The organism is Jannaschia donghaensis (genome assembly GCF_001403795.1).
In the GTDB taxonomy this organism is placed as follows: domain Bacteria; phylum Pseudomonadota; class Alphaproteobacteria; order Rhodobacterales; family Rhodobacteraceae; genus Jannaschia; species Jannaschia donghaensis.
Genome location: NZ_CXSU01000005.1, coordinates 403,526 through 459,903 on the forward strand (window position 1 = coordinate 403,526; position 56,378 = coordinate 459,903).

Sequence of the window (56,378 nt, forward strand, 5' to 3'; positions counted from 1 at the left end):
TGCCCGAAACGCACCGGCAATGGACCGACCGGACGGGTCACCGCATTCTGGAACGCTATGGCATGACGGAAACGAACATGAACACCTCCAACCCCTACGACGGGGATCGGCGGCCCGGCACCGTCGGCCTGCCGCTGCCGGGGGTGGAACTGCGGATCTGCGCGGTCGGCACGACGAACCCGCTGCCCCGAGGCGAGACCGGGATGATCGAAGTGCGCGGCGACAACGTGTTCCAGGGGTATTGGCAGATGCCCGAAAAAACCGCCGCCGAATTGCGGCCCGACGGCTGGTTCGTCACCGGCGATCTGGGTCGCAGGGACGCCGACGGCTATGTCTCCATCGTTGGGCGCGACAAGGATCTGGTGATCTCGGGCGGGTTCAACATCTATCCGCGCGAGGTGGAGGAAGTGCTGGACGGTCTGCCGGGTGTGCTTGAGTCCGCCGTGGTCGGCGTGCCGCACGGCGACATGGGCGAAGGTCTGGTCGCCGTCATCGTTCCCGACGGCGATGGCCCGCCCAAAGAGGCGGCGCTTCGCGATGCGGTCGCGGGCCGGCTTGCCCGGTTCAAGCAACCCCGTGTCTATGTCTTCGCGGAGGAATTGCCGCGCAACACGATGGGCAAAGTGCAGAAAGCCGCCCTGCGAAAAAGCCACGCCGACGCCTTCGGCTGACGCTCAAGGCGGCGCGCAGGCCGGCGCGCATCCGGTCGCCGCACCGCGTCAACGCGGCGTCAGCATCGCATCCCCGATCATTCGCAACAGGACATCTTCGGCAGGATGGGCACCGTCGGGCGGCATCTTCGCGTCGAGGACGAGGAAGCTGTGCCCGTGGACAAAGCACCACAGGGCATAGGCCCGTGCCTTGGCGTCGGCGTCGTCCACGCTGCGGTTCAGGCGATCCGCGACGACTTCGACGACGATGCCGAAGGTCGCGTCGCCGCACGCCGTCATTTCCGCGTCATCGCCGCCATGTGTTTCGGCAAGGCCGAACATCGCGCCGAACATGCCCGGCTCGGCACGGGCGAAATCGACATAGGCCTGACCGATCGCCGCGACCCTGGCGGGCGCGTCCGGCGCATGGGCGTCGGCGGCGGCGCGCATCGCAAGCCGCAACCGCTCCATCGCCAGCAGGACGACACCGCGAATGATGTCGTGGCGATCGGTGAAATGCTTGTAGGGCGCGGCGGTGCTGACGCCCGCCCTTCGGCAAGCCTCCGCAATGGAAAATCCGTCGAGGCCGCTCTCCTCGATCAATGCGCGCACGGCTTCGAGCAGCTGCCCGCGCAGGTCGCCGTGATGATAGTTTTTCTTCTTGAATGTCATACCGTTGTCCAAAACCTCCGGCCTCGCATCAAGATTTTCGTTGCCGAAGTTAGTGTTAGTAACATATGTAAGCAACACTAACTTCACCGCGTCGAGGTGCATCATGGCCAGATCCAACTCTCCCATCGTGGATGCCCCGCGTCCATCCGCCTTGCGCCGGGCGGCACGTCGGGCCGGGCGTATTATAGTCACCCTTCTAGTGATCGCGGCCGCGGCCGGCGCGGTGGTCGCCGGTCGCGACATCCTTGCGGACCGGGCGAAGGCCGCCCCGACACCGCAGGCGGCCCCGGTGATCCCCGTCGCGGTGGAGACCATCGTGCTGGTCGATCACCACGACATCTCGCGCCGTTTTTCGGGGCAGTTCGAGGCGGCCCAGGAAACCGCGCTGGCCTTTGAGCGCGCGGGTACCGTCGTGACGATCCTGATACGGGAAGGCGACCGGGTCGCGGCGGGGGCGACGATCGCCACGCTCGACACCCGCAAATTGAACGCGGAGCGCGACCGTCTGATCGCATCGCGCACCGGCATGGTCGCCCAAGCCGAACTGGCGCGGCGCACCAACGCGCGCCAGGACGAATTGCGCGACCGGGGCTTTGCCACCGACCAGACGCTGGACGACACGTCACTGACTCTGGCCCGGCTGGAAGCCTCCATCGCGGAGATCGACGCCGCCATTGCGGGTGTCGACGTGGACCTGTCGAATTCGGTGATCGTCGCGCCGTTTGCGGGGGTCGTATCGACCCGCGCGCTGGATATCGGGGCCATCGTGGCCCCCGGCACGCCCATTGCCACGTTGCAGCAAGACGTGCCGCCCCGGTTCCGGGTCGGTCTTGACCCCGCGCTTGCCGACGCATTGGAACAGGGTCGCGATGCGGTGGTCACGACCGGTGGCCTGCCGCTGCCCGCCCGCCTGTCCCGTCTGTCGCCGTCGCTGGACCCGGCGACGCGCAGCCGGACGGCGTTCTTCGATCTGATCGTCGGGCCCAGCCCGCCGGATCGTGCGACGGGCAGTGTCGAGCTGCGTCAAAGGATCGACGGCGTGGGGGCCTGGGTGCCGCTGTCCGCGTTGCGCCAGGGGCCGCGCGGAACCTGGACACTGCTGACGGTGTCGGGGGGTCGGGTCGGTGTCGAAGCGGCCGAAGTGCTGCATATCGAAGCGGCGCGCGCGTTCGTGCGCGGCACCTTCGCGGACGGCGCGACCTTCATTTCCGCCGGGGCGCATCGGGTCGTGCCGGGGCAGATGGTGGTACCGGATCCGGGCCCGACCGCACGCGCAGGGGAGGATTTGGCATGGGCACGCTGACCTTTCGACAGCCACGGATCGTCGCGCTGATCCTTCTGGTGATCGTGGCGGCAGGGGCGTCGGCCTTGCTTGCGATCGGGCGCCAGGAAGACCCCACGATCACCAACATCTTCGCCACGGTCACCACCGCCTATCCCGGCGCGGACCCCGCACGGGTCGAGGCGCTGGTGACGGCGGAGGTCGAGACGGCGCTGAGGGAAGTCGCGGAGGTCGATGTGCTGCAATCGGTGTCGGCGACCGGCGTCTCCATCGTGCAGATCGACCTGCTGGAAACCCTGCCTGTCGAGCGGATCGAGCAGGTCTGGTCGGAACTGCGCGATAAGCTGTCCGATGCGGCGGCGACGTTTCCAGCCGGTGTCGGACCGCCGGACCTCGATACGGATGGGGCAGGGGCTTACGGCGCGATCGTGGCCATCTCACAGGGCCGCGACGGTGCGCCGATGACGCTGGCCGCACGCTACGGAGAGGCGTTGGCCGATCGGATGCGCAATGTGCCCGGCACGAAACTGGTCGAGGTCTTTGGTGCCCCCGAGGAAGAGATCACGGTCACGTTGAACACGTCGCGGGCCGCCGGGCTGGGTCTAACCGCCGACGCCGTATCGAAGGCCATCGCGCAGGCCGATGCGAAGGTGCGCGCCGGGCGGGTGACCGGCACGGGCGACGATCTGGTGCTGGAAGTGTCGGGCGAGATCGAGGCACTGGACCGTTTGCGCGAAATCGTTCTGCGCGACGGCGCGGGCGGCGATACCCTGCGGTTGGGCGACGTGGCCGACGTCACGCGCGGCCCGCGCCTGCCCGCCGCCGATCTGGCGATTCACGATGGTCGGCCTGCGATCCTTGTGGCCGCAAAGCTTGACGACGGGTTGCAGGTCGATGTCTGGGCCGGGCAAATCCGGGGCGAGATCGACGCCTTCGCCCCCATCGTTCCCGGCGGCCTTTCGATGGCGCTGATCTTCGATCAATCCACCTATACCGCCGACCGTCTGACGGAGGTCGGGGCGAACATGGCGCTGGGCGTGGGGCTGGTGCTGGCGGTGCTGCTGCTGACGCTGGGCCTGCGCGCCGCGATGATCGTGGCGATCATCCTGCCACTCGTCTCGCTTGCCACGCTGTTCACCATGAACCTTATCGGGCTGCCGATCCACCAGATGTCGGTGACGGGCCTGATCGTCGCGCTGGGCCTGCTGGTCGATGCCGGGATCGTCATGACCGACGAGGTCGGACGCCGTCTGCGCGAAGGGGCCAGCCGGGTCGATGCCGTCGCCGCGTCGGTCCACCGTCTGACGATGCCGCTGTTCGCGTCCACGGTGACGACGGCGCTTGGGTTCACGCCGATGATCCTGTTGCCCGGCCCCGCGGGTGATTTCGTCGGGGCCATCGCCCTGGCGGTCGTCATCATGCTGCTGTGGTCCTTTGCAGTCGCCGTCACGATCACCCCCGCGCTGGCCGGTTGGGCGATGCCGCGAACCGTCGGTCGCGGGCGCGGCGCGTGGCTGCGGAGCGGCATCCCGGCGGGGCCGGTGGGGCGCGTCTTCGCGGCCAGCCTGCGCTGGTCGGGCCGCAATCCGATCCGGTCGATCGTGCTGGCGATGGTCCTTCCGGTGTTGGGCTTCGCCTGCCTGCCGTTGCTGACGGCGCAGTTCTTTCCCGGCGTCGACCGCGATCAATTCCATATCGAGATCGACCTTGCACCGGGGACCGGCATCGACCGAACCCGCGCGACGGTCGCCACCCTGGACACCGCGCTGCGCGCCACCGACGGGATCGAGACGGTCAGCTGGACGATCGGCAGGTCTGCCCCGGCCTTCTACTACAACATCACCGGCGGGCGCGATGCGGCGGCCCGCCATGCGCAGGCCCTGGTCCGCACGTCGGGCAAGGCCGCGACCGAAACCGTCCTGCCCGATCTTCAGCGCCGTCTGCCCGCACTGGCACCGGAGGCGCAGGTCCTGGTGCGCGGTCTGGTGCAGGGACCGCCCGTCGCCGCGCCGGTCGAGTTGCGACTGGTGGGCGACGATCTGGACGCGCTGCGCGATCGTGGCGCGGCGTTGCGTCGGATCGTGGCGGCGGCCCCGTCCGTCACATTGGCGCGATCGTCGATCACCGATGGTGCCCCAAAGGTCGGCATACGTGTCGACGAAGCGCGCGCCCGTCTGGTGGGTCTGACGCCGGGCGATGTCGCCGGGCAGCTGGAAGGCGCGTTGGTTGGCACGACAGGCGGATCTATGATCGAAGGGACAGATATGCTTGCGGTTCGCGTGCGGCTGGACGATGCGGTGCGCGGCGATGTTTCGGCGATCCGCGACATGCCGCTGATCTTGCCCGGTGGCGATACTTTCGCCGCGACGCCGCTGTCGGCGATCGCCGATGTGGTGCTGGAGCCGGGCGCGGGCCAGATCACCCGCCGCGACGGGGAACGCGCGAACACCGTGCAGGCGTTCCTGCTGCGCGGCATCCTGCCCGAGGAGGCGCTGGTCGATATTAAGGCCCGCGTCGCGGCATCGGGTTTTGCCCTTCCCCCCGGCCTCCGGTTGGAGATCGGGGGCGACGCCGATGCGCGCGCGTCCACCCTGAATAACCTCGTCGCGTCGCTGGGCCTGATCGTGACGATGACCATTGCGGTTGTGGTCATGACGTTTCGCAGTTTCCGCCTGGGGACTGTCGCCCTGCTGGGGGCGGGGGTGACGCCCGGGCTGTCGATGCTGGCGTTGGCGATTTTCGGCTACCCCTTCGGGATCAACGCGATCATCGGCCTGATCGGTGCGATCGGCGTGGCGATCAACGCGGCGCTGATTATCCTGACGGCCCTGCAGGAGGATGAGGCCGCCTTGACCGGCGACCCGAACGCGATGGCACGGGTGGTCATGGGGTCGTCCCGCCACATCGTGTCCACGACGATCACCACGGTCGGGGGGTTCCTGCCGTTGATCCTTGCGGGTGGCGGCTTCTGGCCTCCGTTCGCGATGTCCGTCGCGGGGGGCGTGGCCCTGTCGACGGTCCTGAGTTTCTATCTCGTGCCGCCCGCCTTTCGTCTTGTGTATGCCCGCGCAACAACGGGTCGGACCCCGCGGATGCCGCAAATCGGCACGCCGCAGTCGCCCCTGCGATTGAAGCCTGCCGAATGATGTATCGGGGCGGGGACGCTTCTATTCCGCCGGAACCGGTGTCGATTGCCGCCGCCGATCGCGCTTTTCGCCCAGCATCAGCATCGCCGGGGTCACGACCAGCGTCAGGACCGTCGCGATGACGAGCCCCCCCGCGATGGCCGAGGACAGTTCGGTCCACCACTGCGTCGACGGCGCCCCGAAGACGATCGACCGCTCGAAGAAATCGAGGTTTACGCCGATCACCATCGGCATGAGGCCGAGCGCGGTCGTCACGGACGTCAGGACCACCGGGCGCAGGCGTTGCGCCCCGGTCCGCAGCGCCGCTTCCAGCGGGGACAGGCCGCTGCGCTTGAGATCGTTGTAGGTGTCGATCAGCACGATGTTGTTGTTCACCACGATCCCGGCCAACGCGATTACCCCGATGCCGCCCATCACCACGCCGAAGGGGCGGCCCGTCACGATCAGGCCCAGCAAGACGCCCGCGATCGAGAAGATGATGGCGCTCATCACGATGCCGGCCTGAAAGAAGCTGTTGAACTGGATCACTAGGACGATCAGCATCAGGAAAATCGCGGCCACGAACGCCCCCACGAGGAAGATCATCGATTCCGCCTGATCCTCGGCCTCGCCCGCGAAGGAATAGGCGACGCCGTCGGGCAGATCGGCGTCGTCCAGCGCGGCCTGCAGGGCCGTCACCTGATCGTTTACCAGAATGCCCGGTGCGACGTTGGCCTGGATCGTGACAACCCGACGCTCGTCCTCCCGGCGGATGGTGCCGACCCGTTCGGACGGTGCGAAGGTCACGAAGTTGGAAATCGGGACCAGACCGGCGGTCGTCGGGACGCGCAGCCCCCCAAGCTCGGCCAGGGACCGTTCCTCGCGCGGGAAGCGCACCCGAATGTCGAGCGCGCCGTCCACGTCCGACGGGCGGTAGTCGGCGACGGTGATGCCCTGGGTCAGCAGCTGAACGGCCTGACCCAGCAGGCTGACGTCTGCCCCATAGCGCGCGGCTTCCTCCCGGTCGACCAGGATGGACACCTCCACCCCCGGCAGGGGCCGCGTGTCGGTCACGTCGGTGAAGCCGCCGATCCGTTCCATGATCGCCAGCGCAGTTTCCACCGCCTCGGCCTGTTTCGATGGATCGCGGGCCCGGATCTGAAGGTTCACCGGCTTGCCGGAGGTCGGGCCGCCGCTTTCGGTCTGCACCTGCACGTCGATGCCCGCAATGTCGGAGACCAGGGCGCGGATTTCCGTGCCGATCTCGGCCGCCGTGCGCCGTTCGTCCCAGTCGATCAGATCCAGCTGGATCGTGCCGATGGTTTCCTCGTCGCCGCCCGACGCACTCATGGTGGACCGGGCATAGACACTTTCGATCTCATTGAGATTCAGCAGGCGGTCCTCGACCACGCGGACCAAGGCATCGCGTTCCCAGATCGAGAAATTGTCGCGGGCGCGGACCTGCACCTGCATGAACTCCGGCTCCACCGACGGAAAGAAGGTCACGCCGTTGCCGAACTGGCCGTAGGCCCCGAAAGACCCCAGCAGCATCGCGATCGCCAGCAAAAGCGTCGCGCCGGGGCGCAGGATTGCCCATTCCAGAACGCGGACATAGGCGCCCGTCGCCCCGCCCATGCGCCGGGGGTCGCCCGATTCAGCGGCGTGCATCGCGCGTTTGGCCGCCGCCGTCTGCGGCTGACGCCGGCCGATCAGACCGCCCAGCACGGGGATGAAGATCAGCGCCATGAACAGCGACGCCGACAGCGTCAGAATGACGGTGATGGGCAGGAATTTCATGAATTCACCGACCAACCCGGTCCAGAACAGCAACGGAAAGAACACGCACAGCGTCGTTGCCGTCGACGCGATGATGGGCCACGCCATGCGCTTGGCCGCATCGCTGTAGGCATCGCGCGGCGCGGCCCCGTCCTGCAAGCGCCGGTCGGCCAGTTCGGTCGTCACGATGGCCCCGTCGACCAGCATCCCGACGACCAGGATCAGGGAAAAGAGGACCACGATGTTCATCGTCGCCCCGATGGCCAGCAGGGCGATTACACCGGCCAGGAACGCGCCGGGAATGGCCAGCCCCACCAGGATCGCGGACCGGGTGCCGAGCGCGAAAAGGATCACAATCATCACCAGCATGACGGCGGCGATGACGTTGGCCTCCAGATCCGACAGAAGGGTTTCGACCTGCTCGGACTGGTCCTGCAGATAGGTGACCTCGATGCTTTCGGGCCAGTCAACGCGCAATTCGTCGACGGCCTGCTTCACCGCCGCCACGGTGTCGATGATATTGGCGCCCGAGCGTTTCTTGACCTCCAGCGCCAGGGCGGGCTGTCCGTCGATGCGGGCGAAGCCGGTCGGGTCCTCGAAGGTGCGGCGGATGACGGCGACATCGCCGAAGGTCACGACCGCATCGTCGCGCACCTTGATCGGCATGGCCATCACATCCTCGATGTTCTCGATCAGGCCAGGCACCTTCAAGACGATGCGCCCGCCGCCCGTTTCGATGGCTCCGGCGGCGATCAGGCGGTTGTTGCGCTGGATCTGGCCGATAACCTCGTCGAAAGACAGGTTGTAGGTCTGGAACACCGTCGGGTCGATCAGCACCTCCATGAATTCCGACCGTTCCCCTCCGATATCGACCTCCAGAACGCCGGGGATCGCCTCGATCCGTTCCTGCGCGGCGTCGGCCAACTCGTTCAGGGTGCGTTCGGGGATCGGCCCTGACAGGACGGTCGTGATGATCGGGAAAAGCGCGGTGTTCACTTCCGTGATGGTCAGGTCGTAGGCATCGTCCGGCAACTCCCCTTCGACGCGGTCGGCGGCTTCACGGACCTTGTCGAGCGCTTCGTCGATGTCGCCGCCGGCGGTGAATTCCAGCTGGACCGATGCGAAGCCTTCGGCCGCCTCGCTCGACATCTTGTCGAGATCCGCGATGGCCCCGAACTCCGCCTCCATCGGCTCCAGCAGCAGACGCTCGGCATCCGACGGGCTGATCCCTTCGAGGCCGGTCGACACATAGACCAGCGGCAGCGGCACCTCGGGGTTCGCCTCCTTCGGGATGGCGACATAGGCATAGGCCCCGACGGACAGCAGGACGACCAGGGCCATCACCACCACACGCGCGCGGGAAAAAGCGGCGTCGATGATCGCGTTCATTCCAGCGACTCCTGGGGCAGGCCAGTGGCGTTGCCGGTCGCCGCCGGGCGAACCGCCACCGTCTCCCCGTCGCGCACGAAACCCTGCCCGATCGTGATCAGATCGGCCTGTTCGGGCAGGCCCGATACCCAGACGCCGTCGATTTCGGCGCGCACGACCTCCACGGGGAGAAAGGACACGCGGTCGTCCACGACGGTCTTCACGCCGATCTGGCCGGAGGGCGCAAGCGAGATGATCGAGGGCGAGATGAAATGTGCCGTCGTCTCGCCGGTCGGGATCCTGATCTCGGCCGAGATGCCGGCCGGGATCGCGCCGTCGGAATTCGGCACCTCGATCTCGACCAGGAACGTCCGCGTCTCGGACGCGGCGGCGGTGCCCACGAAGCTGACTTCGCCGGTCTCTTCCTCTCCGGTGATGAACGACACCTCGGCCGTCTGCCCGCCGCGAATGCGGTTCAAGGCCTGCTGCGGCACCTGGATCGCAACGGTCAGCGGCCTGTTATCGACGATGCGCCCGACCTCCGTCCCGGCCTGCACGAACTCGCCTTCGTCCAGCGACAGCGTTTCGATCCGACCGTCGAACGGCGCGACGATTACCGATGCGTCCAGCGCGTCTTCGGCGGACGTCACCTGCGCCTGCGCGGTGGTGAGGGCGGCGCGGGCCTGCGCGACGCGGTCCGCAGTCGCCACGCCACGCTCCAGAAGTTGCGTCGCGTTGTCGAATTCGCGCTGCGCCTGGTCGAGGTCGGCCTGCGCACGCCGAAGGTCCGCATCGACGCGCGTGGTCGACAGGCGGGCGATGATGCTGCCCGCCGCGACGTCGTCGCCCTTGGAAACCAGAACTTCGGCCACATCCCCCGATGTTTCGGCCCGGATCGCAGTGTCGCGATCGGGCTGCGCCTGTCCCTCGGCCTGAAACGTCAGCGTCACGGTCCGGGCCTGCGACGACTGGATGGCGACGGACACGGGGGCGATCTCTGCGTCTTGCGGCGCGGCGTCTTCGGTGTCGGACGGCAGGATGAACCCGCTGGCCATCCATGCCACGATGACCAGGGTCACGCCCCCGGCGATCCACGTCGCGCGGGACGCCCCGCGATCTTCGGGGAACTGAAGGGATTCGCGGGGGGTATCGGGGGCTGCGGAGGTCGTGTCGGGCATCGTAGTTTCTCCGGTGCTTCGGGGCGCGGATGGGATCGTATCCGGTTCGGTCACCTTCGCCGGTCTGTGAGGGCTGCGCGAAGCGCCGACACGAACCCCAAGGATCGGGGTGCAACGAGCGCGAGGGCCAGGGGTTTCGCAGTGAGGCGATATTTCAGAAGCGGGGCGCAGGCTCCGGTGACGACCGACGTCTGCGATCCCTTGTTGCGGTGCCTTGTGGATTAAAGAGCGGCTGCGGCCAAGTCCATTCCGCCCGAGGGCCAGGGTCCAGCGGTCCCGCACGGATGTTCGCACCGACAGGCGATGCTACCTGTCGGTTCTGCTGCGGGGTCGTTGAAGTATCCGGACGAATTTGCTAGGGGCTCACCCAGCCAAGACTGCCGTTCGGCATCCTGTCGGCGTTTGCCGCGGACCCTGACGGCAGACTTCTCTCAGAAAAGATCAGATGTCGCGCCCTTCGTCGGGGCGGTCGGTGTCTGTGACGTGTTCGTCGCGCGCGATCTGGTCGGATGCGACCCGAACGGTCGTGCGCCGTGTCGTCGACGGCGACCGCGCAGAGTGCCGAATTTCTGCAAGCTCAACGTGATCGGCCGGACAGATGTCCAGTCGTCGATAGGAGGACCCATGAATATCCGATCCAAGACAGGCCATGTCGATCTGCAACATGTCCCGGCCCAGCAGGCCTGCGCGCCCCGTCCTTCGGCGGTTGGCCAAGCAGCCGAGGGGTCGACGACCGACGTCCCCGAGACAGCCATCGTCTTCTGCGAAGGCAACTTTGGCAGGATCGACGGCAAGACGGCGAACGGCCTGATCCGGCATTCCAGCGCGTATCGAATCCTGGGCGTCGTCGACAGCACCCGGGCCGGACTGGACAGCGGGCAGGTCCTGGATGGTCGCGACAACGGCGTTCCGATCTATCGTGATCTCGATGCGGCATTGGACGACCTGCCAAGCGTGCCGGATACCCTGATCTACGGCATGGCCCCGGCGAGCGGACGGTTGTCGCCGCATGATCGCGAGGTCGTGCTGCGCGCGATCGAGGGGGGGATGAACGTTGTCGCTGGACTGCACGAGTATCTGGGCGACGACGCGGAGATCGCGGCCCTCGCCGCCGCCCGTGGCACGACGATCCGCGATGTCCGCAAGCCGAAGCCCACCGGGGAGCTGCGGCTGTTCGATGGCAGCGTCGCGCAGGTGGATGCCCTGCGGATTGCGGTCATGGGCACCGATTGCGCCATCGGCAAGCGGACGACCGCCACGATCCTGGTCCGGGCGCTGAATTCCAAGGGGATCAAGGCCGTGCTGATCGGGACGGGCCAGACGGGTCTGATGCAGGGTGCGAAATACGGGGTCGCCATGGATGCCGTCCCGCCCCAGTTCTGCTGTGGCGAGTTGGAAGGCGAGATCGTCGCCGCCGCGCGGGCGGAACGCCCCGATGTCATCGTCATCGAAGGACAGGGCGCGCTGAGCCATCCGGCATTCTGCACGTCGGCCTTCATCTTGCGCGGCAGCCAGCCCGATGCCGTCATCCTGCAACATGCGCCCAAGCGGGCGCACCGGTGCGACTTCCCCGGGATGCCGATGCCCGCACCGGCGGAGGAGATCGCCCTGATCGAAGCTTTCTCGGACACGCGGGTCCTTGGCATCACGATCAACCACGAAGGCATGTCGGAGGCGGAGATTGACGAGACCATCGCGGCGCAATCGGAAAAGCTGGACCTTCCGGTCACCGACGCGCTGAGCCGGCCGGCGTCGCGACTGCTCGAAATGGTGCTTTCGGCCTATCCGATGTTGCGGCACGGGGCGGGCACGGCCGCGTCGTGACAACGCCGCGGATCGAAATCGACCTGACGACGATCCGCCGCAACACCCGGTTCGTGGTCGACCGTTTGCGCCCGCGCGGCATCGGCGTGACGGCGGTGACCAAAGCGGTCTGCGGCCATCCGGCAATCGCCCGTGCGATGCTGGCCGGGGGCGCGGCCGGTTTGTGCGACTCCAGGGTCGGCAACATCAGGCGACTGCGCGCGGCGGGTCTGACCGGCCCGATTTCACTGATCCGGTCCCCGTCGCCCAGCCAGGTCGATCTGGTCGTCCGATACTGCGATGTCAGCTACAACACCGACGCGGACGTCATCGCGGCGCTGGCGCGGGCCGCGCAGCGGGCGGGCAGGATCCACCGCGTCGTATTGATGGTCGAGATGGGGGACATGCGCGACGGTATCCTTCCCGCCGATCTGGAACGGATTGCGTCACGGGTCGTGGCGATGCCCGGCGTGGCCCTGGTGGGTGTGGCGGCGAATTTCGCCTGCCTGCGTGGGATCGCCCCGACGGCGAACGACATGGCGACTCTGTCGGTCCTTGCGGCGGACATCGCGGCGCGCTGCGGCGTCGTCCTTGGCGTCGTCTCTGGTGGCAATTCCGCCAATCTTGGCTGGGCTTTGGGGTCCGGGCCTGTGGGACGGATCAACGACCTGCGCATCGGCGAAGCCATTCTGCTGGGGGTCGATCCGATCACGGGCGCAAAGATCGCGGGCCTGTCGACCGATGCCTTCACCTTGGTCGCGGAAGTGATCGAGGCGGGCACCAAGCCGCAGCCCGCGCCGGCACGACCCGGCTCTTCGATGCAAATACCTTGGCAAATCGTCCCGATGGCCTCCCCGCCGGTCCGGTTCATCGTCGCACTTGGGCGGCAGGATACGGACATTTCGGGGTTGACGCCGCAGGACGACCAGATCTGCCTGGGGGCCACCAGCGATCACCTCGTGATGCTGACGACGGCAGGTCGGCCGCCCGTGGGAAGCGAGGTTCGGCTGCGTATGAATTACAACGCCTTGGTGCGCGCAATGGGCGCGGCGGACGTCGCCAAGACCATCGTGGACCCGTCGATGGCCAGCGGCACAAGCCCTCACCGTGGTCCGCATCTGGATCTGGTACCCTCGTGAACCCTTGCGCGCACGGCACAAACGGCATTCGATGATTCCCGCGGGCGTGGTACCGTTACGCCTGAAATGCGACAGGAGCATAGATCATCACAGCCCTCATCCAACTTGCCTATGTGTCCCAGCCATTCGGATACGATGTCCCGACGCTCGACGGCATTCTGCGCGATGCCAGGCGGTTCAATGAACGCGACGGGATCACCGGCGCGCTTGTCTGTCGGCACGACGTCTATCTTCAGATGCTGGAAGGCCCGGCCGACAAGGTGGACGAAACCTATATGCGGATCGAACAGGACGACCGGCATGCGAACATGACGCGCATCCTGCGCCGCGACGCATCCGAGCGCCTGTTCGGAGATTGGGCGATGCTGCATGATCCTGCCCGGTCCTGGATCTGGTCGCAGGCGGATCTGGAGGCAGGCGTCCTGGACCGGGCGACCCCGGCGGAGATCGTCGATGTGTTCGAAACGCTTGCCCGGCGGGTCAGCGACGGCGGCACAGTCTAGTCCCACCCCGGCCGAGATCGGCGCTTTTCATCCGATCCGGGGACAGCCGATAATCATCGCGACGGAAATCCGATCGACCCACGTGGTATCTCCGATACGTCAGAAACACGGGGACGACGGATGGAACGGGTCGGAACGTCACCACATCGTCGGGCTGCGATCCCGACCTTTCTTTTCGCGGTGGCCTTGGGGTTCTTTCCCGTGACGGGTCAGGCGCACCAGGACGAAGCTCATTGCACCGCCGTGGCAGCCTCCGTTGCGGAGGCGGGGTTCGACGATGATGTCAGCGTCACATGCGAAGACGGGCAGGCGCTGATCGCGTCCGACACCTATCCCGACCATCCGATGATGACCGGCATCCTGGGCACCAACGAACAGGTCCCTGTCCCGGCCGAAGACTACGTCTCGCCCATCCCCCTGCAGCCTGTCCTTGGGTCCGAACCGCACACGCGCGATGCAGCGCTTGGCGTGGCCGTGAACGGTGTGCCGATCTACGACTATACCGCGGGGGGCGAGATGACCCTGGCCGACCTGGCCGAACATCAGACCGCACAGGACACCGTGCTGACCCGGCAACTGGACATTTGCGGCGGTCACGCGGGGCGCGGCGACGATTATCATTACCACGCCACACCGACTTGCATGATCGAACAGATGCCCAATGCCGGACCGGGCGCGATCCTTGGCTGGGCCTTCGACGGCTATCCCATCTACGGCGATGCGAACCCCGATGGCACGTCCATCGCCGCGGGCGATCTGGACGTTTGCAACGGGCAGCCCGACGCCGTCTTCGGCTATCGCTATCACACGTCCGAAGACGCCCCCTATATCGTTCAGTGCCTGATGGGCGAAGTTACCGCGATGGGTGACCTGCCCCGTGTCCCGCCATTGGCACCCTCGGGATCGGCGGGGTTGGAGGCAGGCGTGCCGCCGCGCGGCGGTGTCGAGGATCTTGAATTCACCCAGGACGCATCGGGCCTGCGCAGCATGACATACACTTATGGGGACGCGGGCTATTACATCCGCTACATCCCCGCCGACACCGCCGGGTGCTATGATTTCGAGACCCGCCGGATCACCGACGGTGGCGAAACCTTCGCTGGCGAGTTGTGCCGGTGATCCCGGCCTCGGCACTGCGGGTGACAAGCCTGCTGTCGTTGACTGTCGTTTTGACGGTCACGGCCACCGCGCAGGAAGAGTTCACATTGACGAGTCCGGTCGTGACCGACGGGGGTGCCTTGCCCGCCGATCTTGGATGCGCGCGCGAGGGGGGTGACGGGCTGTCGCCGCCGCTGGATTGGACCAACGCACCCGAAGACACCCGGAGCTTTGCCGTCGTGATGCATCATTACCCGCGCGGCCGCATCGAAGGGAACGATACGCCCAGCCACTACTGGCTGCTGTGGAACATTCCGGCGACAATCACGGGGCTGGACCGCGGCAACCCCGCATCGATCGGTGACGAAGGCGCGGACAAGGATATGCGGCGCACTGGCTATACGCCGCCATGCGCGCCGCGCGGGCCGCTCCACGAATACACGATCACCATCTACGCGCTGAGCGCGCCGCCCGCGACCTTGCCGGCGCAGGATGACGGCAGCGTCGACTGGGACCGGATTATCGCGGCGATGGACGATCTTGTGCTGGCATCGTCCACGCTCACCTTCGAAAACTGAACCAAAGGCCCGCAGGGCAGGAAGATTTCATCATGCGCACAACCATCCTCACCGCAGCCCTGGCCCTGACCACCGGCCTTGCGGCAGCCGATCCGCAGACGCTGACGGTCGATGTCTGGGCGGACAATTGGTTCGCGATGCACGTCAACGGCACCCTGGTGGTCGAGGATTCGGTCCCCATCACGACCGAACGGTCCTTCAATGCAGAAACGGTGACCTTCACCGCCGATCTGCCGATGACCGTCGCCTTCGAGGTCAAAGACTTCAAGGAGAACGACACCGGCCTGGAATACATTGGCACCGACCGTCAGCAGATGGGCGACGGCGGCATGATCGCACAGTTCCTGGATGCCGCGACGGGCGAAACCGTCGCCGTAACGGATGCCGCCATGCGGTGTCTGGTGGTGCACCGCGCCCCGCTGGACCGGGCCTGCGCCGATGCGCGCGATCCGGTGGCGGGTTCGGGGGCCTGCGGGTTCGAGACGACTGAGGTGCCTGCCGACTGGACCGCCGCCGATTTCGACGACACCGCATGGCCCGCCGCCACGGAACATTCCGCCGACGCGGTCGATCCGAAAGATGGCTACGACGCCATCACTTGGGACCCGGCGGCCCAGTTGGTGTGGAGCGAGGATCTGGTTCAGGACAACACGCTTTTGTGCCGGATGAAGGTCGAGGGTTAGGCCAACCGCGCCCGCTTGCGACGGACGGTCGTTTCCGCCCTGTGTTCTGCGTCGCGTCCTGGGACAACCTCTATCTCGGTGCTCAATCCATCTGTGTCGACCAAATGCCGACGTCTCCAGGCCGGGGGACGATGCCGATATATCCCTCGGCGTGTTGGATTATCAAGCCAGCGGGGCAAGCAGTGCGCGACATGAACGGGCGATCTCAGTTTTTCGGACCATCGACGTTGTTGCTTCAGGGCTAGGCTGGACCCTGAATGATCAGTCGATCATGCCGCGTATGTGAAGACGGATTTCGCCATGATCGGCCGCGCGTGCGACCTGGACACAACGCCCAAGCTTCGTGTCTGTCCCAAATCGATCGGACGGGTTGGCGCGGGACGAACCGCCGCACGGGTGCCCCATTGATCGGACTTGCGCGGTTTGGATACCCCCCTTAGGTATCGAGGCATGCGTTTCGCTCTGACCATCTTTCTGTCCTGTGTCCTGCTTTTGACCGCGGGTCCAAGCGCGTCCCACGCCTTCGCGCACGACAGCATCCACGCCTCGACCGACATGTCGCAGATGGTGCATGACGGCGGTACGACCGCCGCCGCGGAATGCTGCGACACGACGTCGGGGCGGACACTGTCCGGCTGCGGGGCGGACGTGGTGCTGTCCGATCTGGCGTTCGGGATCGCACCGTCGGCAAGCACCCTGCGCCACGCGACCCTGCCGGCGCAATTCCCGCACGAGGCGGTGCCTGATACGCCTCTGGGTCCTCCGAAAGTCTGAAGGTTTCGCCAAGACCCTTTCGGGCGCTCCGGCGCCGTTCCTTTCGAAATTGGATAGACCGATGATTACACGTCGCAATCTGCTTGCCCGCCTGGGCGCTGCCACCTTCACCACCGCCGTGCTGCCCATAGCCGGGACGGCCGCACCGACCGACACGGCCCGACCGCCTCTCCACATCTTGACGGCCCCGGGATGCAGCTGCTGTCACGCCTGGGCGGATCTAGCCCGCGCCCGCGGCCACGTCGTCACGGTTGAGGAGATGACGGATACCGCCGCACAAAAGAACGCGCTGGGCGTGCCGGAGCAGCTTGTCTCCTGCCACACGATCCGGGCGGAAGGCTACGTGTTCGAGGGACACGTGCCGTTCGACGCGCTGGATGCCGTTCTGCGGGACCGTCCCGCGATCGCGGGGCTTGCCGTTCCGGGAATGCCGATGGGTTCGCCCGGTATGGGCGACGATCCCGCCGCGCGCTTCGATGTCATCGCCTTCGGCGGCGCTGCGGGGGACGGGCGCGTCTTCTACCGTGCCGGAACAAATCAGCCGTTTGCGGGCTGAGCGGATGTCGCGTTCCCTTCTGATCGGCGGGCTTGCGCTTGCCGGTCTGGCGGCCACGCTGATGTTCGCCGCGACATTTCGCGGGGCGTCGGCCGAGGTGGTCACGCTCCGGGCCGAGGATGCGACCGTCGTGGCGCAGGGCCAAGATATCTACGCAACCGAATGCGCTGCCTGCCACGGGGCGGATCTGGAGGGTCAGCCGAACTGGCGGGCCCGTGATGCCGATGGCCTGCTTCCGGCCCCGCCGCATGATGCGACCGGTCACACTTGGCACCACGACGGAGACAGCCTGTTCCGCATCGTAAAGCTGGGCCTGCCGGAGCTGATCGGCGACCCGGACTATGCCACCGCCATGCCCGCGTATGAAGGCGTTCTGACGGACGACGAGATCGTCGCCGTTCTTTCCTATATCAAGTCAACCTGGCCTGCCGAAATCCGCGCGGCCCACGATGCAAAGGTTCCGTCCCCATGATCCGGTCACTATTCCTCGTCCTTACCCTGATTGCGGCGGCCACCACCGGCCAGGCCCACCAAAAGACCGAAGCCACGACACCACCTGCCGGGGCGACCGTGGCCGAGGTGCCGATGCTGCAGGTTGTCTTCGGTGGACCGATGCGGGTGACCTTCGCCGAACTCAGCCGTGACGGCGCGGCGGTCGGCATCACCCGTGTGGCCGGGATGGATCCCGTGGAGGCCTTGCACGCCACGCCCGATGCGCCGCTGGAGCCCGGCGCGTACCGGTTCGAATGGCGGGGCCTGTCCGATGACGGCCATCCGATGCAAGGGGACCTGTTATTCACCGTCGCGCCGTGACCGCCGCGTGACCGGTCTCGCATCGCTCGACGCCTTCGCCGTGGCCAGCGTCCTGTTCAAGGCGTCGGGCTATGGTGCCGCCCTTCTGGCGATGGGGGGCGTGCTGTTCGTGGTGGCCTTCGCCGTGCGGGCCGATCCTGCGACGCTGACGTTCGCCCGCCGCATCGCAGTGGCCGCCGCCCTGATCGGACTTGCCGTCTTGGCGGCCCGGTTCGGTCTGCGGGCGGCGCGGATTTCGGGCATGCGATGGGACGGGGCAATTGATCCGACCATGCTCGGCGTCGTTTGGCAAAGCCCCTTGGGGACGGCGGCGCTGTTCCGCGGTCTGGGGGAGGGTGCGATCCTGGCCATCCTGATCCCGGGGGTCGGGCGCGTGATCGCGCTTGGCGGCGCGGTTCTCGTCGCCCTCAGCTATACGCAGATCGGGCACACGCTGGGTGATCCCAGATGGCTGCTGGGCACGCTTTTGACAGTGCATCTGGTCGCGGTCGCGTTCTGGGTCGGCGCGCTGGCACCGCTGCACCGCGTCGCCGCCACGCCCGCCGGCGCTCCGCTGCTCCATGCGTTCGGTATCGCGGCGACCGGTGCGGTCGGCCTTCTGGCCGTGGCAGGGGTTGGCCTCGCCTGGTTTTTGACGGGGTCGCTTTCGGGCCTGTTCGGCACGGCTTACGGCATCGGGTTGCTGGCAAAGGTCGCGCTTGTGACCGGGCTGCTTGGCCTTGCCGCCCTGAACAAATGGCGGCTGGTGCCTGACCTGCGCCAAGGCACGCCCGGTGCCGCCGCAAAACTTCGTCGGTCGATCATGATCGAAGGCGTCGGAGTGATCGTGATCCTGGTTCTGACGGCGGCGATCACGACGGTGACGACGCCATCCGGAGGATGAAGATCGGCCAGATATGAAATCTTCGCCGAGATCTATTCAATCGCGAGCGCGATCCAGAAGCTGGATCAACTCCATGAACTTCGCGCGCTGATCCTCCCGGTCGCCGGAGGCCAGCGCATCTTCGATGCAATGGGAGGCATGATCCTCGATCACCAGCTTCTCGACCCCCTTCAGGGCGGCACGTGCGGCGGCAATCTGCGTAAGGATGTCGACGCAGTACCGATCCTCCTCGACCATGCGGGACACGCCCCGCACTTGGCCCTCAAGGCGGTTGAGACGTTTCAGGGCGGCGTCGCGGTTCTGGTGCATCTTTCGAATAAAGGGACTGCGGCAGGCGATGTCGAGGTGCGATCTTAAAATCGATGTCGGAACCATTGTAGTACAGCCATCGTTTACATACCCTATAGGGGTATAAGGAGGCCACGATGCCACAGCAGAACGACACCCGGTCCCACGGGTCCAACTATGGCCGTTTCGCCGCGATGATCGGCACATCGACGGTCATCATGTATGGGCTGATGTATCTGAACACCTATGCGCTCGATCATGTGTTCTTCAGTCAGACGCGGATGTGGATGGCGCTCTACATGGGTGCGGTGATGGCGATCGTGATGCTGGCTTTTATGTTGGGAATGTATCGCAACCGCACCGCCAACATCGCCATCTTCGCGGGTGCGGCGGTGGTTTTCGCGGCATCGCTCTGGCTGGTCCGGTCGCAAGAAACCGTGGGCGACATCGCTTGGATGAAGGCCATGATCCCGCACCATTCGATCGCGATCATGACGTCCGAGCGGGCCGGTATTTCCGATCCGCGCGTGCGCGAACTGGCCGATGCCATCATCGCGGCGCAGCGCTCGGAAATTGACGAGATGAAGCGCTACATCGCCGATATCGAAGCGAACGGTGACGCCGCCCCCGGCACGCCGCGCGCGGAATAAACAATACTCAACGGAGGCCATCATGCCCAAGGATACCCTGAACGCACCGGCCAACGCGGCCACCGGCAAGACCGCCGTTCTTTACCGCATGGTGATGGACAAACACATCTGTCCCTACGGGATCAAAGCGAAATACATGCTGGGAAAGGAAGGGTTCACGGTCGACGACCGCTGGCTTGAGACGCGCGAGGAAACCGACGATTTCAAGGCCGAGCATGACGTGAAGACCACGCCCCAGGTCTGGATCGAGGGACAGCGGGTGGGGGGCTATGACGCGCTTCAGGTCCACCTGGGCAAGAAGGATCCCAACGCCTCCGACACGTCCTACCAGCCCGTAATCGCGATCTTCGCCACCGGCCTTGGCCTGGCACTTGCCTTCGCCATCTTCGCGGGCGTTCCGCTGATCTCCTGGCAGGTGGTGGGCTGGTTCATCTCGATCAATATGGTCTTGCTGGGGTTGCAGAAGCTCAAGGATGTCGAATCCTTCTCGACCATGTTCCTGAACTACGACCTGCTGGCCAAGCGGTGGCCGCCCTATGGCTACATCTACCCGTTCGTGGAGACCGGCGCGGGCCTGTTGATGACGGCGATGGTCTGGTCGTGGCTGTCGGCCCCGGCGGCCCTGATCGTGGCGTCCATCGGTGCAATCTCGGTGTTCAAGGCGGTCTACGTGGACAAGCGCGAGATCAAGTGCGCCTGCGTGGGCGGCAACTCGAACGTGCCGCTCGGCTTCGTCAGCCTGACCGAAAATCTGGCCATGATCGGCATGTCCACCGTGATGCTGGCGCAGCTGATTTTCTGACCGGATGTCCCCCGGATCGCACGTCAGGTCCAGGTCACCGTGCCGCGTGAGACCGGTGCCGAGGTTCGGTCCGGGGGGCGAATGATGTCTGGCAGTCGGCCGTGCGCGCGGCCTTATCAAAAGGCGTCCGGGTCGATCGGGTCCGGCCCCGTTTCCCAAGCCAACCGATCCATTTGCAGGTGTCATATCGAGGCGAGTTCCGTCGGACACATCGCGCGCTCGCAGATCGAGCTTTCCACGTTATACCTCGTTGAGGACATCGAATAAGCGGATGTCCATGTAGTTAGAAAGCCAACCGCAAGACTTCCCGGAGCTTATGATGGAGGCCGAGGATCCGATCCTGGGATTTCCGGTGGTTGGGATTGGCGCATCCGCACGGGGCCTAGAAGCGGTCAAGAAAATGGCTTCGCATGCGCGGGATGACTGCGGACTGGCCCTCGTTCTTGTCCAGTATCTCGACCCCGACCATGAAGGTCTGATGACCGAATTGATTTCACGGTCGACGGACCTTCCCGTTCAGCAGATGAGAAACGGCGGCTTGCAGAAGCCGGACGAGGTCTTCGTCATACCGCCGGGCCACGCGCTCGAAGTGTCGGCCGGCCATCTCTGCCTCAAGGCATTCGATGCGCCGCGCAATTTACGTCGGCCGATCGACAATTTTTTTGCATCGCTGGCACGGTCGCAGGACCAGAACGCGGCGTGGTATCGCGAAGGCGGTAGCGGGTATCGCGGGCACGCTGCACAGGTCTTTCACTCGGGAGATGCAGCGGGTCGCCAACGTCGAACGCACACGGCAGACGGGATACTATTTCGCGGGCCGGAAAGCCCATGCGGCGGCTTATACGGATGTCGATCCGAGGCGGACACCCGCCCCAGATCGGAGGGGCGCGACCGTTCCGTCCGGGACCGGACCGGGCGATAATGGGTCACTTTGCGGTGCCGCACACCTGTGTCACCCTGCTGGTCGAGCTGACCGCAGGAGACATGGGCCTGATCGCCAGCGAACGTGCCCACGCCGCCGACGCGCATATCCTCGATCCGGCCGGAAGGATCTGCACGTGGAACGGCCGAATGAGATCTACCGATTTGCTCGTTTTTCATCGGCCATGACTTGGGCGGGATCGGGCGTCGTTGGGAGCCTCGCGCTTGAGGCGGGACCACCCCATTTGCCACTGGCATCGTTCCATGCCTACGACCTCGGCGGTGCCGAATGGTAAAATAGCATTTAGGTGCCGGCGAACTGTTCATGGCTCAGCTTTAGCAAGCTGTGGCCGGTAGATTTTGGAATTCACTTCCTAACGGCATCAATCAAGATGTCGCCCGATGAAGCCAAAATGCGCGATTTTTCGCGGATCCTACCGGTTTGCGGCGCGACTGTCTTTAACATCACAAACGAGCCAAAGAGGCTTGGACCGCGTGAGCCAGAAAATCAAATTGTATCCTGAAACCTACTTTGAAGAGGAAACTCTGAAGAATTTCCGTCCCCCGAAGTGCATTACAAAAGGATAATGGCGGAGACGAATTCCGAAAGTTGTTGCTTACCAGTTGGTTAAGTGATTTTTTTGAATGCGGGATCGCTGCGTGCTGCGGATTGTGTAGCATAATTGAGCAATTCTGGCTTCTCGTGGTTATTGGCAGGGGAAACTTGATACTCGACACCTTTCAATCGGAAGGCCTGGCGACTTCGCGCTTTGGTTCGCACGGCGCTGATATGTACGCCCAGATCAGGAGGCCCCAAAGCGGCCATTGCGGCCGTCCACGTGGCGTGTTGGATGCCGCAGCGCGGCCGGCCAGACCGGACATTCGCCGCGCCTGCGAACTGCGGCTAGTTGTGAGCTGACGGATCCGGGACTTTGCGTACACTACTCAATGTACTTGCGTAGCCCAATCCCAGTGGAAATGATGGTAATTGAACGGCACCTTTCCGGTCATTAGAACCCGCGTGGAGTCTTCAGCGCGCTCAAATGCCGGGCAGCCAGCTGGGCTTTTCTTTGTTCCGGCGTAAATTTGGGTTCGTCCTTCAGCTTTTCGCCCAGCTGATCAAACGTCCAAATATGTCTTTCGGGGGCATTTGGCGCTTTTGGTTCTTCGTCGGGGCAGTACGGTATGCCTTGCCAGCGCATGAAAACAAAAGCGGTGGAGGCACCGGCAGGGTCCAACCAGTTTTCAAAACCCGGGTCCTTTGCGCTGATGACAAACCGATACTTGCCGTCCTCACTTTGATAAGCCTGCTTCGTCGTCAGACTTGTCTGCCGACGACGAAAATCAAAGGCATTGAACCAAAGATCGCCCAATTGAATGCCCTGGTACCTGGCGTCAGATCTCTCCACCGTGATGACAATGGCTGTATCTTCACTCATCTGGAAATGACCGGCGGAGTTGAATTGCCCTGGCAAGCCTTGCCCAGTTTTTCGCGGGGCGCTAATATGATTGGCCGGTAAATTGACTCTGAGCTGCTCGACGAATTTTATCCAGCCCCTCGTGGACCCGGTCAAATAATCCGACGCCCGTTTATATTGCAGGTCAACTAGCTCAGGGGATGGCAGCGGATTAATTTGACCAACCGTGTCAATCCGTTCTATCCGCCATGTGCCGCCCGTTTCCGTGTTCCAGTCCATCAGGCTTTCTCTGATCAGTACGCTGTTAGCGCAGAGTCCCCGTTCCGTGTTGCTTAGCCAGTTTTCACCGGCCTTCAGGTCGCAGGGCTTGGTATCACTGATGGTGATAGTGAATTCACCGTTTCGTTTGACCGACAACGCGTCCAAATCCAACTCACTGACTGGGATGGGGCTAGTGAGGTCTTCGTCAAAGCCTGGTTTGCCGGCACCAACTTGGATCTGCAAATCAGCGCTGGTTCCGCGTTTTCCGTAGATCACATAGGTTCCGGGTGTTTCGATACTGGCAAGAAAGTAGAGGTTGTCCGGATTTACCAAGCCAAACTGGTTGTGCATATCCAGTTGGCAAAACTCGGGAAAACATGGATCGTGCAGGACAAATCCTTGATCCAAAGCGGAGGCGATCTGGTGCTTGAGCTGTCGTTCGGCAGCGGCAAGTTCAAGGTCCGGGTTCGGACTGTATTGTAGCCAAGGGGCCAGTGTCATGGAGTGCCGGGCTTGCTCGATCGCGCGTGCAAACCGTTCCGAGCCGGCAAGCCTGGATGGGGTTTGCGACCAATCTGCCAGTGGATTCTTCATTCGAGATTGGGCCGGCGTGAACGGGGCGGATGGGTCCCCCACGGTATTGCTGCATTGGATTCTTTCGTTCGATGTCGTTTCCATGTCTGTCACGCTCTTGCTTTAATGATTACGGATCGACCAGCAGGCCAGATTACTCATTGGTCGTGCGAGCTCAGGGAACGGTTCAAAGAAAAACCGAAATTTGGAGCGTGGCTCGTTCGACGCCCAGGCCCTGTCTTTGAAGCCATTGGGATACGAGTCCCTGTTTAATCGACGGCTCCGACACTACTCCCGTCTCCAGCGAACTCACGCCGATCTATTCGCATATCGTTTTGACACCGGTTTACATTGACGACATGTCGTAGCTTCTGGCCACAAAGGCATCGTCACCGGGAGAGCACGGTCGCCTGATGCTTACGTTGCTCGGGTTTGAGACCAGACTTGCGGCAACTCGTCAGTTTGAGCGCGAAGTTCCCTGTATTCACTTCGTTGCCGGCCGCTCGTCGACTGGGTGCGCAGATGTCATCCAGAGGTCTCAACGAGGGATGTCCGACCCCTGGCGGGACCTCGACCAATGATACCCGAAATGCTACCCTGGGTGATGCGAGGCAAACAGAAGCCCCTGCTATACAATACCGGACACGGTCATCTCGGCTGGACACTCGCCTCAGCAACCGCCGCGCTCGTGGCGGATCTGGCAGTAGCCTAGGAGTGCCGCCTAGCCCGGCGCTCGGGATCATTCCATACAAGTCTCATCGGGTGACAGGGCTGGAACTGGTCTTACCAAAACAGATCCGGACCGTCACCGACCCATTCGGCCCGGAACAGTGACATCTCGCGGTAAGCACCGGGCCTGCGGACAGCGATCTGGGATGGCACCCGGTTGCTCTAGATGTCTTTGGTGCGGGACGATCAATGAGATCTCTCGATGCAAATTCGGTCTGTGTCCTGATTTTAGATAAAGGTGCCGCCGACCTTTCGTGACGGCGGGACGGAGCTGCTCCGCTGCGTCACGTATCGAGCGGGAAGATCGGGCGAAGGACATTCTCGTAGTCGAGTGTGCCATAATTGACCGTGCAGAGTGCCCCGCTGTCGCAGATTATGATGCGTCCCGCGATTGGGGCGAAAGCGGCGCGGAAGTGCTGCATGGACCGCAGGGCGATGACATTGCACGCGCGGGGGGCGATCTCGAAGGTTTCGAATTGGGCGAGATCGAGCATCTGGTGGGCGATACTGACGACGAGAATGTCGATGCCTTCGACACGTAAGACAGCAGTCGCACCGAAACTGCGCTGCTGTCCCCCGAGGATGGGGCCATTCCCCACCACCGCTCCATCGCCGCGCCAGCGCAGGGTTCCCGTGACATGAATGGGACCGCCGCCGAAGCGCGGGTCGGTCTGCCCGCCCAGAGACAGGGAGACAGTCGCCCCGACACGCTCCCGTTGAAGCCGCTCCGCCGCTTCGGCGTCGATCATCGGGCCGAAACAGGCATCCGTCACGCCGGCCTCCAGCAGCGCCGCGAGCAGGTTGGTCGAGTCGCCATAGGCACCCGAACCGGGGTTGTCGGCATAGTCTGCGATGACGAGCGGGCTGCCCCCGGTCCAGGTTGCGGCGATGGCGGCGGCCTCCCCGACCGACAGATAAGTGTTCAGCGCTTCGTGCCGGCGGTTCCACATGTCGTCCGCGATCTCTTCGGCGATCACCTGGGGCGGGGTCGGCCCGTCCGTCCCGCGGTCATATGTGACGAGAACCGTCGGACCGACGAAGGCGACGTCGGCGCAGGGGAAGGCCCCGTTGATGCTGACCGCGAGAATATCGGGCCGGGCTTCCGCCGCGCGGGCCAGCGCATGCCGCTCGATCATCGGACCGAGGTCGGTCCGTCCGCCATTCGCCTCCTCCAGCATGGGACGATGGGCGCGCGAGGTGGCGGGGCGGATCTCGCCCGTCATGGCCCGGTGCAGCAGTTCGGCCACGCGGCGCCCCGTCGCGCGGATGTCGACATGGGGATAGGTCGTGTAGCTGACGAGGATCTGGGCGCAGTCGCACATCTCGGGGCTGACGTTCGCATGGGGGTCCAGCGTCACGGCGATGGGCAGGTCGGGCCCTACGACGGCGCGGAGGCGGCGCAGGATTTCGCCCTCGCCGTCATCGTGGGATGCAGTCACCATCGCGCCGTGCAGCATCAGCAGAATGCCGTCCCATTCGCACTCGGCTGCCGCAGTGAGAAGCGGCGCACAGAGCGTGTCGAAAGCGTCGTCAGTGACGCGTCCGCCCGGTCCAGCGGCGGCGCTGCCAATGTGGGTGACGCCCCAGTCGTGCAGGCGCGCGACGTCGAGGAGGCCGGCCAGTTCGGTGTTTGCATCACCGCGCGTGGCAATGGCCGTGGGCCCGTCGAGCAGGTATCGGTCGCGGAAGGCGGCGAGGTCGGTCGGGCGAATGTTGAAGGTATTCGTCTCATGCGAGATTTCGGCGGTCAGGACGCGGAAGGACAATTTTGGGGTCTCTTACAGGGGATGATGACAGGCGACAGGGTGCCCGCCGCGGCGTTCCAGCGCGGGCGGATCGGTCCGGCAGAGTGCATCGGCGTTGGGGCAGCGGTCCGCGAAGGCGCAACCGGGCGGCAGGTCGAAGGGCGACGGGACTTCACCCTCCAGGGGCGCGATCACACGGCGCATGGCCGGGTCGGGCGCGAAGGTGCTCTCCATCAGCGTACGCGTGTAGGGGTGACGCGCCGGGCGGTCGGTGTCGGGCAGCGCCTCGACCACGCGGCCAAGATACATCACCAGAATCTCGTCGCAGAAGTAGCGCACCAGGCTCAGATCGTGGCTGATGAACAGATAGGTGAGGCCCAGCTCCGAGCGCAGATCCTCCAGCAGGCTGACGATCTGCGCCTGCACCGAGACATCGAGCGACGCGGTTGGCTCGTCGAGGACCAGGAGCGACGGGCGGAGCGCCAGCGCACGTGCTATCCCGACGCGCTGTTTCTGGCCGCCCGAGATCTGATGCGGAAAGCTGGATGCCAGACCGGGGTTGAGGCCAACCATCGTCAGCAGAGCCTCGATCTCGCCGGGATCGGGCGTACGCCCCTGTACCACGAATGGCTCGGTCACCGCGCGGGCGACGGTGTAGCGCGGATCGATGGCGGAATAGGGGTCCTGGAACACCATCTGCATCCGGGCACGCAGCTTGCGCATTTCGCCCGCCGACTTGGCCAGCAGGTCATCTCCGTCGAAGCGAACGGTGCCGGACGTGGGCTCGATCAGGCGCAGGATCAGGCGCGCGAGCGTGGACTTGCCGCAGCCCGACTCGCCGACCACGCCGATGGTGCGGCCGCGCGCCAAATCGAAGCCGACGCCGTTGACGGCGTGCATCACGCGGGCCTTACGAAACGGGCCGCCGGGGGCGGTGAACCGCTTGGTCAGGTCGCGGACCTCCATGAGATTGACCGTCATGGCGCGACGCCGGGGAGGTGGCAGGCGACGGCACCGGTGGCGTTGGGTTCGAGTTCCGGGACGATGCTCGCGCAGACCTCCTCGGCCCGGTCGCATCGTGGGTGAAAGGGACAGCCCGGCGGGTAGTTCAGCACCGTCGGCACGGTTCCCGCGATCCCGGTCAGTCGTGCCCCGTCGTCGAGGCCGCGCGGGATGCAGCCGATGAGAGCCTGCGTGTAGGGGTGCTGCGGCGCGTCGAAGATGTCGCCCACCGGGCCCTGCTCGACGGCGCGTCCGGCATACATCACCACGACCCGGTCGCAGGTTTGCGCGACGACGCTCATGTCGTGGGTGATGAGGATGAGGGCGAGATCGCGGCTCTTCACCAGATCGTCGAGGAGCCGGATGATTTGCGCTTGAACGGTCACGTCGAGCGCCGTCGTCGGCTCATCGGCCACCAGCACATCCGGGTCGGCGGCCAGCGCCATGGCGATGACGATCCGCTGCTTCATGCCGCCCGACATCTGGTGCGGATAGCGGTCGCAAATCGTGGCCGGGTCGGGGATGCGCAGTGTGCCGAGGATCTCCACGGTGCGGGCGCGGGCCTCGCGGGCCGTCATCCCGAGGTGGAGGACAGCTACGGCATCGACCTGCGGACCGATGCATTGCAGCGGATCGAGCGAGGTCATCGGGTTCTGGGTGATGAGGCCGATGCGCCCACCGCGAAGGCGACGGTAGGCCTTCTCCGTCAGCGTGGTCAGTTCCTGCCCGTCGAAGGTGATGGAGCCCGCGGTGATGCGCCCGCCGGCCAGCGGCAGCAGGCCCATGACCGCCATCGCGGTCAGCGATTTGCCGGAGCCACTTTCGCCCACGATGCCGAGCGTTTCGCCCTTCGCCACATCGAAGCTGACGCCGGAGAGCGGGGCGACTGCGCCGAAAGCGACTTGAAGGTTCCGAACCGATAGCACTGTCAAGCGCCCCTTATCCGGTCGCGAATGTCGAGGGCGCGGATCAACTCGTCACCGAACAGGTTCACCATGATGACGGTCACGGCGACGACCACACCCGGAAAGATAATGACCCACGGCGACAGGAAGAGCTGGGCGGTGCCGCTGGACATCATCGCGCCCCAGCTTGGCGTTGGGGGTTGCGCGCCGAGGCCGAAGAAGCCCAGCGTCGCCTCGAGCACGATGCCGTCGCCGATGGCGAGCATGCCGACCACGATCACCGGCGCGATCGCGTTCGGGAGCAGGTGGCGCAGGAGGATGTGGTGCGGCTTGGCCCCGAGGTTGATCGTCGCCTCGATGAACGTCTCGCGTTTGAGACGTACGATCTGGGCACGGGTGAGCCGGGTAAATTGCGCCAGGTAGGCAATGGCGATGGCGAAAGTGGTCGAGGTCAGGCCAGGGCCGATGATGGCCACGAAGATCAGCGCGATGAGGATGTCGGGAAAGGACCACGTGAGGTCGACTACGGTCATCACGCAGCGCTCGAAGAGCCCGCCGAAGTAGCCCGCCGCGGCCCCGAGCGTCATGCCGACAGTAATGGAGATGGCGATGGCCGTGGCCGAGACCGACAGCGAGGTGCGCGCGCCGTAGATCACACGGGAGAGGACGTCGCGGCCGAACTGATCTGTGCCCAGCAGATGCGGCCAGCCCGGCGGCTGGTTACCGTTCATCAGGTTCTGGGCCGCGTAGTCGAAGGGCGTGATCCAGGGCGCGAAGATCGCCGTGAGCAGCAGCAGGACGAGGAAGCCCCCCGCAACCTTGCCCAGGATCGACCCGAACGCGCGGCCGAGGGATGTGTTTCCGAAGCCGCTCATCATGCGGGCCGCCGTTCCTGTCATGCTCGTCATGTCTTCGCCTCTCTCACGCGGGGATCCATCGCGGCTTGCGCCACATCGCCGATCAGTGTGCCGAGCATCACAGCCAGCGCCAGCATCAGCAGACAGCCCTGCACCACCGGATAGTCGCGCTGCCCGAGCGCGCGGATCAGGAGCGAGCCGAGGCCGGGGCGCCCGAAGACGAACTCCACCGTGACGGCCCCGCCGAGGATCCACCCGATGCGCAGGGCCAGGATCGTGACGACGGGGAGCATCGCGTGGGGCATGAGGTGACGGAACAGGATGGTGTTCGCCGGCAGGCCCTTGGCGTGGAGCAGCGTCACGAAATCCTCCCGCCGGGCGTCCATGAGGGCCACGCGGGTCACGCGCGCCACGAGGGCCACGCCGCCGAACCCGATGGTCAGCACCGGCAGGACCAGCGCGTCCCAGCCTTTCGCACCCGAGACCGGGAACCACTGGAGCTGTACCGCGAAGGCAAGGATCAGCAGCAGCGCCAGCCAGAAGCCGGGGACGGTGGAGCCGAGCAGGATGAAGCCGCGGACGAACTGCTCGACAACGGCGTTGCGTGTGGTCGCCGACACCGTGCCGAGCGCGATGCCGACGATGGAAGAGAAGGCGAAGGCGGCGGCCCCGAGGCGGAGCGAATAGGGCAGGTTGTCCCGGATCAGGTCGGCGACCGGCCGGCGCAGCACGATGGCCTCGCCGAAGTCGCCCTGGAACATCGCGAGGACCCAGCGGACGTATTGCACCACCAGCGGCTGATCCAGCCCGTATTTGGCCACGAGGGCCGCGCGATCGGCGGGGGAGGAGCCGACGCGCAGCAGGTTGTCCACCGGATCGCCCGGCAGCAGGTGGACGATGGCGAAGATCACGACTGAAATGGAGATTGATACCGGGATCAGCATCAGAACCCGAAAGAAGACGTATCGCAGCAGCATGGATCGCCTCCGTCCGTTCAGGCAGGTGCCCGCCCCCCGAAGGGAACAGGCGTTCGGCATTTATTCAGCTGGCTTCATGTCGAGCACGGTCTGCGACCGGAACCGGGTGCCGCGCACCGGATCGGGCACGCTGACGCGGTCGGCATTGAAGGCGAGGTTCGTGGTCGGCTGGTAGATCGGAACCATCAGGTGCTGGCTCAGGATGTACTCGTGGTAGGCGGTGAAATTGGCGATGCGCTCCTCCGAATTTGCACTGCCCTCCATCGCGACCTTGTTGAGCTGCTCGCCCTCGGGGTCGTTCCACATCGACACGTTCGGATAGCCCAGACGCTCGCCGGAGAAGAACCAGTCGAGAATGTCGGAGTTGTTCCAGTCGTAGGCGCGCACGGCGAGCTGATGGCGGTTTTCCTTGTACTCGTCGCGGATGGTGGAGCTGTCGAAGACGGTGATATCGGCCTTCATGCCGATGGCCGCCAATTGCGCCTGCACCACCTGCGTGAGCACGGTGAACTCGCTGCCGTTCTGGGTGAAGAGCTTCACCTCGAGCGGCGCGCCGTCCTTCATGCGCACGCCGTCGTCGCCCATCGTCCAGCCCGCCTCGTCGAGCAATGCGCCGGCCCGCTCCGGGTCGTGGGTGACGTTGAGCGCGGGGTCGACGGTCGCTTCCGGCAGCGAGGAGATGAGGAAGTTGTGCGCCGGTGCTCCCACGCCCTTGTAGATCGAGGCGACGATGGCCTCCTGGTCGATGGCGAGGCCGGTCGCCTCGCGGACGCGAATGTCATCGAAGGGGGCCGCGGTCACGTTGATCGGCATGTAGCTGATGCCGGTGCCGGGCATCTGGATCACGGTGACGTTCGGCTCGGCCTTGAGGACCTCGATGAAGTCGGTGGGGATTCCCAGCAAAACGTCGACGCCGCCGGTCTTCAGCTCCAAAAAGGCGGTGGACTGGTCGGGGATTTCCCGGAAAGTGAGGCGCTCGAAATGCGCGACCCCTTGATTTTCCGACAGGTCTGAGGCCCAGGCGTGGTCGTCGTTGCGCACGAGGACTGTCTCCAGCCCGATGTCGAACCGTTCCAGCTTGAACGGTCCGGTGCCGACGGCACCCGCGACGCCGTAGTCCGCGCCCATCTCCTCGACGGCGGCCTGACTGGGGATACCCATGAACGCGGAGCCGAGATTGTAGAGCAGGTTCGGCTCCGGCCGGTTCATGACGAATTTTACCGTCAGCGGGTCGATCACTTCGACCGATTCGATGGCGGCGGTCAGGAAAGCGTTCTCCGTGTCCGCGTAGTCAGGGATCCAGTCGGCGACGGTCTGTGCGTCGAAGGCGGTGCCGTCGTGGAACGTGACCCCCTCGTGCAGCTTGAACGTCCAGGACATGCCGTCGGACGCCTCTTCCCAGGAGTTGGCGAGGTGGGGGTGGAACGACTGATCGGCGTCCTGCTCGACCAGACGGTCGTAGATCATCGACGTGGCCGTGTTGAGGTTGGAGGACGTCACCGGATCGTAGGAGGTGGCCCCCAGTTCGCCCGCGTCGAAGGCGATCACGGCTTCCTGAGCGAAAGCACTCGACGCCACGAAGGCGGTAAGGGCGGCCACGAGCGCCGTGCCCGATAGAAGTTTCGTCATGGTCTGATGTCGCATCGGAGTCGTCCTCATGGGGGATGGGTCAGGGTTTGGATCGGGTCCGCGCGGCGGCTGAGCCGAGATGGCCGGTGAAGCGGTCGTAAAGGTCGGCGACGCGGTTCATCCGGTCCTCGACCTCGGGGCCAAGCTCCATGAACACGCCGTTGACGAGCAGGTTGGCAAGACTGGCCATCTGTGCCGTCGACTCCCAGAACAGGTTGAAATGCGTGGGCACGACGAAGACTTCGGACGCGACTTCACGCGCCCAGTCGCAATAGGGGTCGGTGATCAGCGTCACGGGAATGCCCGCCGCTTTCGCTTCGCGTGCAAGATCGCGGGCGAGGCGCGAGTAGCGCCGCGCTTCGAAGAGCACGAGGGCGGTGCCTTGCGGATCACGGGCGAGCAGCGGCGCGAAATTACCGTCCGATAGATCCAGCAGCTGTACGCCGTCTCGCAGGTACTGAAGCTGATTGACGAAGACCTGCGCCATGCCGCGCTCGGTCTGGAACCCGGCCGCGAAGACGGCGTCTGCCGTCGCGAGGCGGCGGACCACAGTGGCCCAGGCGTCCGACTGCGCCAGTTCGTAGACCGCGACGAGCGCCGCCATTTCCAGCTCCAGCCCGCCCGCCAGCTGGTCCTCTCCGGCCCGATGCCGGCTTTGCAGATCGCGAAGCCGGTCGCCGATCAGCCACGGCCCCTCGCCCAGTTCGGCGCGCAGGTACGACTTGAGATCCTTGAACCCGGTATAGCCCAGGCGCCGGCAGAACCGTCCTACGGTCGGTTCGCTGACCGATACCTTGGCGGCGAGACTTGCCGCGGTCTCGAACGGCAGAGTCGCGGGTTCGGCCAGCATGTAGGCGGCAAGGGCGCGGTCCGCCCGCGATGCGGAGACGGAGGCTTCGGTCAGGCGTTGGCGCAGTGGCTTGGTCATCCGGTCTCCTCCGCTGCTCCACGGTAGATAGAAAACTTTCACGGAGTCAAACAAATTGAAAAAACTTGCATCTGTGGCCGAGCCACGTCATTCCGGCGGGGCGCTCGCTACGCGCGCTCTGGGAGGACCGAATGATCCATGATGTCATCGTGATAGGTGCCGGAATGGCCGGTGCCTCGACCGCCTTCGAGCTGTCGTCCGAAGCCTCCGTTCTTCTTCTCGAAGCCGAAACGCAGCCGGGATACCACTCCACCGGCCGCTCCGCCGCGCTCTTCACCCGGAACTACGGCAGCCCCCTGGTCCGGCGGATCAACGCGCTGAGCGAGCCGTTCTTCCGTGATCCGCCCGCGGGATTCATCGAAGGCCCGTTGTTACATCGGCGCGGTGCCGTCGCCGTGGCTTCGCCCGGAAGCGAAGACAGGCTCGATGCTCTTCTGACTGCCGGGACGACCGACGATCCGGTGGGCGAGATATCCTGCGCCGATGCATTGGCGATGATCCCTTTCCTGCGCCCGGAGCGGGTCGCGCGGGCCGTGACGGAACCGGGCGTGACCGACATCGATGTCGCGTCTCTCCTGCAGGCCTATCTGCGCGGCTTCCGCGCGCGCGGCGGCCTGATCGCCACAAGCGCGCGGATCACGGCCCTCGCACGGGTCGGCGGCGTCTGGGCCGTGACAGCGGGCGGCGTCACGCACCGCGCGCCCACCGTGGTAAACGCGGCGGGGGCCTGGGCCGACGCGGTCGGTGCCATGGCCGGGGCCGCCCCCATCGGACTCGTGGCCAAACGGCGGACGGCGATCGTGATCGACGCGCCCACGGGGGTGGACGTGGCCGCGCTGCCTTGCGTCGATTTCGTGGCGACGGATGCCTACATCAAGCCGGAAGCCGGCAAGCTCATGGCCTCCCCCGGCGACGCCACACCGGACGTGGCGCAGGACGTGCGCCCCGACGAAATGGATATTGCCGTCCTCGCCGATTGGATCGGTCGTGAAACCACGATCGAGGTCCGCCGTATTTCTCACAGCTGGGCCGGATTGCGATCTTTCGTGCCCGACGAGGGGCCGGTCGTCGGGCGAGCCCCGGAAATCGATGGGTTCGTCTGGAACGCGGGCCAAGGCGGCTATGGTATAATGATGGCCCCGACGCTTGCCCGCGCTGCTGCCGCTGCTTGCTTCGATCGTGGCCTTCCCGACGATATGGCCGCGGCGGGCCTCCGGTTCGAGGACTTGAGTTCGGATCGAATGCGCAGGTGATCGATAAGAGCCGATCCCGCCGAAGTAGATTACGCCACCCAATGACCGATTCATTGCCCATTGCTGCCGTTCGCTTGGGATTGCGCCGCCGCAGTGCGGCTTCCCCATAGCTGACGCTGGCCATGGCGTGCAGCACTCGTATTAGCCAGATGGCCGCAGTGCGGACGAAGCTCCCCTTTGTTCATTCGATCAGAACGTCGGCTTACGGTATCCGCTTGGAACGCCCGAGGCTGGAACGGGGCGGAGCTGTCCGGCCGACCAGTCTTTTGCATCATACCCCGAACTCAGCTGTCCCGAAGAGCATCCAAGCCATCGAGATTACGAGCAGCGCGGCCATCGCGCCGTTGAACCAAGCAATCCGGTTGCCGTGGGCGACAAACCGGGTGAGCGAAGCACCGGCCAAGGCCCAAATGGAGATCGCGGGCACGTTCACGAGGAAGAAGAGACCTATCAGTATTGCGAGGCTGAACAGGTAGGTCTCCGGTACGGTGTAAGTTACGGGCAGGATGAGGGCCACGGCCCAGGCCTTCGGGTTCACGAGCTGGAACGACGCTGCCTGGAGGAACCCGATCGGCGCGCTAACCTCGGGTCCGCCCGCGCTCGGCTTGGCCCGACTGCGGACGATCTTCGACGCGAGGTAGAGGACATAGGCAGCGCAGGCGAATTTCAGCACGGTCACAACGCTCGAATGGGTGTGCATCACCTGCCCAAAACCAAGTCCGAGCACCGCGACCATCGACAGGAAGCCGAACGAGATACCGAAAACGAGCGGTAGCGAACGGCGGAACCCGAAGGTCGCGCCCGACGACAGCAGCAGGACGTTTCCCGGTCCCGGCGAGATCGACATGACGAAGGCAAACCCCATGAGGGCGATGGCAGTCTCGAAGGGCATGGATGATCTCCGGCACGAGGTTGCGGTCTCGAACCGGCTGCGGTTCGTTCCTTGCACCGTGCCAGTGCAAGCCAACCCGAACACCACCCGTTCGTCCAAGATACATGCCCAATAGTCCCGCGTGCAGGACAATGTGACTGAATACGTCTATCATCGACGCATGATAGCGATGGATATCCTTACCGACCTCTTCGAGACGCTGCGATTGCGCAGCCTTCTCTCCTTTGTAGCGAACCTGCGTGCGGAGGATGCAATGGCTATCCCCGCCGAGACCAACGTCGTTCGTTTCCATCTGGTCCGCCGCGGCGGCTGCACGATGGAGGTGCCGGGCCTTCCGGAGCCGATGTAGCTGAAACGGGGGGATCTGGTTCTCATCCCGCACGGGGCTTCGCAAGTTTTGCGCGGAGTAGGGTCTGAGGAGCGTGATCCTGTCTCCCTGCCCACTTTGGTCGAAGCTGGTTGTCTGACGGGGGCATCCTCAGTGCCGGTCCAGGTCCGATCGATGCGTCACTGCTCTTTGGCTATTACCGGTTCGAAGACGGTGCGGATCATCCTCTTCTGACCTCCCTTCCAGCCGCGATGATCGTGCGGGACGGCGCGGCGGGCACGGACCCTTGGACAACCGCGGCCTTACGACTCATCGCGTTGGAAGCCGATCGGATGGGTGATGGCGCGGGCGCGATTCTGACCCGCGCGGTGGAGATCGTCTTCGTGCAGGCCATCCGCGCTGCCATCGCCGACCTCCGGGACATGTCCAACGTGTCCAGCTTTCTTGCAGCGCTTGCGGACCGGCATTTGACCCGTGCCCTCACAGCGATCCATGCAACGCCAGCCGCACCCTGGACGCTGACGCAACTTGCGCGGGAAGCGGGCCTGTCGCGCACCGCCTTCGCCGAACGCTTCGCAAAGACAGTCGGTCAGCCCCCCATGGCCTACCTGGCCGGCTGGCGCGTCACCCTGGCCGGGCATCTCCTTCGGGATGGGAACCTGTCCACTGACGAGATCGCCGAGCGCGTCGGCTATGCCTCACCTGCCGCCTTCGCCCGCAGGTTTAAGGCTGCGACAGGGATTGGACCGGGGGCATATCGACGGGCAAACTGAAGCATGTAGATCCATCTCCTGCCGGTCTGTGCGCCTCTACCTTCACGACCCAACGGGCTGAAACCGCGAGATCTCGTCAATCGGTCGTGAGTTTCACGAGACCATCAGCAGCGCCGCCTCCGCGGCCTCGCCCACCGATCCGGCAACCGAACCTCGGACAAGCGTCCGCACCGCCCCTCGGGACCTGCGCCCGAGGACGATGCAGTCGGCATGATGGTTGCGCGCGACGAGAGCGATGGTCTGGGCCACTTCGCCGGTCTGGATCAGGCGCCCTACGCCCATCATCCCCAATTCTCGCGCCGACACGACCGCAGCAGCGAGGCAGAACTCGGCGTCCTTTCGCAGCAGCGGCAGACTGGGCGTGTCGATCCCCTCAAGCTTCGCATAGTCCTCGATTTCCTTGGAGGCTCGGACCTCACGCGCGACGGCGAGGAACGTCAGTTTTGCATCGAGCGCCAGTGCCAGACGGGAGGCGACGACCGCCGCCCGGCAGGCCGGACCGGACCCGTCGACACCGACGAGGACGTGTCTGAACGATCTGGTGGGGGACGCCTCCATCATGCGAGCCAGAGCTGGAACAGGAGCCCCGCCGCCATGGACCCGGTAAGCGCGAAGGCGACGTAGAGCGCAAAGACCGCGCGGCGGGCCAGCGCCCAGACCGCAATGGCGGCCGGCAGTGAGGTTACGCCGCCCGCCACCAGGAAGGCCAGCCCGGCACCTGGAGCCATGCCCTGATCCACAAGTCCGGAGACGAGCGGCAGGGCCGCGTAGCCGTTGAGGTAGGCCGGAACCCCCACCAACGTGGCGATCAGGATCGAGGCGAAGCCCTCGCCGCCAACGGCCTGCGCCACCCATTCGGCCGGGACGAAGGCGAGCATCAGGCTTTCGAGGACGAAGGCAAGCGAGAGCCACTTGAACAGGAACAGCGAGGTCTTCGTCGCCTCGCGGCCGAACTTCGTGCGTCGTGCCGCGTCGTGCCAGAACGCCCAAACGGGCGGCTTCGGGTCGCGGATTCCCGACGCGCCGCAGCCGCCGTTGCCGACGCCTTCGCGAAGCGGATCGGCGAAGGCCCCCGACCGCGTGAGGGCGAGCGTGACATAGCCGCCGAAGAGGCCCAGCCCGATCGCCGCCAGTGTCTTTGCGATTGCGAACTCAAAGCCGAGGACGCCCGCCGTTAGCGCGAACATCGACGGGTCGATCACCGGGGAGGCTAGCCAGAAGGCCATGACGGCCGACAGTGGTACGCCCATGGCGAGAAGCGCAGCGATCAGCGGGATCACCCCGCAGGAGCAGAAAGGCGACAGCCCTCCGAACGCTGCGGCCACGAGGATCATGACGACGGGTGCACCGGTGAAGGCGCGGGCGATAAGGTTGTCCGCGCCCGTAGCCCCGGCGTAGGCGGCGAGGCCGATGGACAGGAGCAGGTAGGGAGCGGTCTGGAGCAGGTTCGCGGCGACGAAGGACAGGCTGTCCCGGCCCTGCGTCGGATCGAGCATCCAGACGAGAGCCAAGATCGCGGCGGTGGCGAACCAGACGCGCTGGTCGGACCAGAGACGCCGGGCGATCTCGGTTCCCTGTCCGGTGAGGCGGAGGACGGTTTCGGTCATAGCGTAATATCCAGTTTTGTAGTTACTTAAAACCAAGCGAAAGATGGTCGCATGTCACGCGGCGTCCTTCCGCACGAGCGCCACGCCCTGGCAGCATTCGTCAGTCAGGAACGCGAGCGCCGCGTTCATGGCGGCGAAGTCGGCCCGGTTCACGACCTCGCGGCCTCGCCGCTCCTGCGTGACGAGACCCGCAGTGACGAGGGTGCGCAGGTGATGGGCTAGTGTGGAGAGCGGCAACCCGGTGTGGCTGGCGATGTCCCCAACGATCAGCCCGTCCTCGCCCGCGCGCACGAGCAGGCGGTAGACGTCTAGGCGAGCCTCATGGCCGAGGGCGGCAAGGGCGCGTGCAGTTGCGGCGGAGCGGGATGACTTATTCATGACAGAGAACATAACTACATATCTAGTTATGTCAAGATACCTACAACTACAGAGCTGGATTACTTGAGTGCACCTATGCGAGACCCTCGCATGAAACATCCAGCACGTTCCAATTGGATCTGTTAGGGACTTCGAGACACTCTGCCAAGCAAATCTAGAGGCTATCGGAACGTCCAGACCTCGCGGCCCAGAGCGGAAATTCACGGCATTGTCGGGCGCTGCGTTGCAGCTTTATCGAAGCAGACTCTCAATATGAGAGTGGCGAGACGTGAAGCGAGAGTTAAGGATAGGATCAGCCCCGTAATTCGGCGATCGGAACCGAAGGTTCACTTCTATGAATGTCGCAGGTAAAATTCCTACAGTGATGTTTTGAGGCAGATTGAGTCATGCTACTTTTTTTGCGGCTAGTATTGAGAAATCTGCGCATGCGTCGAAATATGAAAGTTAGAACTGTAGTGGTCGGCATATTTCTTCTGCTTGGCGAACCAGCTCGGGCCTTGGATGCATGTATACTCGACGTCAGCGGTGACGAGCTAGTGCTGGATATTGAAGTGGAGGAGCCAGGGCACCTCGCATGGCATCCTGGAACTCTGCCGGGATACCACGGCTTGCTTCTGCGTCCGCTCAACCGGGGTGGTCTGTACGAAATAGACGGCATCAACTACCGGGAAGTCCCAGAACCTGCACCCGGCTCAAACCCAAATGAGCGGGCTCCCGTTTTCGTCCGGGGCGGTTGGCGGATTCATTTAGGCGAGAAGGGCATCACATGGGGCATGCCGCCTGGGACGGATGAATGGCAACAGATCGCACCCGGCCAGAGACGATGGCGCGGGGTTTACGATGAGGGAACACAGGATCTCTACGTCTCCTTCAGCCGCGAAGCGCCAGTCATGCACTGGACCGGCAGCCTTTTCGAGCCGGCAGACCCGCTGCCCGTCCTGAGACGCGATGGAAGTTCTTTTCTCTCGATGTCTACAGTTCCTCTTGCGATCCGTACGATCGCCGATCTCGGTGGCACGCTCGCGGTCACACAAAATGATGGTGATCCGCGCGGGTTGTGGTTTCGGCCCGAGGGCGGGACGTGGACACTGGTCGCCGACGAAGTGTCGCTGAAACAATTACAACCCGGGCTACGCCTTCCTGCCAATCTCGACAATATCGACGTCGGGCAGGATGGTCGCACGATGCGGCTGTTTGCCAGCGCGAGCTGGGAGGCCACGCCCTTGCTCAGCCGAGAAGGCGGCACATGGACCCTTGCTGATGCCGTGCCATTGGAGGTTTTCTGGCAGCTGCACGAACCGAGCGGCATGCGGCTCGGGTGGATTGGTCGAAGAACGCAGCAGTTGGAAGAAAGAACGTTTCTCGGCACCCGCACGGTCGAGCCAATACCACCAGCTCTTCACATACTATCACCCGGAACAGTCCGACCCCAATCGGTTGAGGGTATTGATCCCCCCATAGTTTCACCGGCAATCCCGTGCCGCATTCTGTAACTTATTTCGGGTCCACCGCGAGCGTGGACGGAATCGCACCCTTGCTTGTGCTCTCGAGCGAAGGTTGGCTTGCCTATGACGGATCCACCTTCACTTCCTTGCCTTCGCTAAGTCTTGATCGAGTCGGCGAGTTGTCTCGGATAAGTCGGATAGGGCCGCTTGTCGTGGTTCAATCGGCGAGCGGCGTGTTCATACTTGATGACGATCTAAATGCGTCACGCGTGGACACGTTTCCTGTAGAGCGACCATCAAGTAGCAGCGCAGAGATCGCATATCTCGAAGAAAGCGACCTGTTCGTCGTCGTGGGCAACGGTACCCTCTACGTATCTTCAGGCCTCAAGAACTTTCGCGAGATCCCGACGAAGGTGTCTATCCAACGAATTGTAGCTCCGCTGCCCGACCGATCGGCTCTGTTACTTGTCGGAGCCGATGGTCTTTACACGATTGAAGGATCCTGTCCGGAGATCAACGAATAGGTGTCCAGAAAAACCTAGCCTGAACGTCATTGCCAGGGGAACGGCCCATAACGGATCTTCGCGGCAGAGGTCGACGCTGCGGCGCAGCTTTCTCCGTAGCGGACATTCGTTACCGACGCGCCACTCTGGATCGCGGCGAGCGAGGACAAGAAGGCAGCACTGACCCGGGTGGCGCATGCGTTCAGGTGCTTCGCGGAAGGGCTGCTCGTTGAGTAAGTGCGTATACTCTTCTGCGACGTTGCAGTCTCTTACTGGCCAATGGGAAAGGGCGTTCTGCCCCCGAGGGCGATCTGAAGCTGAGCCCAAGCGAGCGCTCGATCTCGGACGAGCGTTGCGACATCCTGCCGGATGGCCACCGTGTCGCGACGAGCTTGTAGAACGTCGTCCAACGAGCCCTCTCCGGCCTCGAAAGACAGACGCAGGAGCCTTTCGACCTCGACGCTCGCCTCGACGGCGCTGTGCTGCGTCGTGAGCTGACGAATCAGCGATATGCATTCCCTCAGGAAGGTCTCGACGTCGAGGATCGCGCGCTCAACGGTCTGGCGCCAGATGAGTTCGGCCTCCTCGGCGGCCGCGCGGGCCCGGTCACGATCGGATCGACGCGCCCCGCGGCCAAGGATTGGAAGCGAGAGGCGGGGACCGAAGTTCCAGTCGAGCGTCGTCGCATTGGTGAGCGAGCCTGTCTAAGTCAGGCTCGGTAGGATCGCCGCCTCCGTGACCCCGATTTCCGCTGTGGCGGCGCGCCACCGACGTTCGGCGGTTTGGACATCGGGGCGCAGCCGTATCGCATCGATCGGCATCCGGCGAGGAGCACAGACGTCGGGCTGAGGTTGGGGTGCCCGGACTTGGAGGCGGGGCAGAAGGGCATCGTAGTGCATGCCGCTCAGCTGCGCCAAGCGCAAAGCCTGCACTTCGAAGGCCGTTTCGAGAGCCGGCAACTCGGCTCGCGCCCGCGCGAGGTCGAAGCCGGTCGCCTTGACCTCGGCCGCTGCTGCCTCAGTGCGTCGGCGCTCCGCGCCGAACAGATCGAAGACGAACCCCGCGTCGAGCGACACCGCGGTATCCTCGGTGATGATAATCGTGCCGTCCTCGTCGCTCCCGGTCCTGGTGCGCGTCGCTGCGGCTGATCCAGACGCTTAAGACTCCAAGCCTCGTTCCTGCAAGGCTGCACGGGTGGCGTCGATCCGCGTCCGCGCGATCGCAAGATCGAGATTTCCGACTTCTGCTGCTTCGATTACTTTGTCCAACGCCGGGTCTTTTAGAGCCCTCCACCACTCATCCGGCAAGGCCCGGGGGATCTGCGTGGCCAACAGAGAGGACCCTTCCGCCTCGATCAACGGCGGGACGAAATCGGGTCCCACGACCGCGCAGCCGGCGAAGAGGGCGAGCGCTCGCCTCATTCCATGGTCTTCTTCCGATGGTCGATCAGGACAAGCAGCGCGGGCGTGACGAAGAGCGTAATGCGGTGGCGATCACGATGCCGCCTGCGATGGCGCTCGATAGTTCGGTCCACCATTGCGTCGACGGCGCGTCGAACGTGACGGACTGGCCCGGTATGTCGACAGTGGCACCTAGTACCATCGGCATCAGGCCGAGCACGGTCGTGATCGAGGTCAGCATGATGGGGCGGAAGCGCTGCCGCCCCGTCTCGAGAACCGCGTCGACCGCAGCGCGGCCTTCGGACCTCAGAACGTTGTAGGTGTCGATCAGGACGATGTTGTTGTTCACGACGATGCCGGCCAGCGCGATGCAGCCGATTCCGCTCATCACGACGTCGAAGGGCCGCCCGGTCACCAGGAGGCCGAAGAGGACGCCCGCGGTCGAAAAGACGATGGCCGAAAGGACAAGGAGCGCCTGGAACACCGAATTGAACTGCGTCACCAGCACGACGAACAAAAAGTTCACGCCGGATGCGGTCGTCGATCCCGGCGGCGAGCATGCGGTCCTCGAAGGAGTGGCGCAACGAGTAGAAGGAGTGACGCGGCGTCTCGAGCAAACCATTCGCCCGAAGGAATTTGTTGACGACCGCGCTGAGTGTAGCCCGGCTGGGGTAGCGGGGGAAGCCCTCGGGATATTGCTTGAAGGCTTCCAACGAGACGCCCGTCAGGGGGATCACGCGGCGGGCGTACCGGCTCTTCAATTGACGCCCCTCTGCTTCGATGGAGATATGTGGCACGTCGCAATCGAGCCGGATCGTATCCGTCGTCAACGCCGCTCCTTCAGATGGGCGATAGCCGGTGTTAATCATACCCAACAGCAAAGCGCGCGCTTGGCCATTCAAGCCGTCCAGCGCGCCGGGGGCGAGCAGGCGTGTCTTGATCCACTCCTCGCTGAACGGTGGACGGGTCCTTGCCTCGCTCTCCTTGAGGGACAGTTCGCCGAGCGGCAGCGATAGCCCAAGGCGCTTCATCGTATTCACGGTCTTCAGCACGTCGGCGAGATGGATCAGGTCCTTGTTGGCCGAGTTCGCCGTCACTTCACCCGCCGCGATCCGGTCCAGCCAGTGCTGACGGAAGTCCAGCATGTCGTCGCGGATGATGTTCGCGATTTCCTTGTCGCCGACCACCGCGACGAAATTGTGGATCGTCCTGCTAAGCGGTGCTTCCCAGCGGCGCAGTTGGTCTTCGCTTTTGCCGAGGGTCTTCTCCCTCGCGAGCGTCCAATAGAGTTGCAGCGCCTTGGTGACCGTGATGCGGGGTTCGGGAACAGTGCCGAGAAGGGCGGCGGCCTCGACGGGGTCGGGCTGGTTCGCGGGAGCCGGAATGGCCTCGACGCGTGCGACAAATTCCTCGATCAGCAGTTTGGCCACACTGCCCGCGTCCAGATACCGAAAGCCCCGCGCCCGAGCGAGGTAGCGCGCCGCCTCATAGCGGGTTTCCGCGTCTCTGCTGTTCCCGGCCAGACGCGCTTCCCAGGCTTCGATCATCTGGGACCACGCGCGATCCGCCTTGCTGTGAGCGACCGTCTCCGAGTCGGTATGCAGGCTGATCCAGACCGTTACGCGCGGCTCAACCCCGCGATACCGGCGTGGAACGCGACGTCTCAAGTGAAAGGTGCTACGCCGCTTGGCAATGCTTATGACGGAAAATCTCCGCATTTGTGTAGCAAAATGTGCAGCAAATCAATCGGACCAAGAACCGCCATAAGCGCGAAAGTGCCAAATTCCACATTACTATCTGGTGGTTATGAGATAGCGATTCTGAGGAAAATGGCGGAGACGAAGGGATTCGAACCCTCGATACCTTGCGGTATACTCCCTTAGCAGGGGAGCGCCTTCGACCACTCGGCCACGTCTCCGCCGACCCGTTTATGGACCCGGGGCCCGGGGGGCAAGGCCAAATTCCGATGATCGCTGCAGGGATGGAACCGTCACATCGCTTCCTGCTCGAAGCGCCGGCGTGTCGATTGGTGCCACCGCGAAACTTAGGTTCAGCCGACTGAGATAGTCCCATGCCCCATAACGAAAACGTCCCCGACCGCAGGCAGCGGACGGGGGCGCGAAGCATCAGGTGGTTCCGCCGTATCCGATCAGACGCTTTGGCTGTGCAGGACGACGCGCGATTTCAACGGCACGCGATTGTACAGATCGACGGCCTGATCGTTGACCAGACGTGCGCAACCGTTCGACACGGCTGTTCCGATCGTTCCGGGCGCGTTCGTGCCATGGATGCGCAGGAAGGTATCGCCGCGGCCCGGTTCGAACAGGTAGAGCGCGCGCGCACCCAGCGGGTTGTTCGGACCGCCGGGCATGCCGTCCTTCCACTCCCCGTAGGCCGGGTTGCGTTCGATCATCGAATTGGTCGGGGTCCAGCTGGGCCATTCCTTCTTGGCCCCCACAAAGAACTCGCCCGACTCGTACAGGCCCGGGCGGCCGATGCCGACCATGTAGCGCATCGCGCGCGCCCCCGGCATCGTCCAGAACAGCATGAAGCTGTCGGGCAGCACATGCAGCTCATTGGGGGCGATGTCGGGCCGGATCGCAACTTCGACGGGCAGGAAATCGGGGCGCATGGCCTGCGCCATGGCGGCATTTCCGCCGAACAGGGAAAGGGCGACACCGCCTGTGATCATCTGACGTCTGTTCATCGTGACATCTCCTCGAAGCAAACTTTTCGGCGCGCCGGCAGGGGCACGGTGTATCTGGTCAACGAACAAGGGCCACAGGCCTTTCCAAATCTCAAGGTCACAATGCCGTGTGATCCGATATCAGGGGCGGGGCGTGGCATGCGGGACGCGCCCGCGCGCGCCTCAGGTGTTGAACAGAAAGTGCAGCACATCACCGTCCTTGACGGTGTAAGCCTTGCCCTCGGCGCGCATCTTGCCCGCCTCCTTGGCCGCGCTTTCCCCGCCCAGGGCGACGAAATCGTCATAGGCGATGGTCTCGGCCCGGATGAAACCCTTCTCGAAATCGCCGTGGATCACACCGGCGGCCTTGGGTGCGCTTGTGCCATGGGGAATCGTCCAGGCGCGCGCTTCCTTGGGACCGACCGTGAAATACGTCTCCAGCGCCAGCAATTCGTAACCGGCCCGGATCAACCGATCCAGCCCCGGCTCTTCCAGGTCCATCTCGGCCAGGAACTCGGCGGCCTCCTCTGGGGCCAACTGCGCGATTTCTTCCTCGATCTGGGCCGAGATGACGACATGCGCGTTGCCCTGCGCGGCGGCCATCTTGCCCACCGCCTCCGACATCGCATTGCCCGTCGCCGCCGACGCCTCGTCGACGTTGCACACATACAGGATCGGCTTGGAGGTCAGCAGCTGCAGCATGTTCCAGGCCTTGCGGTCGTCATCGGCCACCTCGATCGTGCGCGCAGGCTTACCATCTTCCAGCGCCACCAATGCCGCCTTGAGCAATCGCTCCTGCGCGACCGCCTCCTTGTCGCCACCCCGGATCTTGCGCGACAGGCCGGCGATCCGCTTCTCGATGCTCTCCATGTCGGCGATCATCAGTTCGGTCTCGATGATCTCCGCATCTTCGACCGGGTCGACACGATCCTCGACGTGGGTGACGTCCCCGTCCTCGAAACACCGCAGGACGTGGGCGATAGCATCGGTCTCGCGGATGTTGGCCAGAAACTGGTTGCCCAGCCCCTCGCCCTTGGACGCGCCCTTCACCAGACCGGCGATGTCGACGAAGGTCATGCGCGTGGGAATGATCTGCTTGGATTTCCCGATTTCGGCCAGCGTATCCAGACGCGCGTCCGGCACGGCCACGTCGCCCACGTTCGGCTCGATCGTGCAGAACGGAAAGTTCGCGGCCTGCGCCGCGGCGGTCTTGGTCAATGCGTTGAACAGGGTCGACTTGCCGACGTTCGGCAGACCCACGATGCCCATCTTGAAACCCATGATCCCGTCCTCTCGCTGATTGCCGGTGCCTTACGATGGGCGGCACGTGGCGACAAGGTCGGTGGGGCTGTGGGAAGATGAAGCGTCATGCAGACATGCCGTGGCACCGAAAGCATGTTGGAGCCCATCGAGGTCGACTCTGCACGCGGCACGAACGGATGCGTTTGGTCAGCAGCCAAAGGCGGCCGGTCAGACAGGTTCTCGACCCTCACCCTAGGCAGCTTCAGGCGCTCAGCGCGTCTTCTGCTGCGAGGTGCGTCACCGGCGCGGGTGGATCCGAACGTGGTGGCGTCTGTGCCATTCAGGCGCACCCTTTCGTCCGTCGCCGGCCGCTCTGCTTCAGGCTGCTATAACAACCGCCACCTTTTCTGAATTCTCGCGCGCCGCAAACGATTTGCGGACCATAGGCAAGCCCCGCCAGTCACAGACTGACGGGGCCATACGCTCTCGGACGAAATCCGAGGTACTCGTTAAAACAAACTCATGCGATCAGGAAATCGCTTGCGCTGAAGTCCGCCACGCTCGTGTCCTCGATCAGGATCGACCGCCCACTGATGGACAATTCGACGTCGTCACCGACCTGACTGAGGTTGGCGAGCAGATTCTCCGGCGTTGCATCCGGGTTCGTGGTCTCGAAGACAATACGGTCCACGCCAACCTCGAAATCGAGGATGACATCGACGCCCACCTCCCCCTCGGCAAAGACGAACGTGTCCGCACCGGCACCGCCGGTCATGATATCGTTACCGCTCCCACCGCGGATTACGTTGTCCTGGTCGTTGCCCCGGATGACGTCGTTGCTGTCGGTTCCGATGACGTTCTCGAAGTCGACTGCCGAGGCGTCCTGGCCGCCCCCGTTATCCACCTCGACCGAGCCGTCCGACAGGTCGACGCTGACGGGCCCTGCGACTTGGCTGAAATCGAGCGTGTCGATGCCGGCCCCACCATCGAGATCGAGAAAGACCTTCGACAGAACATCGCCCACGACCACGGCCGTATCGTCGCCTCCCCCGAAGTTCGTCTCCAAAGCCTCCGTGTTGCGGATGTCGAGCTGGAACAATCCCCGCTCGGTCTGTTCGTTGACCTCGATCCGGGCAAATTGAACGCCCGTGTCGGTCACGGAATATTCGGCCACATCCTTGTTCTGCAGATCGTCGTTCACGAGGTCGGTGTCGAAGTTGACCTGCACCCGGTCGTAGCCGCTGCCACCATTCATCAAGTCGGACCCGTCGCCGTTGTTCCAGACAAGCAGGTCGTCGCCCCCGCCACCGAACATGCGGTCGTTGCCCGTGTTGCCGGCGATGATGTCGTCGCCGCCGCGGCCGTTGAGCCGGTCATCACCGGCAAGACCCGAAAGCACGTTGTCTTCCCGGTCGCCCTTGATCTTGTCCTTGAACGCTGTGCCGATCACGTTCTCGAAGTTCACGGCGGTCGACTGGCCCAGCGTGCCCTTTTGCAGGTCCACCCCGACCGTGGCCGCGGCCTGGCTCAGGTCAAGCGTGTCCACGCCGTCCCCGCCATCCAGATCGAGCACTATCTGATCCAGCACGTCGTCCACGATCACGGCCGTGTCATCCCCGCCGCCGAAGTTCGTCTCCAACGCTTCCGTTTCGCGGATGTCGAGCTGGAACAGGCCGACCTCGGTCTGGTCGTTGACCTCGATGCGGGCAAACTGCACGCCTTGCGCCGTGGTCGAGAACTCCGCCACGTCCTTGTTCTGCAGGTCGTCGTTCACCAGATCGGTGTCGAAGTTGACCTGCACGCGGTCATCGTCGCGGCCGCCATTCATCAGGTCCGATCCGTCGCCGTTGTTCCAGACGAGCATATCGTCGCCCGAGCCGCCGAGCATCCGGTCGTTGCCGGTATTGCCGATGATGCGGTCTGCTCCCGATCCCCCGAAGATCGAGTCCTCGCCTTCGCCGCCCGACATCGTGTCGTCGCCGGACAAGCCCAGGATCAGGTCGTTGCCGCCCTTGCCGTCGATCAGGTCATCACGGAAGGAGCCGAAGATGAGCTCGCCGCGGTCAGAGCCTTCGATCGTGATGCCGTCGATGGGTTGGATGTTGTTCGTGATGCCGGACATGGGGTTCTCCATTCGAATTGGTGTCAATGTTGCGTTCCCTCCCCGGCCTTCGTCCAAACTCACATCTGCGGTCTGTGCCCCGATGCGTGCCTCTCAGGCCGGTTAGATACCCGTTGGTCGTGCGGAGTCGGCCCATGGTTCAAAGAAATTCAGGAAAAGATTTCGCGGGCTCGCGCGTCCTCTGCCCAGCCGCGATCCGGCGTCCCGTCTATGTGTCTTGGGACCGCCGATCGGGGACGGTGTCGGAGCGGGAGGATGCACCAGACATGCCAGTTCGGTCAGTTCGGCGGGCCGGTCAGGCGGGCCGGGCGCGGCACGACCGAGTGTCAGCAGCGCGCAGGCCCTCTGAGGAGCCCGGCTCCGAAAACCGTATCGCGCCCGACGGCTCCAAGATCCGTGGCGCGGCGGGCGAGTTCGGCCCGAAGCGCGTCTAGGCTCAGATCGGCCAGGGCGGGGTCGGCGGCGATGACGCTGGTGACGAAGGGTGCGGCCATGGAGGTGCCGCTGGATACGGTGACGCCGTTCTCGGACGCCACCAGGATGTCGACGCCGGGTGCCGCGATGTCCACATGCGGGCCCCGAATTGCTCGGCGATAGACGTCGCCATCGCGGTCGACCGCCGTGACGGCCAGCGCGAAGGGAAAGGCGGCCGGGTATTGGGGCGGCTGACCGGGGCCAAGGTTGCCGACGGCAGCGACAAGCACCATGCCATCGGCGGCAGCACGCCCAAGGGCGCGGTCCATCAGTTTGTTGCGCGGCCCTGCCAGGCTGATATTCACGATGTCCACGCCGTTCGCCGCCAACCAGTCCACGCCGCGCAGGATTGACACGACCCCGGCGGCATCTCCCGCACCGCGATCGGGGTCTATTACATTCGCGCTGTAAAGAACGGTGTCGTGCAACCGTTCGGGTCCGACAAGAAGCTCCGCCATGAGCGCGCCGTGATCGGTCGCGGGGGGCGCTATGCTGTCATTGAAGGCGCGTTGCTCGATCCGTCCATCGGCCAGGCCGGTATGGTCTGACCCGACGCCTGCATCGATCAGGCCGATCCGGATCCGGGCGCGGCAGCCGCCGGCCGGCCAGCCGATCATGGCTGCGGCGTAATCCCGGTCGCCGATTGCCCCGACCTGTAGGCGGTAGATATGGTTCGCCCCGGCGGTGACGCCCGGCACGGCACTCTCGATCGCATCGATGGCCTGCGGGATCGTGGTGCCCACTGGGATGCGCAGAACCACGAGCGTGTCGGCAAGATCCGGAAGGCGATGGATGTCGCGCAACGTATAGCCAAGAGCTTTGGCGCGTTCGATCAGGATCTGCGGATCCTCGGCCGTCAAAACGATCAACTCACGCGGATCGACGACGGCGAAGGCCGGGCCGCGGGGGTCCCGCCCGGGCTGGCCCGCGGGGACGCAGGCGGCAAGGGCAAGGCAGAGGATCAGAATATGGCGCATGAGCTCACTCCTCGGCCAAGAGGTCGACGAGAGGCGAGGCTGCGAGCGTTTGACGGGCCGTATCACGCGCGGCTGCGGTCTCGAAGGCCAGACGGTAAAGACCGATCGCTCCCGGGCCGTCGACGATGCGCGCCTCCAGCTCGTCCAGCAGGGTCTGGACCGCGCCCATCTCGGCCGAGGCGGCGAATCCCACGGCAAGGCCGAACGGAATGGCCGCGTCCTCCGACACGGTGCGGAAGGACGGAGTGTCGCCTGTGCCCGGCGCAAGCGCGATGTAGGTGCCCTGGCCGAGGACGAGAGCGCCGAGGAACAGGGCCGCGACGCGCCAGAGATGGGCCCGCCTGGCAGGGGCTGCCGGAACGGTCGCGGAGTTTTTCAAGATTTCGGCTTCCAGGCGCCTCCAGCCAAACTCTCGGGCGTCCGGTCCGTCCGTCGCGGATGCGAGCGCGTCTTTCAATCCGCCCATCAGAGCCAGTTCGGCGCGCAGGGCAGGGTCTCCCGCAGCCGCGCTCTCGATCCGGGTCGTTTCCTCGGGCGTGGCGTCCCCGCGCAGATGGGCGCGGAGGGCGTCTTCGTCCAGACCGTCAGTCCTGGTCGTCATGGCCTTCTCCCTCGCGGCATCCGCAGTTTGTCACTGTTGGTCGTTCGAGCGGCCATTGGGTTCAAAATCATTTGCGCGGCCCCCGCGTCAGGCAGCGGAGGAGGAGCTGCTTGGCGTGGTAGATGCGGCTCTTGACCGTGCCCTCTGGGATGGCCTCGATGTCGGCGATCGCCGCGCAGGTCATCTCCTCGAAATAGGCAAGATGGATTACCGCACGCTGCCGTTCGGGCAACGCCTCCACACAGGTTCGCAACCGGGCGGCGTCCTGAGCGGCACCGAGGATGGCCTCCGGATCTGGGTCGCCATCGGCGATCTCCTCATCGGGCGCGCCAAGTGTCACGCGGGCCTGCTTGCGGATATGGTCGACGGTCTTGTTGCGTGCGACCGAAAACATCCAGGACAGGACGCTGGCACGCCCGTCGAAGCCGCCGGCGGCGCGCCAGACCGAAAGCATGGTGTCGTGAACGATGTCGGATGCCTCCACCTCGTCGTGCACGCGCGAACGAACGAAGCGCCTCACCGCATCGGCATGGGCCATGTAGAGCGTCCGCATTGCCGCCATGTCGCCTGCGGCGACCCGCGACAGCAGCACTGCGTCGGTTGCGTGTTTTGACTGCGAAGTCTGGCGAGGGTGACGCTGCGTCATGGAGCGTTCCATAGCGCGGAACGTATCGCCGATGGAAGGTGTAGGCTTTCCCAAGCCTGCCGGCATTCTACGGTCGGGCTCCGTCAAGACTCCTTCGACCTGGACGCAGTGCCTGGCAGCCAAACCATCAATGTCCTGACCCTTGATCGAGACGAGCGTTTTGCCCGTCTTGAGACCCGTGAACGACCGGTTCAGCATGTCGCCGCTCAATATGTCAAAGACGATATCACAATCTTTTCGAGCAGGTTTTCGACGCTCGGGTCCGGCACTGCGAAATGGAACGTGCCGTGCCGGCGATACGCGACATTCTCGTCGGGTTCGTCGTTGCCATTGAACTCGAACAGGTCGAACCCGAACCCGTCAGCCGTCGACAGATGCGCACTCCTAAGCTGATTCCAACCGCGCCCGAACAAATCACACCGATGGCGCTGCCGTCTTCGGTTACCTCGCTCGGGGCCGCCAGGACATAGAAGCCCGTGACCTCGGAGTAGGGCTACAAAGATGCGTCCATGTCCGGGACGGAGATGCCGATATGGGAGACGTGGATGGCGTCGCCAAAAGGGAGAAAATTGCTTTCCCAAAGGGGCACCAAGTCAAACTTCGGATCAGCCCGCATAGCAGAACCAACTTTGAACTATAACTGGATATCCCCCGACCCCGCTCTAATTTTCTTTCGGAACAGTGATTTCGCTGCCTGGAGGCAAGAAGATGACTCGGTCAAAATTCCTCGGATCCACATTCTGCTTGGCATCCCTGCTTGCAGCACCCACCACCGCGCAAGAACGCCCGCTGACAGTCGCGATGCACTACACGCAGGAACAGGCCGCCCCCCTGATCGCCTGCCTCGATGCCTACGGCACCGATGGTCCGGGGGCCGAGTACCAGCAGATCAGCTATGGCGATTACCTGCAGACGGTCCTCACCGGACGCCTGGCGGGACAGGCCCCTGACATCTACAACGTCTACTCGATCTGGGCCGCCCAAATGGTCGACAACGGTGTCCTGGCCACGCCGCCCGCGGCCGTGACCGATTTCGTGACGGCCGGTTATTCCGCCGGCACGGTCGATGCGGCGACGATCGACGGAACACTCTGGGGCGTTCCGACCGAAGTGTCCGTCTATATGCTGGTCTCCAACATGGCGCTGCTGCGCGAAGCGGGATTCGACACGCCGCCGACGACATGGGCCGAGATGCGCGAGATGGCTCAGGCAATCACCACTCGCAACGATCAGGACCGGATCGAGACCGCTGGCTTCGCCTTCGCGCAGAGCTCCTCCGGGGCCGGTCTGGTGCATCCGTTCTACGCGCTGACCTATTCGGAGGGCGGCGACATCTACGCCGACGACCGGTCTGAGGCGATGTTGGAAAGCGACGCCGCCACGGCGACCGCGGGCCTCATGGCAGGCATGGTGCAGGATGGGATCACCGACCTGTCAGTTGACGCCTACGACTTTCCGGCTGGCGGCATCGGCATGATGATCATGGCCAACTGGTACGAGAGCGCCATCCGTGAAGGCTTCGGCGATCGGTTCGACGAGGACGTCGCCGTCAGTGCCATCCCGATGGGCGAGGACTGGAAGACGATGCAATACGCGTTCTTCATGGGTGTCGACAGCGCCAGCGACCGGTCGGATGCCGCCTGGGATCTGGTCCGCCATCTGAACGAACCGCGCGACGGCGCGCCATCGTGCATGGCGGAAATGCTGGACGGACTGGGTGCGCTGACAGCATCGTCCGCCGATACCGCCGCCTTGCCCGAGGCGGATGCCTTCACCGCACCTTTCGTCGCCGCGCTGGCGGATGACCGCGCCATCAGTCAGCCCAATGTGATGCAGGCCAGCGAACTCGAGGGCCTCATCGCGCGCACGCTGGAGGAAGTGATCGTCGGAGACGCGGAAGCTGGCCCGGCGATGGAGGAGTTGGACGGCGACGTCGAGGATATCCTGTCCGAGTTCTACTGAGCGCTTGACGGTGGACGCCGGGGACGGTCCGGTCGGCGCGGGCAGGGCGCAATGGCTGTTCCTGGCCCCGCTGCTGCTGTTCGCCGTCGTCTTTCTGATCCTGCCACTGGGTTTCTCGATCTACCTGTCGTTCACCCGCTGGAACCCGCTGGGCACACCGTCCTGGGTCGGGTTGCGACAGTTCGAGTACCTGTTGACGCGCGACGACGATTTCCTGCGCAGCTTAGTGAACACTTTCATCTTCGCGTTCGGGTTCGTCGTCATCGGTGTGCCGCTCGCACTCGGCCTCGCCTTCGTTTTCAGCCGGGCGCGGGGCAAGGCGGTCTGGCGGCAGATCTACTATCTCCCGCAGCTGACCAACATCGTGGCGATCGCCTATCTGTGGCAGTTCGTGCTCGATGACAGATACGGCGTCATCAACCGGATGCTCGGTCTTGTCGGCCTGCGGGGCCCCGACTGGCTGACGGATCCGACGATGGCCATGGTGTCGGTCGTTCTGGTGATGATCTGGTACGACGCGGGCAAGAACATGCTGATCTTCTCCGCCGCCCTCGAAGCCGTCGATCAGGACATCTATGACGCCGCCAACCTGGACGGTGCCACGGCCTGGCGAACGTTGCGGTCGATCACCCTGCCGATCATCCGCCCGGCCTTCATCTTCGTGACCATCACCAGTTTCATCACCGGCATGGGGTTCTTCGCCCTGATCCTGGCCATGACCGGCGGGGGGCCACGGGGGGCGACGGACGTCACCGCGCTCTACGCCTATCGCATGGCATTCGAGGATCTGCGCATGGGGCGCGCGTCGGCGGCGGCGTTGATCCTCGCCGCCGTCATCGGGGTGATCGCGTTGATCCAGTTCCGCGCCCTGCGGGAGCGGTCCTGATGCAAATCCTCAAATACGGGCTGCTGTCCCTGGGCGCGCTGATCATGGTTCTGCCGTTTGCCGACATGTTCATCGGGGCGTTGCGCGGCCCGTCAGACGTCTTCGCCAATCCGCCCCGATATCTTCCGGCGGAGCCGCAATGGGGCGTCTACGCGCGCGTGTTTCGCGACCTGCCGATGGGAACCTGGTTCGCCAATTCGATCATCGTCACGGGCATCATTACCGTTCTGCAAGTGTCGACCTCGACGATGGCGGGCTATGCTCTGGCGAAATACGATTTCACGGGCCGGGCGTCGATATTCCGCCTGGTCGTCGGCGCGCAGATGTTCCCGTTCTTCCTGTTCATCATTCCGATCTTCTTCATCCTGCGTTTCGCGCCCTTGATGGGCGGCAACGATGTCGCGGGGCAAGGGGGCAGCGGCCTGCTCGGCACCTATACCGCGCTGTGCCTGCCCTTCGCTGTGACGTGGTACGGCGTGTTCCTGATGCGACAATTCTTCATGGCTATTCCCGATGATCTTTTGGAGGCCGCGCGGCTGGACGGCGCGTCGGAGTATCGCATTTTCCGATCGATCATGCTGCCGCTGGTCAAACCTGCAATCGCGACGCTGACGCTGTTTTCCTTCGTCTATCACTGGAACGAATTCATCTGGACGATGACGGTCACCCGAACCGCGCCGGACCTGCAGACGCTTCCGGTCGGCATCTACCTGCTGCAGGGTGCTTTTGAGGATTTGGATCAGAAGGCGCTGCAACAGGCCGCGCTTGCCATATCGATCCTTCCGGTGATCGTCGTATTCCTCGCCTTGCAGCGCCTGTTCGTCGGATCTGACTTTGCAAGCGGCGTCAAATAGCCAGGGCTCGATTCATCCCGGAACGCCAATTCTGCCAACGTGTCGTGACGGGCGTCTTTGCGGAACGCACGCCCATGGCGTGACTGCCCCAGTCCCCGCTGACGTCATGCCACGCGAACGATCTCGGCGGTGCCGAGGGCGGATCACTGGTTCATAAGAGCGATGCGGATGTGGATTTCGGCGGTCAGCGTCTTTCGCTGCAATCCCTTCACCGAATGCCCCGACGCAGCGCATCTTTCCCTCGATCCGGCCTCGCATGTGGTTACCGGTGCAGCGCTTCCAGAACGCCCTGCCATAATACCGGGTCGCACGCAGAGCCTTGCTTTTGGCAATCGCAGCTGGACAGTCTTCGTTCCACAACCGGCCAGTCTTGCCGAAGTCAGCCAGACCCACGACGCCCAGCTTGAACCCCACGATCCCGTCCCCTCGCTGATTGCCCGAGCCTTGGGATGGGCGGCTGGCGGGGCTAGCGGTGGGGTGTTTAGACTAACGCGGTAGTCCGAAGGTACAGGACGCAAGCTTTCCTAAGCCTTTCAATCAGTATTCACTTCAAGCCCGCCAATTAGTATCGTCTTTGTGGCGAAAATCTGTACTGATAATTTAGGCCTCTCAAACCTGTTCTTAGTACGAAGTGCAATTGACTTCTATTTTTCCAAATACGGCTTAAATAAAAACTCTCCGACTGTGCGTCCAGATTTTATAGAAAGAAAGAAAGTCAAAAGAAACATCAAAAACGGCGCCAACACACCCCAAGAATTGGGATTTTCGAACGAGAATGGTGGATCAGCAGTCCCAGGCATAGCCGAGCCATCTAGCGTTTTCACCCCTGTCAAAAAATCTTCTCGGTCGTGAGCTAAAATTGTTAGAGAAGAAACCTCACAATCTTCGAGGCTGGTGCAGCCTAGATCAGAAATAGGAATACTAATCCAGTTATCACTTGGATCACAATTAGGCCTTTGATATTGAGGAATCATGTCGCAAAGAGAGACGAAGAGATATTCCTTTTCTTGCGCTCCGGATAGATAGCGCTCACGCCAATGCCCGCGGTTTGGAAAATATCGGGTCGAAGTTTCCTGATCTCCGACGACGTCAATTACAGAAAAATTTAAAGTCACGTCCTCTGGTGAATCGCTATTTAATGCTTTGGGGAATGCATAGAAAGAAAAGTATACACACGCTATGACACTGACCAAAATCCAAATAATTTTAAATCGGTTGACCATTTGACTATCGGTCAATCCGCTAAACCTTAGATTCATAACACCTCTTTCTCGAGCGCCGCGATCTCTATAATCAATACGCGAAGCCTGCATGAAAGAGGTGGCCGTTTGAAGCGCAATTTAGTTCGTCGTGACGGCTTTAGAGTGCAGCGGCACGATCAGTGACGCAATGCCGCCAGACGGCAGCTCCGTCCGCACTCCAGACCAAAAGCCTCGATCACCGCTCCTTGTTGCGGCCCTCGAAGATGATGAACCATGCCAGCAGGATGAACATCGGGTGGGTCAGCCCGCCCGAAAAGAACAGCGCGAAGGGCCAGATGATAAGGGTGATGATCCCCAGGATCGGTCTCCCGGCCAAGATGATCGACAGGGGCGGCAGCAGGATAGCGAGCAAATAATTCATGACCCCGATATGGGGGCGCTGTCGCGAACGTCCAGTCCCGCCCTCTCGATTGTCATCGCGCCTCCGCTTGGGGTCTCGAAACGGGTCTCGGGGGCCAAGATCCGTCCCGGCCCGCAAGTCATTCAATCCAAACCATATCCGCTCTGCGTCACCCGTAGATCACCCGTGGATCACCCGCAGATCATACGTGCGTTTTCGCAGGGTCCGACCGCGTTCCGATCCATGGTGCATTGACCTCCGCCCGTGCCTGTCGCAGGTCGGTGGCAAAAGACGGGGACCCGATATGACGCGCATCGACGACACTTTCGCACGGCTCAAGGCCCAGAACCGCAAGGCGTTCGTGACCTATATCATGGCCGGCGACCCCGACGCCGCCACCACCGCCAAGGTCATGGCGGGCCTGCCGGGGGCCGGCGTCGACATCATCGAGATCGGCCTGCCCTTCACCGATCCCATGGCCGACGGTCCAACGATCCAACTGGCCGGTCAACGTGCGCTGGAAGGCGGGATGACGTTGCAGGGGGTTCTTGATCTCATTACGGAATTCCGCAAATCCGACGACACCACGCCGATCGTTCTGATGGGGTATTACAATCCGATCTATTCACGCGGCGTCGACCGGTTTCTGGCGGATGCCAAGGCCGCCGGGATCGACGGTATGATCGTCGTGGACCTGCCGCCCGAGGAAGATACGGAGTTGTGCACCCCCGCACAGGCCGCGGGGCTGAATTTCATCCGCCTCGCCACGCCGACGTCGGATGAAAAGCGTCTTCCCAAGGTGCTGCAGAACACCTCCGGCTTTCTTTATTACGTGTCGATCAACGGCATCACGGGCACCGGATCCGCAGATGCCGCCAAGGTCGCCCCCGAAGTGGCCCGCATCAAGCAAAGCACTGATCTGCCGGTGATCGTTGGCTTCGGCATCAAGACCCCCGACGCGTCCGAGGCCATCGCCGCCGTCGCCGACGGTTGCGTCGTCGGCTCGGCCATCGTGGACCGCATCGCCCAGGGGGACAGCGTGCAAGACGTTCTGGCTTATGTGAAAACCCTTGCCGACGGGGCCCACCGGGGCTGACGCGCGGTGAAGATCACCGTCGTGATCCTCCTCTTGACGATCTCCCTCCTCGGCGTCACGGCAAGCTACGTCCTCCCGGGCTGGC

The 56,378-nt window shown here is 64.0% G+C and carries 56 protein-coding genes, 1 tRNA gene and 3 pseudogenes (1 of these 60 cut by a window edge); 29 read left to right on the forward strand and 31 right to left on the reverse strand.

What is annotated here, in order from left to right; genetic code table 11:
• Positions 1-671: AMP-binding protein (locus JDO7802_RS02625; protein ID WP_144430516.1), on the forward strand; the 671-nt coding region annotated here is incomplete at its 5' end.
• Positions 672-719: 48 nt separating this feature from the next.
• On the opposite strand, the gene JDO7802_RS17855 is transcribed toward JDO7802_RS02625, so the two are convergent.
• Positions 720-1,322 carry a TetR/AcrR family transcriptional regulator gene (locus JDO7802_RS17855; RefSeq protein WP_055082310.1) on the reverse strand — a complete coding sequence of 201 codons (603 nt, stop codon included), beginning with the start codon at positions 1,320-1,322 and terminating at the stop codon, positions 720-722.
• A 103-nt stretch (positions 1,323-1,425) separates the two neighbouring features.
• Here JDO7802_RS17855 and JDO7802_RS02635 point away from each other — a divergent pair, with 103 nt between their 5' ends.
• Positions 1,426-2,625, forward strand: coding sequence for an efflux RND transporter periplasmic adaptor subunit (locus JDO7802_RS02635; protein ID WP_083480973.1), 1,200 nt, complete (start codon positions 1,426-1,428; stop codon positions 2,623-2,625).
• Positions 2,613-5,750: an efflux RND transporter permease subunit gene (locus tag JDO7802_RS02640; RefSeq protein WP_083480974.1), complete on the forward strand. Its 3,138-nt coding sequence runs from the start codon at positions 2,613-2,615 to the stop codon at positions 5,748-5,750. The genes JDO7802_RS02635 and JDO7802_RS02640 overlap by 13 nt, the downstream gene beginning before the upstream one ends.
• A 21-nt stretch (positions 5,751-5,771) precedes the next feature.
• Here JDO7802_RS02640 and JDO7802_RS02645 read toward each other — a convergent pair whose 3' ends face one another.
• Entirely contained in the window at positions 5,772-8,894 is a 3,123-nt protein-coding gene (locus JDO7802_RS02645; protein WP_055082314.1) for an efflux RND transporter permease subunit, read from the reverse strand.
• Entirely contained in the window at positions 8,891-10,051 is a 1,161-nt protein-coding gene (locus JDO7802_RS02650; RefSeq protein WP_055082316.1) for an efflux RND transporter periplasmic adaptor subunit, read from the reverse strand. The genes JDO7802_RS02645 and JDO7802_RS02650 overlap by 4 nt, the downstream gene beginning before the upstream one ends.
• Before the next feature lie 624 nt (positions 10,052-10,675).
• Between JDO7802_RS02650 and JDO7802_RS02655 the strand changes: the two genes are divergently transcribed.
• The 11 genes from JDO7802_RS02655 (at position 10,676) to JDO7802_RS02705 (ending at position 18,881) form a co-directional block, all read left to right on the forward strand.
• Positions 10,676-11,875 carry an N-acetyltransferase DgcN family protein gene (locus JDO7802_RS02655; RefSeq protein ID WP_083480975.1) on the forward strand — a complete coding sequence of 400 codons (1,200 nt, stop codon included), beginning with the start codon at positions 10,676-10,678 and terminating at the stop codon, positions 11,873-11,875.
• Positions 11,872-12,993 (forward strand): alanine racemase, encoded by a 1,122-nt coding sequence (locus JDO7802_RS02660; protein WP_055082318.1) that lies wholly within the window; start codon positions 11,872-11,874, stop codon positions 12,991-12,993. Before JDO7802_RS02655 ends, JDO7802_RS02660 begins: the two co-directional genes overlap by 4 nt.
• A 98-nt stretch (positions 12,994-13,091) precedes the next feature.
• Positions 13,092-13,496 carry a BLUF domain-containing protein gene (locus JDO7802_RS02665; protein ID WP_275934847.1) on the forward strand — a complete coding sequence of 135 codons (405 nt, stop codon included), beginning with the start codon at positions 13,092-13,094 and terminating at the stop codon, positions 13,494-13,496.
• A gap of 120 nt (positions 13,497-13,616) precedes the next feature.
• Positions 13,617-14,615, forward strand: a complete 999-nt coding sequence (locus JDO7802_RS02670) for a YHYH protein (RefSeq protein ID WP_055082322.1) — start codon at positions 13,617-13,619, stop codon at positions 14,613-14,615.
• Positions 14,612-15,172 carry a YbhB/YbcL family Raf kinase inhibitor-like protein gene (locus JDO7802_RS02675; protein WP_187298077.1) on the forward strand — a complete coding sequence of 187 codons (561 nt, stop codon included), beginning with the start codon at positions 14,612-14,614 and terminating at the stop codon, positions 15,170-15,172. The genes JDO7802_RS02670 and JDO7802_RS02675 overlap by 4 nt, the downstream gene beginning before the upstream one ends.
• Before the next feature lie 32 nt (positions 15,173-15,204).
• Positions 15,205-15,855, forward strand: a complete 651-nt coding sequence (locus tag JDO7802_RS02680; protein WP_055082326.1) for a hypothetical protein — start codon at positions 15,205-15,207, stop codon at positions 15,853-15,855.
• Between the two features lie 450 nt (positions 15,856-16,305).
• Positions 16,306-16,629: a hypothetical protein gene (locus JDO7802_RS02685; RefSeq protein WP_055082328.1), complete on the forward strand. Its 324-nt coding sequence runs from the start codon at positions 16,306-16,308 to the stop codon at positions 16,627-16,629.
• A 61-nt stretch (positions 16,630-16,690) separates the two neighbouring features.
• Positions 16,691-17,185: a DUF411 domain-containing protein gene (locus JDO7802_RS02690; protein ID WP_055082330.1), complete on the forward strand. Its 495-nt coding sequence runs from the start codon at positions 16,691-16,693 to the stop codon at positions 17,183-17,185.
• Between the two features lie 4 nt (positions 17,186-17,189).
• A complete protein-coding gene (locus JDO7802_RS02695; protein ID WP_055082332.1) occupies positions 17,190-17,657 on the forward strand; it encodes a c-type cytochrome in 468 nt (155 codons plus the stop codon).
• A complete protein-coding gene (locus JDO7802_RS02700; RefSeq protein WP_055082334.1) occupies positions 17,654-17,998 on the forward strand; it encodes a copper resistance CopC family protein in 345 nt (114 codons plus the stop codon). Before JDO7802_RS02695 ends, JDO7802_RS02700 begins: the two co-directional genes overlap by 4 nt.
• A gap of 7 nt (positions 17,999-18,005) precedes the next feature.
• Positions 18,006-18,881 (forward strand): CopD family protein, encoded by an 876-nt coding sequence (locus JDO7802_RS02705; RefSeq protein WP_055082336.1) that lies wholly within the window; start codon positions 18,006-18,008, stop codon positions 18,879-18,881.
• Between the two features lie 36 nt (positions 18,882-18,917).
• Here the strand turns inward: JDO7802_RS02705 and JDO7802_RS02710 are convergent, their stop codons facing one another.
• On the reverse strand, positions 18,918-19,190 hold the full coding sequence (locus JDO7802_RS02710; RefSeq protein WP_055082991.1) for a metal-sensitive transcriptional regulator: 273 nt from the start codon (positions 19,188-19,190) through the stop codon (positions 18,918-18,920).
• A 116-nt stretch (positions 19,191-19,306) separates the two neighbouring features.
• On the opposite strand from JDO7802_RS02710, the gene JDO7802_RS02715 reads away from it, so the two are divergent.
• The 4 genes from JDO7802_RS02715 to JDO7802_RS02730 all read left to right on the forward strand — a co-directional run bounded on the left by JDO7802_RS02715 (position 19,307) and on the right by JDO7802_RS02730 (position 21,731).
• Entirely contained in the window at positions 19,307-19,819 is a 513-nt protein-coding gene (locus JDO7802_RS02715; RefSeq protein WP_055082338.1) for a DUF305 domain-containing protein, read from the forward strand.
• A gap of 22 nt (positions 19,820-19,841) precedes the next feature.
• The gene (locus tag JDO7802_RS02720; RefSeq protein WP_055082340.1) at positions 19,842-20,621 is read left to right on the forward strand and encodes a glutaredoxin family protein; all 780 of its coding nucleotides are present in this window, start codon (positions 19,842-19,844) and stop codon (positions 20,619-20,621) included.
• A gap of 319 nt (positions 20,622-20,940) precedes the next feature.
• Complete coding sequence (locus tag JDO7802_RS02725; RefSeq protein ID WP_187298078.1) at positions 20,941-21,543, forward strand: chemotaxis protein CheB; 603 nt, start codon at positions 20,941-20,943, stop codon at positions 21,541-21,543.
• On the forward strand, positions 21,543-21,731 hold the full coding sequence (locus JDO7802_RS02730; RefSeq protein WP_055082343.1) for a hypothetical protein: 189 nt from the start codon (positions 21,543-21,545) through the stop codon (positions 21,729-21,731). Before JDO7802_RS02725 ends, JDO7802_RS02730 begins: the two co-directional genes overlap by 1 nt.
• A gap of 821 nt (positions 21,732-22,552) precedes the next feature.
• Here the strand turns inward: JDO7802_RS02730 and JDO7802_RS02735 are convergent.
• Positions 22,553-23,815, reverse strand: coding sequence for a hypothetical protein (locus tag JDO7802_RS02735; RefSeq protein ID WP_144430486.1), 1,263 nt, complete (start codon positions 23,813-23,815; stop codon positions 22,553-22,555).
• Between the two features lie 457 nt (positions 23,816-24,272).
• Between JDO7802_RS02735 and JDO7802_RS17860 the strand changes: the two genes are divergently transcribed.
• Entirely contained in the window at positions 24,273-24,506 is a 234-nt protein-coding gene (locus JDO7802_RS17860; protein ID WP_144430517.1) for an FAD-dependent oxidoreductase, read from the forward strand.
• Between the two features lie 301 nt (positions 24,507-24,807).
• On the opposite strand, the gene JDO7802_RS02740 is transcribed toward JDO7802_RS17860, so the two are convergent.
• Genes JDO7802_RS02740 through JDO7802_RS02770 form a run of 7 tightly spaced genes read right to left on the reverse strand, consistent with a single transcriptional unit; the run spans position 24,808 to position 32,566 of the window.
• Positions 24,808-26,289, reverse strand: coding sequence for a M81 family metallopeptidase (locus tag JDO7802_RS02740; RefSeq protein ID WP_055082348.1), 1,482 nt, complete (start codon positions 26,287-26,289; stop codon positions 24,808-24,810).
• Positions 26,290-26,301: 12 nt separating this feature from the next.
• Positions 26,302-27,249, reverse strand: coding sequence for an ABC transporter ATP-binding protein (locus JDO7802_RS02745; RefSeq protein WP_055082350.1), 948 nt, complete (start codon positions 27,247-27,249; stop codon positions 26,302-26,304).
• Positions 27,246-28,196, reverse strand: a complete 951-nt coding sequence (locus JDO7802_RS02750; protein ID WP_055082352.1) for an ABC transporter ATP-binding protein — start codon at positions 28,194-28,196, stop codon at positions 27,246-27,248. The genes JDO7802_RS02745 and JDO7802_RS02750 overlap by 4 nt, the downstream gene beginning before the upstream one ends.
• Positions 28,197-28,198: 2 nt before the next feature.
• On the reverse strand, positions 28,199-29,083 hold the full coding sequence (locus JDO7802_RS02755) for an ABC transporter permease (protein ID WP_083480976.1): 885 nt from the start codon (positions 29,081-29,083) through the stop codon (positions 28,199-28,201).
• On the reverse strand, positions 29,080-30,009 hold the full coding sequence (locus JDO7802_RS02760) for an ABC transporter permease (RefSeq protein WP_055082354.1): 930 nt from the start codon (positions 30,007-30,009) through the stop codon (positions 29,080-29,082). The genes JDO7802_RS02755 and JDO7802_RS02760 overlap by 4 nt, the downstream gene beginning before the upstream one ends.
• A gap of 60 nt (positions 30,010-30,069) precedes the next feature.
• Positions 30,070-31,653, reverse strand: a complete 1,584-nt coding sequence (locus JDO7802_RS02765) for an ABC transporter substrate-binding protein (protein ID WP_055082356.1) — start codon at positions 31,651-31,653, stop codon at positions 30,070-30,072.
• Positions 31,654-31,678: 25 nt separating this feature from the next.
• The gene (locus tag JDO7802_RS02770; RefSeq protein WP_055082357.1) at positions 31,679-32,566 is read right to left on the reverse strand and encodes a MurR/RpiR family transcriptional regulator; all 888 of its coding nucleotides are present in this window, start codon (positions 32,564-32,566) and stop codon (positions 31,679-31,681) included.
• Between the two features lie 131 nt (positions 32,567-32,697).
• Here JDO7802_RS02770 and JDO7802_RS02775 point away from each other — a divergent pair, with 131 nt between their 5' ends.
• On the forward strand, positions 32,698-33,819 hold the full coding sequence (locus JDO7802_RS02775; protein WP_055082360.1) for an NAD(P)/FAD-dependent oxidoreductase: 1,122 nt from the start codon (positions 32,698-32,700) through the stop codon (positions 33,817-33,819).
• A gap of 271 nt (positions 33,820-34,090) precedes the next feature.
• On the opposite strand, the gene JDO7802_RS02780 is transcribed toward JDO7802_RS02775, so the two are convergent.
• Complete coding sequence (locus JDO7802_RS02780; RefSeq protein WP_055082361.1) at positions 34,091-34,711, reverse strand: LysE family translocator; 621 nt, start codon at positions 34,709-34,711, stop codon at positions 34,091-34,093.
• A gap of 169 nt (positions 34,712-34,880) precedes the next feature.
• Between JDO7802_RS02780 and JDO7802_RS18655 the strand changes: the two genes are divergently transcribed.
• Both JDO7802_RS18655 and JDO7802_RS18660 read left to right on the forward strand, forming a co-directional pair.
• Positions 34,881-35,060, forward strand: coding sequence for a cupin domain-containing protein (locus tag JDO7802_RS18655; RefSeq protein WP_187298079.1), 180 nt, complete (start codon positions 34,881-34,883; stop codon positions 35,058-35,060).
• A 110-nt stretch (positions 35,061-35,170) separates the two neighbouring features.
• Positions 35,171-35,812, forward strand: coding sequence for a helix-turn-helix domain-containing protein (locus JDO7802_RS18660; RefSeq protein WP_055082365.1), 642 nt, complete (start codon positions 35,171-35,173; stop codon positions 35,810-35,812).
• A gap of 93 nt (positions 35,813-35,905) precedes the next feature.
• On the opposite strand, the gene JDO7802_RS02795 is transcribed toward JDO7802_RS18660, so the two are convergent.
• From JDO7802_RS02795 to JDO7802_RS02805, 3 genes are read right to left on the reverse strand one after another with little or no spacing between them, the layout of a single operon-like run.
• The gene (locus JDO7802_RS02795; RefSeq protein WP_187298080.1) at positions 35,906-36,370 is read right to left on the reverse strand and encodes a universal stress protein; all 465 of its coding nucleotides are present in this window, start codon (positions 36,368-36,370) and stop codon (positions 35,906-35,908) included.
• Positions 36,370-37,419 (reverse strand): permease, encoded by a 1,050-nt coding sequence (locus JDO7802_RS02800; protein WP_055082369.1) that lies wholly within the window; start codon positions 37,417-37,419, stop codon positions 36,370-36,372. Before JDO7802_RS02800 ends, JDO7802_RS02795 begins: the two co-directional genes overlap by 1 nt.
• A gap of 54 nt (positions 37,420-37,473) precedes the next feature.
• Positions 37,474-37,797, reverse strand: a complete 324-nt coding sequence (locus JDO7802_RS02805; protein ID WP_055082995.1) for an ArsR/SmtB family transcription factor — start codon at positions 37,795-37,797, stop codon at positions 37,474-37,476.
• 386 nt (positions 37,798-38,183) lie between these two features.
• Here JDO7802_RS02805 and JDO7802_RS17865 point away from each other — a divergent pair, with 386 nt between their 5' ends.
• A complete protein-coding gene (locus tag JDO7802_RS17865; protein ID WP_144430487.1) occupies positions 38,184-39,290 on the forward strand; it encodes a hypothetical protein in 1,107 nt (368 codons plus the stop codon).
• 724 nt (positions 39,291-40,014) lie between these two features.
• Here the strand turns inward: JDO7802_RS17865 and JDO7802_RS18805 are convergent.
• From JDO7802_RS18805 to JDO7802_RS02860, 12 genes and pseudogenes are all read right to left on the reverse strand, one after another.
• Positions 40,015-40,431 (reverse strand): annotated as a pseudogene (locus JDO7802_RS18805) (TolC family protein); the annotation flags it as partial.
• 18 nt (positions 40,432-40,449) lie between these two features.
• On the reverse strand, positions 40,450-40,821 hold the full coding sequence (locus tag JDO7802_RS02810; protein WP_055082371.1) for an outer membrane factor lipoprotein domain-containing protein: 372 nt from the start codon (positions 40,819-40,821) through the stop codon (positions 40,450-40,452).
• Between the two features lie 81 nt (positions 40,822-40,902).
• Entirely contained in the window at positions 40,903-41,166 is a 264-nt protein-coding gene (locus JDO7802_RS02815) for a hypothetical protein (protein ID WP_055082373.1), read from the reverse strand.
• A 25-nt stretch (positions 41,167-41,191) separates the two neighbouring features.
• Entirely contained in the window at positions 41,192-41,767 is a 576-nt protein-coding gene (locus JDO7802_RS02820; protein ID WP_083481015.1) for an efflux RND transporter permease subunit, read from the reverse strand.
• A 916-nt stretch (positions 41,768-42,683) separates the two neighbouring features.
• Positions 42,684-42,863 (reverse strand): annotated as a pseudogene (locus JDO7802_RS18745) (DUF6538 domain-containing protein); the annotation flags it as partial.
• Between the two features lie 112 nt (positions 42,864-42,975).
• Positions 42,976-43,063, reverse strand: a tRNA-Ser gene (locus tag JDO7802_RS02830).
• Between the two features lie 231 nt (positions 43,064-43,294).
• Positions 43,295-43,852 carry a L,D-transpeptidase gene (locus JDO7802_RS02835; protein ID WP_055082379.1) on the reverse strand — a complete coding sequence of 186 codons (558 nt, stop codon included), beginning with the start codon at positions 43,850-43,852 and terminating at the stop codon, positions 43,295-43,297.
• Positions 43,853-44,014: 162 nt separating this feature from the next.
• Positions 44,015-45,112 (reverse strand): redox-regulated ATPase YchF, encoded by a 1,098-nt coding sequence (gene ychF, locus JDO7802_RS02840; RefSeq protein WP_055082381.1) that lies wholly within the window; start codon positions 45,110-45,112, stop codon positions 44,015-44,017.
• Positions 45,113-45,593: 481 nt separating this feature from the next.
• Positions 45,594-47,195: a calcium-binding protein gene (locus tag JDO7802_RS02845; protein ID WP_055082383.1), complete on the reverse strand. Its 1,602-nt coding sequence runs from the start codon at positions 47,193-47,195 to the stop codon at positions 45,594-45,596.
• Between the two features lie 326 nt (positions 47,196-47,521).
• Positions 47,522-48,646 (reverse strand): S8 family serine peptidase, encoded by a 1,125-nt coding sequence (locus JDO7802_RS02850; protein WP_055082385.1) that lies wholly within the window; start codon positions 48,644-48,646, stop codon positions 47,522-47,524.
• 4 nt (positions 48,647-48,650) lie between these two features.
• Positions 48,651-49,247, reverse strand: a complete 597-nt coding sequence (locus tag JDO7802_RS02855) for a hypothetical protein (protein WP_055082386.1) — start codon at positions 49,245-49,247, stop codon at positions 48,651-48,653.
• Positions 49,248-49,314: 67 nt separating this feature from the next.
• A complete protein-coding gene (locus JDO7802_RS02860; protein ID WP_144430488.1) occupies positions 49,315-50,103 on the reverse strand; it encodes an RNA polymerase sigma factor in 789 nt (262 codons plus the stop codon).
• Positions 50,104-50,168: 65 nt separating this feature from the next.
• Between JDO7802_RS02860 and JDO7802_RS17870 the strand changes: the two genes are divergently transcribed.
• From JDO7802_RS17870 to JDO7802_RS02880, 4 genes are all read left to right on the forward strand, one after another.
• Positions 50,169-50,363 (forward strand): hypothetical protein, encoded by a 195-nt coding sequence (locus JDO7802_RS17870; protein WP_144430489.1) that lies wholly within the window; start codon positions 50,169-50,171, stop codon positions 50,361-50,363.
• Positions 50,364-50,637: 274 nt separating this feature from the next.
• Positions 50,638-51,855, forward strand: a complete 1,218-nt coding sequence (locus JDO7802_RS02870) for an extracellular solute-binding protein (protein ID WP_187298081.1) — start codon at positions 50,638-50,640, stop codon at positions 51,853-51,855.
• A 10-nt stretch (positions 51,856-51,865) separates the two neighbouring features.
• Positions 51,866-52,741 carry a carbohydrate ABC transporter permease gene (locus JDO7802_RS02875; RefSeq protein ID WP_055082996.1) on the forward strand — a complete coding sequence of 292 codons (876 nt, stop codon included), beginning with the start codon at positions 51,866-51,868 and terminating at the stop codon, positions 52,739-52,741.
• On the forward strand, positions 52,741-53,595 hold the full coding sequence (locus JDO7802_RS02880) for a carbohydrate ABC transporter permease (RefSeq protein WP_055082394.1): 855 nt from the start codon (positions 52,741-52,743) through the stop codon (positions 53,593-53,595). Before JDO7802_RS02875 ends, JDO7802_RS02880 begins: the two co-directional genes overlap by 1 nt.
• Positions 53,596-53,738: 143 nt before the next feature.
• Here the strand turns inward: JDO7802_RS02880 and JDO7802_RS18450 are convergent.
• The 3 genes and pseudogenes from JDO7802_RS18450 to JDO7802_RS02885 form a co-directional block, all read right to left on the reverse strand.
• Positions 53,739-53,967: pseudogene (locus JDO7802_RS18450) on the reverse strand (IS5/IS1182 family transposase); the annotation flags it as partial.
• A gap of 272 nt (positions 53,968-54,239) precedes the next feature.
• On the reverse strand, positions 54,240-54,908 hold the full coding sequence (locus tag JDO7802_RS17875) for a hypothetical protein (protein ID WP_144430490.1): 669 nt from the start codon (positions 54,906-54,908) through the stop codon (positions 54,240-54,242).
• Positions 54,909-55,032: 124 nt separating this feature from the next.
• On the reverse strand, positions 55,033-55,218 hold the full coding sequence (locus tag JDO7802_RS02885; RefSeq protein ID WP_055082396.1) for a hypothetical protein: 186 nt from the start codon (positions 55,216-55,218) through the stop codon (positions 55,033-55,035).
• 283 nt (positions 55,219-55,501) lie between these two features.
• On the opposite strand from JDO7802_RS02885, the gene trpA reads away from it, so the two are divergent.
• The gene (gene trpA, locus JDO7802_RS02890) at positions 55,502-56,293 is read left to right on the forward strand and encodes a tryptophan synthase subunit alpha (RefSeq protein WP_055082398.1); all 792 of its coding nucleotides are present in this window, start codon (positions 55,502-55,504) and stop codon (positions 56,291-56,293) included.
• Positions 56,294-56,299: 6 nt separating this feature from the next.
• Positions 56,300-56,378: the start of an NYN domain-containing protein gene (locus JDO7802_RS02895; RefSeq protein ID WP_306455342.1), read on the forward strand. Its footprint extends 497 nt past the window's final position; 79 of the gene's 576 nt are visible here — the first part of the coding sequence; its start codon is at positions 56,300-56,302; its stop codon lies off the right edge, out of view.

Excerpts from the sequence above, each read along its gene's own strand:
- JDO7802_RS02650 (WP_055082316.1), bottom strand. The coding sequence starts at position 10,051 with ATGCCCGACACGACCTCCGCAGCCCCCGATACCCCCCGCGAATCCCTT.
- JDO7802_RS02685 (WP_055082328.1), top strand. The coding sequence starts at position 16,306 with ATGCGTTTCGCTCTGACCATCTTTCTGTCCTGTGTCCTGCTTTTGACC.
- JDO7802_RS02745 (WP_055082350.1), bottom strand. The coding sequence starts at position 27,249 with ATGACGGTCAATCTCATGGAGGTCCGCGACCTGACCAAGCGGTTCACC.
- JDO7802_RS17870 (WP_144430489.1), top strand. The coding sequence starts at position 50,169 with ATGGAACGTGCCGTGCCGGCGATACGCGACATTCTCGTCGGGTTCGTC.
- JDO7802_RS02635 (WP_083480973.1), top strand. The coding sequence starts at position 1,426 with ATGGCCAGATCCAACTCTCCCATCGTGGATGCCCCGCGTCCATCCGCC.
- JDO7802_RS02640 (WP_083480974.1), top strand. The coding sequence starts at position 2,613 with ATGGGCACGCTGACCTTTCGACAGCCACGGATCGTCGCGCTGATCCTT.
- JDO7802_RS17865 (WP_144430487.1), top strand. The coding sequence starts at position 38,184 with ATGCTACTTTTTTTGCGGCTAGTATTGAGAAATCTGCGCATGCGTCGA.
- JDO7802_RS18655 (WP_187298079.1), top strand. The coding sequence starts at position 34,881 with ATGGATATCCTTACCGACCTCTTCGAGACGCTGCGATTGCGCAGCCTT.
- JDO7802_RS02835 (WP_055082379.1), bottom strand. The coding sequence starts at position 43,852 with ATGAACAGACGTCAGATGATCACAGGCGGTGTCGCCCTTTCCCTGTTC.
- ychF (WP_055082381.1), bottom strand. The coding sequence starts at position 45,112 with ATGGGTTTCAAGATGGGCATCGTGGGTCTGCCGAACGTCGGCAAGTCG.
- JDO7802_RS02695 (WP_055082332.1), top strand. The coding sequence starts at position 17,190 with ATGTCGCGTTCCCTTCTGATCGGCGGGCTTGCGCTTGCCGGTCTGGCG.
- JDO7802_RS02820 (WP_083481015.1), bottom strand. The coding sequence starts at position 41,767 with ATGGTTTGCTCGAGACGCCGCGTCACTCCTTCTACTCGTTGCGCCACT.
- JDO7802_RS02720 (WP_055082340.1), top strand. The coding sequence starts at position 19,842 with ATGCCCAAGGATACCCTGAACGCACCGGCCAACGCGGCCACCGGCAAG.
- JDO7802_RS02690 (WP_055082330.1), top strand. The coding sequence starts at position 16,691 with ATGATTACACGTCGCAATCTGCTTGCCCGCCTGGGCGCTGCCACCTTC.
- JDO7802_RS02780 (WP_055082361.1), bottom strand. The coding sequence starts at position 34,711 with ATGCCCTTCGAGACTGCCATCGCCCTCATGGGGTTTGCCTTCGTCATG.
- JDO7802_RS02805 (WP_055082995.1), bottom strand. The coding sequence starts at position 37,797 with ATGAATAAGTCATCCCGCTCCGCCGCAACTGCACGCGCCCTTGCCGCC.
- JDO7802_RS02725 (WP_187298078.1), top strand. The coding sequence starts at position 20,941 with ATGGAGGCCGAGGATCCGATCCTGGGATTTCCGGTGGTTGGGATTGGC.
- JDO7802_RS02755 (WP_083480976.1), bottom strand. The coding sequence starts at position 29,083 with ATGACGAGCATGACAGGAACGGCGGCCCGCATGATGAGCGGCTTCGGA.
- JDO7802_RS02770 (WP_055082357.1), bottom strand. The coding sequence starts at position 32,566 with ATGACCAAGCCACTGCGCCAACGCCTGACCGAAGCCTCCGTCTCCGCA.
- JDO7802_RS02730 (WP_055082343.1), top strand. The coding sequence starts at position 21,543 with ATGGGTCACTTTGCGGTGCCGCACACCTGTGTCACCCTGCTGGTCGAG.
- JDO7802_RS17875 (WP_144430490.1), bottom strand. The coding sequence starts at position 54,908 with ATGCAGGCTTCGCGTATTGATTATAGAGATCGCGGCGCTCGAGAAAGA.
- JDO7802_RS02765 (WP_055082356.1), bottom strand. The coding sequence starts at position 31,653 with ATGCGACATCAGACCATGACGAAACTTCTATCGGGCACGGCGCTCGTG.
- JDO7802_RS02715 (WP_055082338.1), top strand. The coding sequence starts at position 19,307 with ATGCCACAGCAGAACGACACCCGGTCCCACGGGTCCAACTATGGCCGT.
- JDO7802_RS02885 (WP_055082396.1), bottom strand. The coding sequence starts at position 55,218 with ATGAATTATTTGCTCGCTATCCTGCTGCCGCCCCTGTCGATCATCTTG.
- JDO7802_RS02855 (WP_055082386.1), bottom strand. The coding sequence starts at position 49,247 with ATGACGACCAGGACTGACGGTCTGGACGAAGACGCCCTCCGCGCCCAT.
- JDO7802_RS02850 (WP_055082385.1), bottom strand. The coding sequence starts at position 48,646 with ATGCGCCATATTCTGATCCTCTGCCTTGCCCTTGCCGCCTGCGTCCCC.
- JDO7802_RS02700 (WP_055082334.1), top strand. The coding sequence starts at position 17,654 with ATGATCCGGTCACTATTCCTCGTCCTTACCCTGATTGCGGCGGCCACC.
- JDO7802_RS02800 (WP_055082369.1), bottom strand. The coding sequence starts at position 37,419 with ATGACCGAAACCGTCCTCCGCCTCACCGGACAGGGAACCGAGATCGCC.
- JDO7802_RS02880 (WP_055082394.1), top strand. The coding sequence starts at position 52,741 with ATGCAAATCCTCAAATACGGGCTGCTGTCCCTGGGCGCGCTGATCATG.
- JDO7802_RS02710 (WP_055082991.1), bottom strand. The coding sequence starts at position 19,190 with ATGCACCAGAACCGCGACGCCGCCCTGAAACGTCTCAACCGCCTTGAG.
- JDO7802_RS02775 (WP_055082360.1), top strand. The coding sequence starts at position 32,698 with ATGATCCATGATGTCATCGTGATAGGTGCCGGAATGGCCGGTGCCTCG.
- JDO7802_RS02845 (WP_055082383.1), bottom strand. The coding sequence starts at position 47,195 with ATGTCCGGCATCACGAACAACATCCAACCCATCGACGGCATCACGATC.
- JDO7802_RS02655 (WP_083480975.1), top strand. The coding sequence starts at position 10,676 with ATGAATATCCGATCCAAGACAGGCCATGTCGATCTGCAACATGTCCCG.
- JDO7802_RS02680 (WP_055082326.1), top strand. The coding sequence starts at position 15,205 with ATGCGCACAACCATCCTCACCGCAGCCCTGGCCCTGACCACCGGCCTT.
- JDO7802_RS17855 (WP_055082310.1), bottom strand. The coding sequence starts at position 1,322 with ATGACATTCAAGAAGAAAAACTATCATCACGGCGACCTGCGCGGGCAG.
- JDO7802_RS02760 (WP_055082354.1), bottom strand. The coding sequence starts at position 30,009 with ATGCTGCTGCGATACGTCTTCTTTCGGGTTCTGATGCTGATCCCGGTA.
- JDO7802_RS02795 (WP_187298080.1), bottom strand. The coding sequence starts at position 36,370 with ATGGAGGCGTCCCCCACCAGATCGTTCAGACACGTCCTCGTCGGTGTC.
- JDO7802_RS02735 (WP_144430486.1), bottom strand. The coding sequence starts at position 23,815 with ATGAAGAATCCACTGGCAGATTGGTCGCAAACCCCATCCAGGCTTGCC.
- JDO7802_RS02670 (WP_055082322.1), top strand. The coding sequence starts at position 13,617 with ATGGAACGGGTCGGAACGTCACCACATCGTCGGGCTGCGATCCCGACC.
- trpA (WP_055082398.1), top strand. The coding sequence starts at position 55,502 with ATGACGCGCATCGACGACACTTTCGCACGGCTCAAGGCCCAGAACCGC.
- JDO7802_RS02815 (WP_055082373.1), bottom strand. The coding sequence starts at position 41,166 with ATGAGGCGAGCGCTCGCCCTCTTCGCCGGCTGCGCGGTCGTGGGACCC.
- JDO7802_RS02645 (WP_055082314.1), bottom strand. The coding sequence starts at position 8,894 with ATGAACGCGATCATCGACGCCGCTTTTTCCCGCGCGCGTGTGGTGGTG.